Origin of the sequence: Neptuniibacter sp. 1_MG-2023 (assembly GCF_030547185.1) — a bacterium.
Classification (GTDB): Bacteria; Pseudomonadota; Gammaproteobacteria; order Pseudomonadales; family Balneatricaceae; genus Neptuniibacter.
Window position 1 is genome coordinate 115,343 of sequence record NZ_JAUOQR010000006.1, and the last position, 57,671, is coordinate 173,013.

Sequence of the window (57,671 nt, forward strand, 5' to 3'; positions counted from 1 at the left end):
TAGTGCTACACAATAAACCACACGCTGCACTTAAAAAAATCAGCGAATTAAAAGGTAGTGAACTGTATAAGTGCTGCTGTTGTTATGCTTATTTGCATAAACACGATGCTGAATGGGAAATCATCAGTGGTGGGGAGTTTATGGGGGCACCTAAGCAAAACACCTCCACTATGATTGCGGCTGAAAACAAAACGCCGACTGCAACAGATCTACGAAGCAATCAGCGTTAGTTGTTCTCAACTTAATAGTTAGAATACCTGTTCACCTACAGCAATCCAACTTCGTACATCATTGCAACAAGATGAGTTTTGTTCTTTGCACCAAAGATTTTCTTAGCGCGAGTAATATGGTAGGTAATACCCTCTTCCGTCAGCGCCAATTTATCAGCTATTCGCTTAACAGGCATACCTTGAGCAGTCATTAATATTACCTGGCGACAGGTTGGTGATAACACCTCTGATTTTAGATATGGATTCTGCTCTTGCTCACAAACCACCTGAAGAAGCTCGTGATAGCGAGACAGCATAGGCACAAGCCATTCACTTATACGATTAAAAAACACATCAAACTCTTGAGGTGGGAGCTTATGAAACAGGCTAAAGTAATGGAACCAATAACGACTACTTTTACTCTTCATCGGGATATAGGCTCTAGATGATACTCCCTGTTTCAACCAAAAATTCTCAGACAACGTCCCCTGCCCACCATCCAATGAACTCACTAGAAACGGTGTAGTTATAGACGGTAAAACATTCCACAATGGATCATGTTGGGCAATATCTTTGTAATAACTTTTAACCACAGCATCAGGCAAAGATCCCACAATATCACTACCGCTATCCCATCGCTGCTTCTGGCTTTCTGAACTAGGGTTAATGACCCCCCTTGTTAAAATCGAATAAGTGAAATATACAAAACCAAGCTGAGTAAGCAGTTCATCAATCTCATGTAACAGCTTCTCCCAAGTACACTCAAAAGCAAGCACAGAAGCTTCCTGAAACGCAGGTTCTTTTTTTAGCTGTGAAATAAAGTTTTCCATATTTTGCACTCAACACTCCCTCTAAATGTTAGCCCTTAAACTAGGGGGTTATAAAATCCATTTTATACAATCGAATACACTTACAACGAAAGGATTCAAACAAAAATAGTTTTACAATACTGATATTAATTTAGGACTTTATAATCAATACCCTAGCTACACTCTAATAATAAGCTTATTAAAAATATGCAGAAGTACCAAAACCTATAGTATAGAGTCTGATTTTTAGCCTTATCTAATATAATGCTACAAAATCACCGTAAAAACATTGATTTATGTACTACTCAGCTAAATTAACCATTTTTCATACCATACTAAATTACTATGATTTAGATACAAAACATACTATTTAGATCAGTATAGATCCGTAATTTTCACTTACATATTGTAAGGTTATATAAGTAAAACCATTCCCCTTTTTTAAAAAGGGAGATTTAAACCTAGTCCAAAATTCAAACAAACTTTAATAATAGGTTCTTAATAAGAAAACGACTGAGTTAATAGAAAGGCTGAACATATTTAAAACATTAAGTATTAACAAATAGACTTAACTGCACCTTAATTAAGCCTAGCCTTCTTACAAATAATTATAGCCCATTTGAGCTAAAGTAGAGGGGCAAGTATGAAGCCTGAAGAGGGAACACGAAATCATGGAGAAGTTAAGCTCTAGGGGAGAAGCATCGGGAAAGGTCGATACAAAAGAGCTTAACGCTAACTAAATCAAATCCAAAGAAACTATGGACGCTGTCCGATACGGTAACTTCCATTATCAAAAAACTGTACAACCTCTCTGCGCTTACGGCCTAATAAGATCGGACCATTATCGAAAAACAAGAAATTCTTCCAATGATGACGGAAAATGCCCCATTTAGTCTCAAGAATATGGTCACTTTGATAACAAAAATAAACCGTTACATTATCGTCCCAATTGCCTAGAAACTCCTCAAGCAATGAGGGCAACGCTTCCTTACTTGAATCCCAAGCTGACTGCCAATAATCCTTATCTACCCAGTTTTTATCTTGCCCGACCCAATCATCGCCTGAAAAATGTTCAGGATGAGAACAGCCGCGACTAATATGCTCAGACCAAATCTGCTCAGCTCTCTTTTCTGAGAGGGGTTTTATCTCCTCCAGATCTTCAGTAGAGATAGGCAAGTCTTTATGTCTAAAGATCCAAGCTTTAGTATATTTTTCCATTGGTAAATAATTCATTAGAGACTCTTAGGTATATTCTTTTGAACAGAGAGTTAATAAAGGCTTAAAAAAAAGGGAGCATATAGCTCCCTTCTATCCTAACAAGAGGAGCAACAACTAAGCTTCACCTTCAACTCGATTATGGCCACTCTGCTTCGCTATAAACAAATTCTCTAGCGCACGCCGAAGCATGTTATCAGGATCATCTTCAGGCCCATGTAATGCCGCCACACCGACACTCACCGTAAAATGAACATCACCTGCAGCATAAGGGATTTCCATCTCCTCCATAATCCGTCGAACACGCTGCCCTGCCGCCATGCCTTGATCATGATTCGTTTCCGGCATAAACATAACAAATTGATCATCGCCGTAACGGGCTAAAAAATCAGATGTTCTTTTCATACTATGTACGGAGGTGACTAATTGCTGAAGAACTTGATCACCACAATCCCATGAGAAATTATCATTAAGATCACTGAATTTGTCTACATCAATTACCATCAAGCTACAGACCCAATCATAACGTTGCGCTTGCGCAACAGCCTGTTCTAAAACTGGCTTTAATGCTCTGCGATTATAGGCACCCGTCAATGGATCACGCTGAGCCTGACTGGTCACTTGGCGTTCCAAACGTCGTTTATCAGAGATATCTCTCAAGACCACAACAACTTCGTCATTAGCCGATGAGCAACGTAACTCAATCCACTTAGTTTCATGTAAACCTTGTTCTCGCAGTACAGGCACATGCTCAGGACGAAGTTGGAAATCAACTTTGATCACCGTTGAGGTATCAATCGCTTTTACCGCTGCGGCAGTGATCTCACTATTGATATCTACGGGAAAAATATCTTCTAGTTTGCGCCCTATAATGGCGTCTTTATCTAACCAGTCAGCAGCTCCCGTAGAACACGCCATGATCAGACCTGTAGGTTCTATCACCATAACAGCATCCGCTGTTGCTGTTAAAAGAGCATCATAACGTGCATGAATCTGTTTATCGGACATCCAATATTCTCCAACCAAACCAGACAATTAAAATCGGCATATCAAAAAGATAGCTGTTTGCCTCGCAAGGAACAACCCGTTTGATCAATTTTATGGCAATGTTATCAATTAATAAGCAGTAGAACTCAACTTAAAGAATATGGTAGTCCAACGGAGGAAAGCCATTAAACTCTATAGAACTGTAGCTTGTCGTGTAAGCACCCGTTGAAAACCAATAGACGTAATCCCCTATTTCTAGTGATAACGGCAATTCATACTTATGCTGCTCATACATAATATCGACACTATCGCAGGTAGGTCCGGCAAGAATAACCTCTTCGACAGGCCCCTCCTTAGACGTCGCTAGCGGATATTTGATCGCCTCACCTAAGGTTTCGATTAAACCATTAAACATGCCTACATCTGTATAAACCCAACGCTCTAAAGCTGTACTCGATTTCCTAGAGATCAAAACAACTTCAGAAACAATAACACCCGCATCCCCAACTAAAGAGCGTCCAGGTTCAAGAATAACTCTAGGTAGATTGTCTGGAAAGTCTTCCGCTAGAAAACGCTGAATTTCTTCTGCATAAGTAGAAAAGTCATTCGTTTTTTGAATATAGTTAGCGGGAAAGCCGCCGCCCATATTAATCATTCCTAAATTAATACCATATTCAGTACTCAGACGTTCATAGATGATTTTCACCTTCGCTATAGCCCCATCCCAAACATCAATATCTCTCTGCTGTGAACCGACATGAAATGAAACACCATAAGGCTGAAGTCCTAAATCTTTCGCTAACACCGCTAACTCAATTGCCATTTCTGGATTACAGCCGAACTTACGGGAAAGTGGCCAGTCGGCGCCTTCAGAACCATCCGTCAATACACGAATATAAATTTGTGATCCCGGTGCATTAAGCGCAATATTTCGTAAATCAGCTTCAGAGTCTGTCGCATAAAGGCGTACTCCTTTTTCAAAGAAATACTTAACCGCGGAGGCTTTCTTTATTGTATTGCCATAGCTCATTCGATCAGGAGAAACGCCCTGTTTAAGAACCTTATCAAGCTCCTGAGGTGAAGCTATATCAAAACTGGAACCTAACTCAGCCAACAACTGTATTACTTCATTAGCGGGATTCGCTTTGACCGCATAAAAGAGGTCCGCGTCAGGAAAGCCTTGCTCCAATTCAACATAACGGTTTTTAATAATAGAGAGGTCCAACGCCAAAAAAGGTGTCGGATGCTTTTCAGTTAATAACTTCAGACGCTCTGCAGCTGACTGGCTAAAATGCTCAGGTAAGTTCATGCGCAATGGCACCACAGAAATAGAGTTGATGATAAAAGTCCGCTAGACGAACCTAACAGTGAAATTTTGCGAAGTATAGTAAGGTTTAGATTAACAAGTCCAGCGTTATAAAATTACTTTTTCATCCTTTTAAAAACCACCGTTTTGAGTAAGGGCATTCTCTATTTCAGCAAAACTTTTTGCTTCATACATTATGTCAAAACTAATTTTAAGTCTTCGGGAAATATCACTTGAAGAGATAATGCCTCTAACTCTTAAAACACCAGCTGTACTTTCATCAATAACAACCACATGCTGATCACCCGAATCTTTCATTGTTAGCATCACATCACCTACACGAGCATCACAAAGTTGAGTATAGGTAAGTGTTTTAATATTAAATTTACTTAGCATGATGTGTCTAACTTGTACCTGCTCCCTGCTTACTTGGTTTTTCTGCATAAAGGCCATCACTTTTCGCCCTCCAGCATCACCAGCAGTAATAATTCCAGCAAAAGCATCTTTATTATCTAATACAAAAAGTAACCGTACATGCTGACTCTTCATATACTCAAGTGCTTCAAGGACCGGCATTGATTCCGAAACCGTGACAGGCTTAATATTAACAAAGTCAGTAAATACATCGAGTGCTGGGCTGTACAAATTAGTGGGGATCGCCTTATTGTCGGGCGACAGAATATAGTCAACCTCGGCGGCGTCAAACAGTCTTATGTTTTTGAATTCCTGAAGCATAAATCACCCCTAACGTCGGTTTTAATTCAGGATAGTACAATTCAGAAAGTTTGCGCTAAAAGCGATAATTATTGATATAAAATACACGCCGTATAAAAACAAAAAAAGCAGCGAATGCTGCTTTCTACTATGAGGAAAAAATGCTTAATATCCCAACTCACTTGGATCAATAACAACGCCTAACGAACGCTTATCAATAAAGTTACCTTTGCTGGTTTCCTTATAACGAAAAGTGACTTTCTTACCTAAAGCAATCTCCAACTCTTTATCTGAAGACATATAAGAGTACTTCTCACCATCAACAACGATGTTATGAATATAATAAGGTGGCATACCAACCCACTCTGTATGAGGGCCGTCAGTTTCTACGCTTTCTAATACACCACGACCGGCTAGTTTTGGTGTTTTTTTGTAGCCGCCTTTGCGACCTTGAAAATTCCCAGCCATTAAGGCTCCTTGACAGTTTAAAGATAAAATAGAAAAACACTGTCGTGTAATTGTAGCGTCACTCGGTGCAGAGTAAAACGGTATAGCTAAATTCATTCAATAAAACTGTTAGAATATGGGCATAAAATCAAAAATGCGATCAATATGTCATCACTGCCGATTCAAGCTGTTATTGCCCCCCTAAAAAATGCACTCAGTATGCATGATGAAGCCATACTTGAAGCTCCTCCCGGTGCAGGTAAAACAACTCAAGTCCCTTTATCTCTACTTAATGAGCCTTGGTTACAAACACAGAAAATACTGATGTTAGAACCTAGGCGTTTAGCAGCAAAAAATGCGGCCTCACGCATGGCTAATCTGCTCAACGAGCAAGTGGGAGAAACTGTTGGTTACCGCATTAGATTAGAACAAAAGATCAGTGCTAAAACGCGCATTGAAATCGTAACCGAAGGCATACTCTCACGCTTACTCCAAGCAGATCCAAGTCTTGAAGGTTATGGCCTCATTATTTTCGATGAATTTCACGAACGTAGCCTAGACGCTGATTTAGGTTTGGCATTATGCCAAGAAGCACGCACTATTTTTCGGGATGACACACCGCTTAAACTACTTATTATGTCAGCAACCCTTAATGGAGACGCTATTGCGAAATTGCTCAACAATGCTCCCCTCATTCAAAGTGAAGGGCGATCCTATCCTGTTTCATTTATTTACACAGGAAAAGCAAAACAGGGAACTTGGTTAGAACAACATGTAGTTAATACCCTATTAGACGCAATCACCACACAAGAAGGCAGTATTTTATGCTTTCTACCAGGTATCCGAGAGATAAGACAGGTCGAAAACCTTTTAATAGACGCTTTACAAGCTCAGACACTTGATCAAGTTATTATTGCACCACTGTACGGAGATCTTAAATTAGAACAACAGCAACAAGCGATCAACCCTGCTCCTATAGGTAAACGAAAGGTTGTGCTCGCCACCAGTATCGCAGAAACCAGTTTAACGATAGAAGGCGTGACCGTTGTTATAGATAGTGGCCTCAGCCGTGAAGCAAAATACAATCCTAATACGGCAATGACGACACTCTTTACTCGACCCGTTTCCAAAGCTGCAGCTACACAACGAGCAGGCCGCGCAGGTCGACTAGCCCCCGGAATCTGCTATCGTTTGTGGAGCGAATCGGAACATGCGCAACTAAGTTCCTTTAGTACACCGGATATTCTACAAGCAGACCTAACAGGCTTAGCCCTGCAGCTCGCTAGCTGGGGAATAGACGACCCAGAAACCCTCTCTTGGTTAGACCAACCACCCGCAGGTGCCTACCAACAAGCCAAAGCGCTATTAGCACAACTAGGCGCATTTAATAGCAGTGGGCATCTATCCAAACATGGAGAGTTAATGGCTTCCTTACCGGCACATCCGCGTATTAGTCATATGCTGATAAGAGGAGCGCAAATAGGATTAGTCGAGAAAGCTTGTTTTATTGCTGCTCTACTTATGGAGAAAGACCCTTTTCGCGATTCAGGGGCAGATATTAATATCCGATTAGACTGGCTTACAGAAAAACCTAAGCAACATAAAACATTATGGCAACGCTTACATAAACAGGCAAAACACTATTTAAAACTGTGCCAATCGTTCTCCTCTGAACAAACCAATACCCATATACAATCAGAACAACAAGCCGGTTTACTCTTAGCCTTCGCCTACCCAGACCGCGTGGCTAAACAACGCAGCAAAGGAAGCTCCACTTACAAGCTCAGTAATGGCAGAGCTGCTAGCTTATTTAAAGCCGATAATTTAGCCACCAGCCCATGGATTACTGCCGGTATAGTTATAGGGAAGGAGAGTTCCTCAACTGACTTTATCCCCCTTGCAGGAATATTAAACCCTACACATATAGCGCAGTATTTAACTGACTCAACCTCAATCAATGAAGTAATCAGATGGGATTCAAATAGAATTATTGCTGAAAAACAGCTCAGCATTGGCCAAATCATTGTAAAAAAGGAGCCCCTTAAGTCACCATCAAAAGAGGCTATAATCAATGCAACATTGAGTTATATACGCCAACAAGGCATCAACATTTTACCTTGGAATAACGAACTTAATCAGTGGCGTGACCGAGTAAACTTTCTCTATCGCAGCAACACAAATAATTCCAAACAAGGGGGGCTGGAACACAATTGGCCAGACTTGACCGATCAGTGGTTACTGGAGAATTTAGAAATATGGTTAGCGCCGTTTCTAAATAATATTTCCCGCCTAAGTGACCTTAAGCAATTAGATTTAAAAAATATTCTTCTTGCGCTACTGCCTTGGCCATTACCTCAGCAGCTTGATGAACTCGCACCTGAACGGTATCGCGTTCCCTCCGGCTCTAATATAAAAATCGACTATTCTCAAACACCACCAGTACTGGCTGTAAAACTACAGGAGATGTTTGGCTGCGAGACAACACCAACGATTGCTCATAACACAGCTCTGCAACTGCACTTATTATCACCTGCACAACGGCCTCTGCAAGTAACACAAGATCTGAAAAGTTTCTGGAGCAACGCCTATAGTGAGGTACAAAAAGATATGAAAGGACGCTACCCTAAGCACCCTTGGCCAGATAACCCCTTACAAGCGCTACCTACTGCAAAAACAAAAAAGAAAACGACATAAAAAAGCTAGCAATAGCTAGCTTCTTTTATTAAAAGCATTCCTCAAATTACTCGTGAGTAATAACTGCTACTCGTATAGCATCCATTTTCAAAGCACCTTCCTGTAGCGCATCCACAAGATGAGCTGTCAATTGATCATGTGCTTCAAGCTCTTCCTGACGAATATTTGGATTCACTTTAGCCAGAGCAACAAGACGATCTTTCTCTGCACGTTGCTGTCGTTTTAACATCTCAAGCGCATCAGTCATTAACTGCTCGCCCTTTTCTTCCACTTGTGTCTCAAGTTTAGCAACCAAAGCACTAATATCTTCGCGGGTATGCTTAACCAAATTATACGCCACATTTTTACCAACCCGCTTACCTAAGCTCGCAAAATGTTGCTCCGTAATAACATCAGTCAAATCATTACCATTACTATCAATCACACGCCGCACACAAGCTTCTGATAGGTAACGCTGCAACTGTAGTGATTTATCAGAGATACAATGCACTCGGAAGACCGCTTCAATTAATAAGCTACCCGCTTTGAGCGGCAAGAGCTTCATCGTACAAAGCGTTGAGCTTCCGTAACTGCCTTCAAGCATCATCTCCATTGCACCGGAGACCATTGGGTGTTCCCAACTAAGGAAATGCATATCTTCACGGGATAGTGCTTCATTACGCTGAAATGTCGCTGTCATACCATCAGAAGGCAAACCTGGAAAATGACTGCTGAGCATATGATCACCTGGGTGGAGGATGACACCATTGATACCTGTGCTCTCCTGCTCTACGCCAAAATGATCAAACACGCGGCCCATATAGGATGACAAAGTTCCAGGCTGGCTATCCTCTTCAACAGCATCCAGCAAAGCTTCAGCCACTGATGTATTACAGGAGTTTAACTCCAGAAGACGATCCCTCCCCTGCTGCAACTCTTCAAGTAATGCCTGCTGGCTATGAGAGGTTTCTTTAATTAAGCGATCAATACCCGCTTGATCCTCTGTATTTTCCATACAGTGGTGTAGGTCAGACGCAAACTGCTGCATTAAGCTTTGCCCGGTGGGACAAACCTGCTCAAAAGCACCTAGCCCTTCAGCGTACCAACGCAATAGAACCTCTTGGGAGCTATCCGCAAAATAAGGTACATGGATATTAACGTCTTTAAGCTGTCCTATACGATCTAAACGCCCAATACGTTGCTCAAGAAGGTCTGGATTCATCGGCAGATCAAACATCACCATATGATGAGCAAACTGGAAGTTACGGCCTTCACTACCAATTTCTGAACAGATCAGCAGCTGCGCCCCTTGTTCACTATCGGCAAAGTAAGCGGCAGCTCTATCACGCTCAACAAGACTCATACCTTCATGGAAAAGTGCTGTTCGTCGTCCTTCAAATAAACGCAACTGCTTTTCCAACGCTATCGCCGTTTGCGCATGGGCACAGATAACGAGTATCTTCTCGCCTTTGTAATCATCTAGCCATTTGATCAACCAGTCCGCGCGGTTATCTTCTAACAACCATGCGGAGCCCTGCCCATCAGCAATAAGCGTTTCAGGATGTAAGCGGCGTTCCATCGATGCAGAATCAATAACATCTGCGTAGGCTTGTGGTAACGACAAAGGATAAATATGTAACTTACGCTGCGGGAAGCCTTGAACACTTTCACGGGTATTACGGAACAAGACACGCCCTGTGCCATGCTGATCTAATAGCGCTCGGACGGTTTTATCGATTAATTCTGCCCGTTCCTCACTATCATCATCTTTATGTTGAGCAAGTAGGTCAGCAATATCATCGCCCAAATACTTATTCAGCAGTGCAATCAATACTTGATCTTGTAACGCATCATGCCAACTATCGGGAGCCTGTAGGGTCTCAATTAATTGGTTAACACATTTAAAGTCCTGCTCTTCTGTGATGAATTTTTCTAAATCGTAATAACGATCGGGATCAAGAAGACGTAAACGTGCAAAATGACTTTCAATGCCTAACTGCTCAGGCGTAGCTGTCAGCAACAATAAACCTTTAACTTTAAGCGCTAAAGATTCGATACAACGATAGGAATGACTTGCCCCCTCTTCGCTCCATCCTAAATGATGTGCTTCATCCACCACCATTAGATCCCAACCCGCTTGGACGGCTTGATCTAAATATTTTTCATCGCGAGTAAATAAAGAGAGTGGGCTTAAAACAAGCTGAGCATCCTCAAACGGATTACCTTCACTATCTAAACAGCGCCCTTCATCCAAAATAGAAAAGTGTAGATTAAAGCGGCGCAGCATCTCCACTAGCCACTGATGAATCAAGCTATCCGGTACAATAATAAGAATACGACTAGCTAAGCCTGTTACAAGCTGTTGATGAATGATCAAGCCCGCTTCAATAGTTTTCCCTAAACCAACCTCATCAGCCAACAGAACCCTAGGCGCTATTCGCTGACCCACTTCAGAGGCGATATAAAATTGATGGGGCAAGTATTGAACCCGCGGCCCCAATAAACCATAAGCTGCGGATTGCTGATGATTATGCTGATGCTTTAAGGTTTCTAATCTTAATTCGTAATGACGCAGTTTATCTATCTGGCCTGCAAACAATCGTTCGTAAGGTTTACTAAAGTGAACTGAACTTTCAAGGGAGGCTTCATGAATAATTTTCTCATCCCCGTTTTCATCATCCCCAAAGTAGATAACACAACCTTTACTCTCTTCATGCTGTGTGACAATGATTGAAACGCCGTTATCATCCGTGATCTGATCGCCTATAGGGTAAACAATACGGCTCAGAGGAGCATTGTTTTGTGCATAGGTACGTTCTTCTCCTGTGGCAGGAAATAAAATATCTACACGTCGATCTACCAGTTCAGTAACTACACCTAAACCTAACTCCGCTTCTGTGTAACTATACCAACGCTGGCCAATCTGAAAATCTTCGGTCATGATAAATCGCTTTCTAGAGACTGTGGAAATAGGTGGGCATAATAGGCAGTTACGCTTAGAAAGCCAATCTGTTTAGTACATATTAGTTGGGGTTATACTCTAAGCCAATATTTTAGCGCCCATTTAAAGAGGACTCATGATAAATTTACGCTCAATTAACCTACTACTATTTTTGATTCTTATTCTACAGGGCTGTAGCTCTTATTCCACTCGTACATCAACGGCAACCGTTAACATTCAACCTCAATCGCCCGTTGCTAATGCCCTTTTAGGTCAACATAAAAGCTGGAAAGGCACCCCCTATCGCTGGGGTGGCCAATCACGTCAAGGGGTTGATTGCTCGGCCTTTACCCAACTTACCTATAAAACAATTTTTGGACAGCATTTACCTCGAACGACAATCGCACAAGTAGATAGCGGTATAAAGGTTAAACAACATCAGCTAATCCCCGGCGATCTTGTATTTTTCAAACTAGGCGGTAATAAACAACGACATGTAGGTGTCTATGTTGAACAGGGCATTTTTCTTCATGCATCCACCAGCCAAGGCGTGACATTAAGCCGGTTAGATAACCCCTATTGGAAACAACATTACTGGACGGCAGTACGCCCAAAAAAATAATACGGATCGTTTACCTACTTTCAAAAAAATGACGAAAAAGATCATTCCTGCAGCAGATTATTATCACTATTTTTTTTGCAAGAGCCCTCTCATCTAATAACAGATGGGAGAACCCTCTCAACTCGACCCTTTAATAAAAGAACAAAACAATTAAGAATTATTCTTATAGCCTTATTTTTTATGTGGTCTAAAATAGCCCGCGCACTAATAATCAACAAATGCAATTACAATAATAAAAGGCGATCTAGGATGAAGAGTTGCGAGAAGTGTGTAGAAACCATTAAAAATAGCCAAGGTTACCCATCCCCTGAACAATTAAATGAGTTAGGTAAAGAGGGAGTTAAGCCTTGGTGCGATATTTGTAAACAGTTACTGGCAGCTAATTACCGAATCAGTAAAACCTGCGACGCACCCCGTCAGTTATTCAACAGTAGGCACTTCAGCACAAAAAATGGACAGGTCCCTTTTACCCGATTTGACGTATAAATAACCGTATAAATAACAATGGTTATAGATCCACCAACAATGAAACTTTCTCAACGATATGTTTACCAATAGGGATAGCTGAAGTAGCTGCTGGAGAAGGAGCATTACAAACGGCGAGTGAACGACTTGTATTCATAAACAAGAAGTCGTCTATAACATCGCCATTTTTTGCAACAGCTTGAGCACGAATACCCGCTGGATAGGCCTCTAGGTCATTCACGGTTAGCTCTGGACAATATTTCTGAACTAAACGTAGGTAACCTTTTTTAGAGATGGAGTTTTTCAGCTCTGAAAGACTCGCTCTGAAATGCTTAACCAGTAACTTGATCATTCCAGGATAAGTCAGCATCTGGAAACTATCTTTCAAGCTTATATCGGTTTTTTTATACCCTTCCCGCTTAAAGGCTAACACGGCATTTGGCCCTACAGTCACAAAACCATCAATCATTCGTGTTAAATGAACACCTAAAAAAGGTAGATCGGGATTAGGGATTGGATAGATCAAATGATTTACGATCTGATTATGCTTAGATGATAACTGATAATACTCACCCCTGAACGGAATAATTCGAAAATCAGGCTCTAACCCCATCATTTCAACGACTCTATCAGAATGTAAGCCTGCACACGCCACTAAATAGCGACTATGAAAGCGTTTACCTTCCGTATAAACCGTCACACGATCTGCAAACTCTTCGATCCCTGTCACAGCTGTATTAAAGTGGATCTGGCCACCTGCTGACGCTACAAGATCCCCCATCCGCTGAGTAATCTGGGTATAGTTCACAATCCCCGTTGAGGGTACAAATATCGCACCTACGCCCTGAATATGGGGTTCTTTAGTTTTCAGCGCTTGCTGATCTAGCACCTCAATCTCAATACCATTGTCAGCACAACGAGTGATCAGCGCTTGCATTCTTTCCAATTCAGCTTGGTCTGTAGCAACCAATAACTTTCCACACTGATCAAAAGGAATATCGTTCTCAAGACAAAAAGCCTTAGTCGCTTTATTCCCATCCTTACAAAATTTAGCTTTCAAACTACCAGGTTTATAATAAACACCAGCATGAATCACACCTGAGTTATGTCCCGTTTGATGCTGTGCAGCACTAGATTCTTTCTCTAGAACAAGAACAGATCTGTCAGGATACTTTTGCTGCAACTGCCACGCAGTTGACATGCCTAAAATCCCACCACCAATGACAATAAAATCATAAATCTCTTGTTCTGAACCTAGTGCCACAAAACCCCCTGCCATTAAACCAAGTAACTAACCCAATAACTATCCAAGTGCTTACACAGCTTGAAGAGCATCTTTATCCGCTTTTCGACTAAACATAAAGATCATAATAAAGACCGCTCCCCCTGCCAAACTTACCAACATTTGATCATGGGGCCACAAAAGAGCGATAGCACATACGCCGCATAAAGCTCGCATCACTATATTCAACGGCCCTTCTAGATAGCCTTCCATAAAGCCAACAAAAGCATATAGACCAAAGACCGCAAAGACAAATATGCTTAACACCTCTGCCGTAGTACCACCAATAAAATTGGTATAAGCAAAAAGCAAAGGAACTACATACAAACCTTTAGCAATCTTCCATGCAGTAAAGCCTGTCGCCATTGGCGGTGTTTTAGCGATCGCAGCCGCCGCAAAAGCAGTCAAACAAACAGGTGGAGTTACATTGGAATCCTGAGATAACCAGAAAATAATCATATGAGCAGACAACAAAATCATCGCTAAGGCTTCAGGAGCCAAAGCTTGATCTAGTAACTGACCTTTAAAATCAGCCGGTATAGAGTTCAATAATGCCTTAGCATCGACCTCACTCATCGGTGCCGATAATAAACTCACCTTATCCATATCAATTAACATAAATATGGTTTTGGCGGCATCAGGTAGCGTGCCGGTCACGATCAAATCCAACAAACGGCTTTCGGCCATTAATCCATAAAGTGCCGGCGCTGAAAGCGTTGCCAAAACAATATAAGCAGCCGTTACCGGCAGTCCCATACCTAAGATTAGTGAGGCTAATGCGATCAAAACTAAAGTGATTAATAAGCTCCCCCCTGCCCATTCAGTCACCATAAGTGAGAAGGTATTCCCGATCCCCGTCATTGCAACTACATTAACAACTAAGCCGACAGAGATAAGCAACATCGCTGTAGTCGCCATATTCCGTGAACCTTGGGCGAGAGAATCAAGAATCTCTTTGATTCCCATAGGGTGCTTAGATAACCAAGATGAAACCACAACCGAAATAATTGAAATACCAGCGGCGTAAGTGGGTGTAAAACCATAAACCAGCAAGGAAACTAAGACCACCAGAGGCAGTAAGAAATGCCAGCCCCCCTTAAATACTTCACCTAAAGTGCGAGTATCTATTTCGACAGCATGAGCATGACTACGTTTAGCTTCTACACGAACAAAGAAGCCAACCGATAAAAAGTACAAGAATGCAGGTAAAGCCGCGATCGCAATAATATCGAGATAAGAGATCTGCGTATAGGATGCCATAATAAATGCACCAGCCCCCATCACGGGTGGCATTAGCTGCCCACCTGTTGATGCAGCCGCTTCTACGCCCGCTGAAAAACGCGCAGGAAAGCCCGCTTTTCGCATTAATGGAATGGTAATCACACCCGTGGACACTGTGTTAGCAACTGATGATCCAGAAACTGAACCCATCAAACCAGACCCTAGTACAGCAACAAAGCCAGGCCCACCAACAAAACGGCCTGCAGCGCAACGGGAAAGATCAATAATAAAATCGCCAGCACCTGACTTAACTAAAAAGGCACCGAATAAGATAAACATGAAAACATAGGTCCAAGATATGCGAGCTATCTGGCCAAACATACCTTCAGACGAAAAATAGGAACGGTAGAGCAAGGTTTCTAAACTAAGGCCGGCAAAACCGAACATACCATCAATGTATTGACCCCACCAAAAAACATAGGTCAAAGCCACTAAAATCATTGATGGAATAAACCAACCTGTTGTTCTTCGAGCCATTTCCAAAGCGATAAAGATAGCGCTTATAGAGAAGACCCAGTCCCATTGGACAAACTTAACCCCTCTATCATAGAGAGCATCTTCAAAACCAATTAAATACAACGCACAAGCAACTGCGGCAACACCGAGCAAAAGATCCAATATTAAAGCGACTTTCTGCTTAGCTACATTCGAGGAATTAAAGACAGGGACCATCAAAGCACACAGAAATGCAAAGCCACTAAAGTGAACGGCGGCAACATAAAGCTCAGACCAAGTACCTAATGTGTTGAAATAGATATGCGCCAACGCAAAAGCGACACCTACCCAATAAATAATTTTTCCAGTGACAGAGTTCTCAGGACGCTGCGTAAGCTCTAGCCCTTTGAGTTTTTCTCTAATATCTTCTTGATCATTTACGTTCGCTTCAGTCGCCATAATTCTAATCGCTCAAACAAATTCGATGCGCAAAAACCCCATAACCTCAGATTACAATTCTGAAGAATGATGGTAACAATTGCTGGAGTAGTTATAAAAAAATAGGTGGCGCAAACTTAACCTCGCTGGTAGCTAAGTTTGCACCGGTCTGAACACTTCAAACCAAAAGTAGGAGGAGAGCTGTAATAATGGACAACCCACTAAATTAATAGTTCCCTCCCAATCAAATTATTTAGCAATCAAGTGATCAGGTATCTCTATACCCATCTCTTTATAGTAGCGCGCAGCACCTGCATGAAGTGGCACAGGTAAACCGGCGATAGATTTTTCTAACGACATTGCTTTAGTCGCTTTATGAATACCATTTAAGAATGCTAGATTTTCATAAACTGTTTTAGTCAGCAAATAAACATCTTCTTCCGAAACATCATCACGTACTGCCAAAAAGTTTGGCTGAGCCATGGTATTGATATCTTTGCTTTGACCTGGGTAAGTATTAGCGGGGATATGATATGGCGTCCACAGCTTATAATTACCATTCGCCTGCTTAATCTGCTCATCGGTAAAGTTAAGCACCGTAATGTCGCTACCTAACGCAGCGTAAGCACGAGTAATCGCTGAAGTAGGTACACCCGATGGGATATTCATCCCTTCAATCGTACCGTTTTGCAATGCATCTGCTGATGCACCGTAACCCATATACGCAAGATTAAATCCATCAGCATCAATGTTTAAGTTGCTTAAGATTGTTCTACCAGACCCTTCAGTACCAGAGTTCTTTTTACCTATAGAAAACTTTTTACCAGCTAATGCATTCATATCTGCAATCGTGCCAGTTTTCGTATGATCAGTTTTCATAACAAACTGTTCTACGTTCTGCCAAAGCATAGTTACTGAACGTAAATTTTTCTGAGGACCCGCTTCTTTAAGACGACCTTCGCCATTCCAAGCCCAAGCACCATATAAACCCTGCAGGATAGCAAACTGAGCTTCGTTTTCGCCCAATAACTTAATGTTCTCACCTGAACCTGCTGAGTTAATCGCAGACATGGAGATCTTATGTGATGGCTCAAGTTTAATTTTAGTCAACGTTGCAAGCGCAACACCTACCGGGTAATAAGTTCCACCTGTTGATGCTGTTGCCAATATATAAGAGTGTCTCTCATCAGCTGCCTGAACTAAGCCTGCCGTTCCTACTGCAGTGCTCACTGCAAGCGCTAAGCCCATACCCTTGATAAAAGTACGTTTTGTTATTGTCATCCTGTAACCCTTCTTCATTTGGTGTTTTATTATTAAATCTATTACACGATTTATAACAAGCAAACATAATGCCATCTTAAAAAATAAAATATTTACCATAAATTTCAACAAGTTAATAATCATTAACATTAAAGGCAATAAAAATAGGCAAAATTACGCTTATCAAAAGCAGGCTATATAAGCAAAAAATAGCTTATTTCAGCTAAAGACGATAAAAGCTAAGAGCAAAACAAGTAGAAGCATATAAAAATAGGCGCATAGCCACTGACTTGGGGCTGTCGGTAAAAGTGGAAGAAATTCAAAAGTATGGAAGTCACATCAAATAAGAGGAGAGCTACGCACAATAAGCAAAAAATCGCCTATTTAAAATAACCTTATAAATCAGATAGTAAAAATCAATCCGGGGTAAAGTCGGAGCGATGAAGACCATATTTAGCCATCTTCTGATTCAACGTACGACGCGGCAAATCAAGCATATCCATTACAGCTTTAATATTACCCTCATGCTCAGCCAACGAGCGCTTAATCACTTCGGCTTCAAAAGCTGCGACCTGAATCGCTAATGGCTGAGAGATATCCCCACTTAACTCGTTTAGCTGCATAGGCTGATCATCTGGAAACAATATAGCGGATACAGACACCCGCTTATCCAATGCGTATCTCATCGCCACATTTTTAAGTTCTCGCACATTACCAGGCCATTGATAGCTATGCAGTGCTCTTATATCTTGCTCTGGCAATATACGCGGCTCACACTCATGGCTTTGCGCTGTCATCCTCAAATAATGCTCAAACAGCAAAGGTGCATCTTCCAAACGATCCCGCAGGGGTGGTATATGTAATTGGGTGACATTAAGACGATAAAATAGATCTTCGCGGAAATTATCATCCACTCTCAGATCCGTTTTTGCTGCAGCAATCACTCGCAGATCCACCGCTATAGGTGCATTACCACCTAACCTTTCAATCACTCCCTCCTGCAATGCTCGCAATAACTTAATTTGCAGATGCAAAGGCATACTCTCAATCTCATCAAGAAACAGCGTACCACCACTCGCATATTCAAATTTACCAATACGGCGCTTACTCGCCCCAGTAAACGCACCCGCTTCATGGCCAAACAACTCACTCTCTATTAATGCTTCAGGGATAGCACCACAATTAATAGGAACGAAATGCGCTTTATTTCGGGTACTGAACTCATGCAATGACTGGGCTACAAGCTCCTTTCCCGTGCCGGTTTCTCCATAAATAATCACATTGGTATCTAAATCAGCTAAGGTAATAATCTCCTGCTTTAAACGCTGTATAACAGGTGATATTCCGATCAATCGTTTATCTATGCCTGTTGAGCTTGCTAAATGCTGCTGCAAACGAAGATTATCTAACATGAGGCGACGCTTTTCACAGGCGCGCTGAATCGTTTCCACTAATCGTTCTGGGTTAAAGGGCTTTTCGATAAAATCATAAGCCCCTTTCCGCATGGCCGAGATCGCCATATCTACATCCCCATGCCCGGTCACCAACACGACAGGAAGACCTGGCACCTCAGTCAATGCTAATGCCATAAACTCTAAACCACTCATCTCGGGCATTTTCACATCACTAACGACAATCCCTCGGAAAGATTCAGAAATATGTTTAAGTGCTTCAGCGCCACTATCGCAGCCAATCACCTCAAAGCCAGCCATGGTTAGCCACTTTTCCGTTGACTTGCGTACCATTGCTTCATCATCAACAAGAAGAACGGTACCTCTGAAGTTATTTTCGTTTACACTCATTTCGCCCATAACCTTTTAATGATCCTCCGAGAAAAGAGGTAATTTCACCGTAAAAGAGGCCCCACCTAGCGGGCTCTCCCCTACTTCTATATCACCCTCTAGATCACGAATAATAGATTTCACAATAGCTAGCCCTAGACCTAATCCATCACCAATCTTTTTAGACGTTACAAATGGATCAAATAAACTATCCAATAGATCCGCAGCAATACCCATGCCCGAATCACTGATCGAAATAATGACCTTATCGCCATAGGTCACCTCGATTCTCAACTTTCGCTCAGCGCTTGTACCCATCGCATCTAAAGCATTATTAACCAGATTAACTATCACTTGCTCTAAACGAGCATTGTCGCCCAATACGTATAATGTATTTCCCGGCAGTTGCGTCGTTAATTCAACTTGCTCATCGACAATACGTTGCTTAAACAGTAACAATGAATGCTCAACCACCATCTGAACAGATACCGGTTGTTTATCCTCAGGCTTTTTATAAGCATAAGTTTTTAATTGAGAGGTAATTTGAGCCATATGCTGTGTTAGCAGATCAATCTCAGATAGATTCTCAGTTAGCATCTCAGGCTGGCTCAACAGCTGTTTACAGATCGCCACATAATTCCGAATCGCAGTTAAAGGCTGGTTAAGTTCATGAACAACCGCCGTAGACATGCGCCCTAAGGCAGCCATTTTTCCGGCCTGAATCAATTCATTTTGCGCTTCGCTTAAGGCCTTTGTTCGCTCTTCAACCTTAGTTTCTAACGAATTATTGGCCCGTTTAAGCTCCATTTCTAAGCCTTTACGGCGGGATATATCGATAACCGTTACCAAAAATCGCTTTGCTTCATCTTTTTCAAGCGCTAGGTCACGTAGAGAGGGAGACTGTTCTGGCAACATTTTTCGGACAGAGATCATTAAGGGGAATTCAGTACCGTCCCCTCTAACGCCTACCGATTCGTAACCAATCAATGGCGAAAAACCATCCCAATCTAAATTAGTCAGAAGCCGATTAACTAAAGGACCACCGTCAGCTACCACCATCTCCGCAATGGGACGGTTGAGAATCATCTTCATCATTACCGCAAACTGCTGTAACGCCATTTTATTTGCAAAGCGTATTAGCCCCTGACTATCGATTAACAGTAAGCCAACTTGAGCATGATTGATAATCGCTTTCTGCTGCGCTTCATTTCGCGCTAATGCTTGACGTGTTTCATTCTGAGATCGTAGCTTTAACTGCCGCTCTCTAAACAACAGCATAAGCAAACCAAAAGCGATACAGCCACCAAATGAGAACAATGTGGCATTACGAACATTTTTATTAACCACATCGGTATCATTTAAAACCGTCACCTCCCAAGCTAAGTCATCAAGTGCGACAGAGCGCGCAAGCCAATGGCGTTTTTCTTTCTCCCACAAAGTGGTAGTAACACCATTGCTTAATTCATGTGGATATATACGCGCTTGAGCTTGGAGGTTCTCAAAACGCTGAAAAGAGCCCGTAGAGAAAAACAAGGTTCCTTTGTTATCGGTAATAAGCACAGTTTCAACCGAACGAAGCTTTTGCACTAAGTTTTGCAGCTCAATCCGGACGACTGCTGCGCCAATAAAACGAGTGCCTTCATAGATAGGAGAAGACAAAAAATAGGCAGGTCGCTTTGTATCTACATTCAAACTAAATTGTCTGCCCCGATGGCCACCTTTCGCCTGTTGAAAATACGTTTGATTGTTATGGGAGCGCTGAAAAAAATCCTCTTCATCTCGCCAATGACTATAAGCCAGTGCCCTACCTTCAGTGTTTAATAAAAAAAGAGAGGAGGAACCTGCAACAAGGTTCGTTTGCTCAAGGTATAAACTCACTTCAGCGCTTTTTTCTGATTTAGAGAAAGCCAGTAGCTCTTTAACACTCACATTTTGTGAAATAAGAAAGGGTAAGTAACGATACTCGCCCAAAGCGACTCGAAGCTCGGTAATCACCTTAAGCAACTCAGCAGAGCCTTGGTCATGTAAACGCTGCAATGTCCAATCACGAGTCACATTAACCACTTGCCAAGTGAACAATAAAGTAAAAACCAGAAAAATTAGCGCCATCAGTAAACGATGTATCATTAAAGAGGTACTCATCAGGATAAACAGTCATCACCAATTAACTGTGATTTAGCCAATAGATTTAAAACAAAAGGGCATAATAGATTAAAAGCGATCATAAGGTTGTGCTATTTACCTACCCAAAGGAACAGAAACACGTAATTAAACTCATTTGAACAGTAACAGAGAGTTTATCTCTGTGTAATAATACGCACCTCGTTTTACATTGATAGATTAAATACTATGACCGATCTCCCAGCAATAATCGCTTACCAAGGTGTCCCGGGCGCCTATTCCCACTTATCCTGTCGTAAAGCTTACCCAGAGCTAGAAGCAAAAGCATGCCATACCTTTGCTGATGCGATGTTTATGGTGGATAGCGGAAAAGCGCGATTTGCAATGATCCCATTAGAGAACTCTACTGCAGGGCGAGTAGAAGAGATCTATCGCTTAATGCCACAAACGAAACTTCACATTGTTGGTGAACATTTCGAACCGGTCAATCACTGCTTGCTTGCGCCCAAAGGCAGCAAAATAAGCGAAATCACATCGGTATCCTCTCACCCCCAAGCACTCGCACAGTGTTACGGCAATATCGCCGAGCTTGGCATTGAACCGATTGCCAGCCTTGATACGGCAGGGGCCGCTGCTGACCTCAGTGTAAATCCGAATAACAAAGGTCTAGCTGCCATCGCATCTAGCCTTGCCGCAGAACTTTACGACCTTAATATTCTACGGGATAATTTTCAGGATAAATCAGGCAACACTACACGCTTTATGATTTTGGCACGCGATAGTCATATGCCTGAGTTAAAACCAGATGTGCGCTTCATGACCTCAATCATGTTTACCGTCAGAAACATCCCTGCCGCCCTTTATAAAGCACTAGGAGGTTTTTCAACTAACGGCGTTAATATGTTGAAACTTGAAAGCTATATGGCATCAGATACGATGACGGCCACCAGTTTTCACCTTGACGTTGAAGGGCATCCCTACCAAGAGTCTATGAAATATGCTCTTCAAGAGTTAGATTTCTTTGCTAAGGAGGTGCGCATTATGGGAACTTACCCTTGGCACCCTTTCCGTCTGCGTGATGATCAGATTATTGAGTAACCTATATTCCTGAAGCATATAATTAGCGCTCAAGAAATCTAAACCAGCGTAACCCACTTATCTAATATGGGCTACGCTTTAACTCATCCACCCCTTCACATTACACATCATGCAAGCGAGCTTGTTCCCTCTCCCAACGCTTTCTCATTTTATCCAACACTCTAGCAACTGCCGCAAAACCGAAGCTGGCTGTCACACAGGTTGATGCACCAAAACCGCCCGAACAATCTAAACGGGTATTTCCATCCGTAATACTTTTTTGTGCACAAACGGAACCGTCAGGCTGTGGATATACTAGCTGCTCAGTCGAATACACGCAGTCCACCGAAAAGCGTCTCCCGCTTTTACTAAACTGATAGTGCCTACGTAATAATGAACGTACTTTAGCGGCAAGTGGGTCATGGCTGGTTTTGGATAGGTCACAGATCTCAATTCTCGTCGGATCTGTTTGTCCACCCGCTCCGCCTACAGTAATAATAGGGATCTTTCGGTAGCCACAATGGGAGATTAAAGCGGCTTTTTCTTTCACGCTATCAATGGCATCGATCACATAGTCGAAATCACTAGTAATCAACTCGGGAATATTTTCAAGGGTAATAAAATCATCAACCTCATTCACATGACATGCAGGATTAATCAGTTTAATCCGCTCAGCCATAGCTTCAACTTTAGAACGACCAATATTGCCATCTAATGCATGAATCTGGCGATTAACATTAGTAATACAGATATCATCTAAATCGATTAGTGTTATCTTCCCAACCGCAGTGCGTGCAAGCGCTTCAGCAACCCAGGAGCCGACTCCACCAATACCAATAACGCAGATATGCGCACGACTATACATATCAACAACATCAGTACCGTATAAGCGACGCGTACCACCAAATCTATTTTCAAAATCGCTGGACAACAATCTTTCCCCAACCTGTGCTAAACCTAAAAACGCAGTTCAAACACTTAATTAACTTAAAACTCTTCTTCTGTTATCTCAGTCAGAATAATATTTCCACATTTACAACATTTACCTTCAATAAAGATAATATCGTTTTGCTCATACTCTATTGGATTTTTCATTCCAAGATTGACCTCTTGGCAGTTATCACACCAAGTTTCCTCAAGGAAGGCCTTTTTCTCATCTTCATCGCGAAGGTTAAAATCACGTTCAATACGCTCATTACCACTCATCATTATTACCTTTTATTAATCGTTATTTTTGGCCATTTTAATCGATCTGGGTGCTCGAAAAAATCACTAACCACTCGTTTAAAATCACTGCCAAACAGCTCCCCTTCGTTAGGCAAGCAGGAGTAATTATACTGTTGATTGTCGTAGCTAAAACTCAAACTAAAAGCATGCAGATAAACCCGATCAGATTGCAAACCCGCATAAAGCTGATCACCTAATATTGGTGAACCTTCACTTTTTAAAGCTACACGAATTTGGTGGGTCTTCCCTGTATATGGTTTTATGATAAACAGACGGAACCCCGGAGCTAGTGAAGTACTAAAGAACTGAGTAATCGCGGGGTTTTCTTTGCTCAACAAAAGCTTCCAGCTGCCCCGTCTCGCCTTGACCATATCGCCAATGATAGCACCTTGCTTTCGGCGAGGCTTTTTTGCAGATATTGCAAGATAGTACTTAGTGACTTTACGCTCCCGGAATAGCGCAGAGAGTGCCGCCGCAGCTTTCGCCTGTTTCGCAAAGAGCAAAAGGCCTGATGTGACTTTATCTAATCGATGTATGAGATAAAGTTCATCTAATTTAAGATCATCTTTTAACTGCATAGTTAAACCAGTGTCATTCTGGTCTTTATGGACACTAACCCCCTGAGATTTGTTAATCACAAGAAGATCGTCTGTTTGATCAATGATCTGATACACGCAAAGCCCCATAAAAAAGCGGAATAATGCGGGAGTTGATTATATTTATCAAGGAAGGGAGCTGTTTACTTGAGGAAGTAGGGTAAATATAGGCAGGAAGACACCCTGCCTAGATACAACCTAAGATAATTTCTCGATCTGCTTTAAAAACTTATCGACTTTATCTGTATATATATGAAATTCTACGCAACGATGACTGCCAACCTCTTTAAAATACTCGACTTCTAAACATGCAACATTATCTTCAATAAACTTTGCAGTAGAGAAACGATCATCACCGCCTTTTAGATTGAGAAACTTAACACTATTTGAGACCAACACTAAACGCTTATCCGTCACAGCCGCAAAACCTTTATACCATTCACGGCCCAGTACTTTTCCTTTAGGACTCAGGTGCGTCACCGTAAAGCGAACGTTGTTCTCTTTAACCAACACCTTTTCTTTGTCTATCTTTTTCTGCAATTTTTCAGAAAGATGATTCTTCGCCATATAGCCTCCAAGAAAAGCGCCCCAATGAAATTAGAGCTCTACATAGAAGAGCTTCACAGATAATAATGACAGTTTTATGAAAAACCAGAAAAGAAATAGGGGTAACTAGAGCATAAAGAGGGAGGAAATTACTAATCGCAGTCTGCTCTAAAAGACTGCTTACAACCCTGTTACTTCTTTAATAAAAGGAATAGTCACCTTACGTTTAGCACTCAAAGAGGCTTGATCTAAGGTATCAAGTAACGACGTTAAATCATTCATATTACGACTTGCGCGATGAAGGAGGTAGCGAGCAACATCTTCAGAGAACTCAAGTCCGCGTGCAGTAGCCCGCATCTGAATTGCTTTAAGCTTAGTGACATCATCTAAAGCCTGAACCTGAAAAACGACCCCCCAACTTAGACGAGACGCTAAATCGGGTAAGTTAATTCCTAAATATCGCGGTGCAGAACTTGCGGCAATAATTAATATATTGCCTTGTTCACGAATACGATTGAAGAAATGGAACAACGCCTCTTCCCACTGCTTGTCACCTACCACTACATCGATACTATCTAAGCAAACAAGATCAAGATATTCCATACCATCAAGAATACCACCACCCATATGTTTTAGCTCATCCAGAGGCAGATAAGCAGCAGTTGTGCCCGCAGGATCAGCTTCATGACAAACCGCTTGCAGTAAATGCGTACAACCAACACCCTCCCCACCCCAAATATAGATGAACTGTTCACCCTCGGCATGAGCTGCGGCTTTTAAGCTGGCGCATATTAATTCGTTACCTTGAGAATAAAAATTCTCAAAACGAGCATCGTCACGCAACCCAACGGATAATGGGATTTGAAATGGATGGTTAGTTGTCATTTGTTAACGATTCAGATTGTTCAATATCACTCGAAGAGTCATGCGCGTATAAAGCACTACTCTTATACCCTTCATTTAGGTGACGCAGTAACACCATAATTACAGCTGCAACAGGTAGTGCCAATAAAATCCCGACAAAACCAAAAAGCTGGCCGCCGGCCATAATAGCAAAAATAACAGCGACTGGGTGCAATCCTATACGATCACCAACCAGAAGTGGTGTTAATAACATCCCCTCTAATAGTTGACCAACAATAAACACCACACCCACAAAAGCCAGCACCATAGGATCTTGGAACTGCATAAAAGCCGCAACACTGGCTACAGCAATACCAATAATAAATCCCATATAGGGAACTATACTCGCAAGGCCTGCGATCATACCAACCAAGAGCGCTAGATCAAGCCCTACTATCCATAAACCTGACGCATAAACAATACCTAGCGCCAACATGACTAATAGCTGCCCTTTCATAAAAGCACCCAACACCTCATCGCATTCAGATGCCCATAGAGAGACTTTTGGCTCTAGATTACGCGGTAATAGATGCTTGATTTTATCAACCATAACATCCCAATCACGTAACAGATAAAATGTCACTACAGGAATCAAAACGAGATTCGCGACCCATGCAACAATAGCTAGGCCGGACTTTGTTATACCACCTACTAATTGCGCCATAATATCGCTCGTTTTTTGCAGATCACCCACTAAAAGTTTTTTAAGATGGGCAAAATCAAAAACAGAAGCTTCAAGGCTAAAAGTACTCAGAATCCAAGGAAAAACCTGCTCTTCAAACAAAACTATCGCTTGAGGAACCCGTTCTAATAAGGTTTGAATCTGATAACCAATTTTTGGAATAAAGATAAGAAACAACAGTGCCACTAATGCGGTCATAGCAATAAAAACAATAACTACAGAAACCGTTCTTGATAAACCAGAAGCTTCAAGACGGTCGGCAATAGGGTCAGATAGATATGCCAGTAAAGCCCCGATCAAAAAAGGTGAAAGGATCGGTGCTAACAGATAGATCACACCTGATAGCACTAAAGCTATTATTAAAAAAAACCAGCGTTGTGATTCCGTCATATCCCTATACCTATTTGTTTTAACCTTGCCAACGGTAGCTCAATATTTTGAAGCCATTAAGATCTAATTGCTGATCCATCGCTTGAATACGAGGTTCAACGCCGATTGCTTGCTGCAGCTGCTTCTCACTTCCATCTAGCTCCAATCTCAAAACAACGTCACCACCCATCACCCTTTCAGGCTTTAGTGTACGTACGATCGGAAGGGATTTTAAGAAATCAGTCATCTGCACATAATTACTTAAGCTATTGATATTACTCACCTTAACAGCAACCCCTGATTGAAAATAGCTCAAATCATGGCTAACAACGGGATTAAACAACTGATCGGATATAGTATCTACCATTTGAGTCAAGACCGATTCTGCGTTACCTGAATAGGATAGCCGCTCAACCTTCCCATCCGTTAAAAAGATAGCTTCTAACTGAATCACGCCCGAATTTGATTTTTGCAGCCTCGCAGCAATCACAGCATCAGGACGATAGCGTATTGAGGAGGCTTGTACTGCATCTTCAAATAACCCCCACACATCACTCACCTGTATTGCCGTCTGATCCTGCAAATCTAACAAAGGCAGTTGAATAGGAAGGCCACGAGCGCGAGCAGTTGAATTTAATAAATTAATCTCAACACTATCAGCAGAAACGAAGTCTTGATAACCCTGTTGATCAGAGACTAACCACACCAACAAGGTCGGACGCTGAATACCTAATGGCTTCACCCCAGTTTGAGTAATCAAGTGATCAACGGCAGCACTGTTATAATCAAGAAGAAGTCTTGTAACATTTTGCCCCGCAATGATTCGACTCGTAAAACTAAACTGCTGTAAAAAAGTCGATGGCGTCTGCAATTGCTGACGAATAACAGGATGCGTATTCAATGAACGTTTACCTGATACTTTTACCAGAACCTGTTTCAGGCCTTCAGTAATTTGTGCATCAGTCGGCGCCTGCGTTTCAGCGTTCACGGGTAGTTCAACGCTGTAAAGGTTACTCATAGTGCCTGCATGAGCAACGGGAGTAACAACAGCAAAAACAAATACAAGTAAGGTGATGCAATAAGTCCGCAAGACGTCCATTAAGCTGCCTCAAAGTTTGCAAACAGGAAGATGGCGTAACTGTACCACAAGCTGATAATGCTTTTTAGATGGTTTCTTATGACATTTTGTTAATTTTGCATCAGGATATGAGTGTATTAAATCCCAAGAAACGGTAGAATACGCGCAATAATTTTCTTCCATATTTTCCCTTGTACATGAAAGGTTAACTGATCCATGTCTACCGGTTCTGATAGCAGCTCACTGAGCTATAAAGATGCGGGTGTCGATATCGACGCTGGCAATGCCCTCGTTGATCGTATTAAAGGCGTAGCAAAAAGCACCGCCCGCCCAGAAGTAATGGGAGGCTTAGGTGGTTTCGGCGCACTATGTCGTATCCCTGAAGGCTATCGTAAACCTGTACTTGTTTCAGGTACTGACGGTGTCGGTACTAAACTACGTTTAGCTATGGATTTAGGTAAACACGACACTATTGGTATCGATTTAGTCGCTATGTGTGTCAACGACTTGATTGTAGCCGGCGCAGAACCTCTACTTTTCTTAGATTATTACGCGACGGGTAAACTTAACGTTGATACTGCAGCAGATGTTGTAACAGGCATAGGCAAAGGTTGCGAGCTTGCCGGAGCCGCTTTAGTCGGCGGTGAAACAGCAGAAATGCCAGGCATGTACGAAGGCGAAGATTACGACTTAGCCGGATTCTGTACAGGCGTAGTAGAAGAAGATGACATTATAGATGGTAGCCAAGTTAAAGTCGGTGACGTACTGATCGGTTTAGCCTCTTCAGGTCCCCATTCAAACGGTTACTCTTTGATTCGTAAAATCTTAGAAATAAGCGGCACTGAATTAACTGCTGAATTAGATGGCAAACCTCTGGCTGATGCTTTAATGGCACCAACGCGGATCTATGTTAAGTCTCTGCTTAAGCTCATTAAAGAGTCACAAGTTAATGCGCTATCTCACATTACTGGCGGCGGTTTACTTGAGAATATCCCACGCGTACTTCCGGCTAACGCCAAAGCGGTAATTAATACGCAGTCTTGGACTTTGCCTCCTGTTTTCACATGGTTGCAAGAACAAGGAAATGTAGCAACAACTGAAATGTACCGCACATTTAACTGCGGCGTCGGCATGGTGATCTGTGTACCTGCTGAAAAACAAGAAGAAGCCCTTTCTATTCTGGCTGATGCCAATGAAGAGGCTTGGGTAATCGGTTCTATTGCTGAAGCAAACAACGGCGAAGAACAGGTTGAACTTGCAGGCATGGGAGTTTAATCCAGCCTATGACCAAAAGAATCGTTGTCCTGATTTCAGGTAGTGGTTCGAATCTGCAAGCTATAATGGACGCTATCGATACAGGCCAGATCAATGGCCGTATCGAAGCTGTTCTTAGCAATAAAGCCGAGGCTTTTGGCTTGCAGCGCGCCCAAAATGCTAATATTCCAGCAATCACGTTAAAACATACTGACTTTGAAGATCGCCTCAGCTTTGATCAAGCGATGATTAAAGAGATAGATCAGTATCAACCTGACCTTATTGTACTTGCTGGTTTCATGCGGATTCTGACACCGGAGTTTGTTCGTCATTATCAAGGACGGATGCTTAATATCCACCCATCCTTACTCCCTAAATATAAAGGCCTACATACGCATAAGCGTGCGATTGAAGCGGGTGACAAAGAACACGGCTGCACTGTACATTTTGTGACTGAAGAGCTTGATGGGGGCCCCCTTGCTGTTCAGGGTAAAGTCAGTGTCACTATGGATGATAATGAAGAGAGCTTACAGCAAAAAGTACATGCTATTGAGCATGTAATATACCCACTTGCCGTTGAGTTATACTGTGCTAATAAGTTAATCTGGACTCAAAACGGGATACTTATGGATGGTAACACCCTGCCATCGCAAGGCTATCAAGTGGCTCCATTAGATTAAGAGGATATAATTATGTTTAGAATTTTATTGAGGACGCCACTTATACCTTTAGCCTCTCTTTTCTTCTTAACTACCCCTCTTCATGCTGACGTATCTGTATTTACACCCTTTACAGCATCCTATGAATTAGATTGGGATGGCCCTATTTCAGTGAGTGGCGACACAATTCGCCAACTAAAAAAGTCACCCGATGATAGCTGGACGTTCGAATCTAAAGCTAACTCTATGTTTGCCAGCATATTCGAAAAAAGCCACTTCCAATGGAACGACAAAGCACTCTCCCCTCTTCATTACACATTTAAGCGCAGCGTTTTTGGCAAAAAACGTAACGCAGAAATCAGCTTTGACTGGGAAAACAATCGCGTTACTAATGAAGTAGACGATAAACCTTGGCAGATGGATGTGACCCCCGGCGTACAAGATAAAATAAGTTACCAAATGCTACTCCAGCAGGAGCTAGCTAAAGGGGAAACCAGTTTTATCTATCAAGTTGCCGATGGCGGTATTTTAAAAGAGTATAAATTCCAGGTAGATGGCCAAGAGGTAATTGAAGCCCCTATAGGCGTCTATGAAACTATTAGAGTAAAACGTGTTCGTGAAGAGAACAGCCCAAGGCAAACCTATATCTGGTTTGCCCCAGAACTCAACTATCAAATAATTAAGCTCAAACAGATAGAGAAAAAAGATAAAGCTTATACTCTATTACTGAAAGAGTTAACACTCTAAGTTAATCTATTTCAGGAATCCAGCCTGCAGGCATTGCACTAAAGCGGCTAAACAGGTCGGATTCCCGCTGCTCATCCCTCAAATCTGCCAATAGAATCCTAGAATTATCTAGAAATAAAACAGCCGTTTGCGCTCTAAGTCCCGTATGGATATCTTGATAAGGTTCAGAAAAAACCAAACGACTTTGTGTGTCAGCAGAGCCTAACAACTCAAAAAAGTATGGCCGCCAACTCCAATTATATCCATTATGGCTATTATCCTTGATCCAACCTTTATCACTATTTTCATAGTTTGGTGAGATCTGATTACCTAACCGATCACAAAGATAGAAACGTAATAGGTGATCTGCAGCAACAAAATGCTCTAAATCCCCATCATCATTTGCGGCTCTTAGCACCTCACGAAGGGACAATAACTCCGCTTTTATTTTATCCGCTCGCCAATGACTACGTGAGGTTGCCTCTATAGCACGATCACGGTAATGGCTTAATAAGTTTCTCACCTTTACGACAGTACTATCCGGCGCTTCCATTTTCTCAGTGGCAGCTGAAAACAAAAAGCCTTGAACGTAAACCGCATTACAACTCAATGCTAAGTAATACTCATCTTCCGTTTCCACGCCTTCACACAGTACTTTACTACCAAGTTTAGACGCTAATTCACCCAACATCTGTATCATAGATGACCTACGATCATCTTCAGCACCGCTCTTTATAAGCGTCATATCAAGTTTAATAATATCGGGTTTCAACAGCGCGATTCGATCAAGCTGAGAGAAGCCTGTACCAAAATCATCTATAGCAACTCTAAACCCTTGTTCACGATAGCGATCCACTAAACGCTCAATCACATCAAGATCACCATCTAACTCTGTAATCTCTATAACAACTTTGGAACTATCTGCTGCAAGTGATTTAATCATTTCAAGAGTCGGTAAATTCTCTAATGACTCTAAATACTGTAACCACTCAGGAGAAATATTAATGCTCAAAAAGGTATCGTCGGGAAGCGCTTCAAGTTGCTTTAACGCTTTTAATCGAACATCTCGATCCAACACAATACGTTCTTTAACATCAATAGTGTGATCCGAAAAGAGCCCGCCGGCTGAAACCACATTACCCGCTGAATCCTTCATACGCGCTAAAGCTTCATAACCGGCTATACGTCCTGTAGCCGTTTCAATAATGGGCTGAAAATAAGGAAAAACTGTAACGCTCATATATAAAACTCTACCCTTACTTAACTCTAAACCAATTTGGAACACTTAATTCCAAATCAATAATTTAAATTCACGAAGATACTGAACTACCTTTGCGTTTATTTTTTTTAGATTCATACATACGTTGATCAGCAAGCAATAGAAGATCGTAACTATCTTTAGAATCTGCAGGATAAGTTGATACACCCACACTACAATCCAAAAAGATCTCTTCTCCCTCCCAATCAAAAGGTCTTTGAAAAACATCGCCTATCGCCTTACGACAACTTTCAAAAGCCTCATCATCTTTTACATCTATCATTAAAACTACAAATTCATCCCCACCATAACGAGCAACAAAATCTGATTTCCTAACAGCATTTTTTAATCGATTAGAAAATTTCTTTAAAAGAATATCACCAACCCCATGCCCAAACAGGTCATTTACTGGCTTAAACTTATCAAGATCAATAAAGAAAATCCCTAACTTACCTTCATATCGCTCAGCTCGAGCCACCTCGAGTTCCAATCTATCTAACAAGCCTCGTCTATTACCAAGCCCCGTAAGAAGATCATGACTGGCAAGATAAGATAAATGCTCCTGAACCTCCATATGGTGGCTAATATCATTGATCGTCGTTATCAAAAACTGCTTTCCATTTAAGACAAAGCTACGTTTTAATAATTCAATTTTTATAGCCTCACCCGTTGCAGTAATAGCAAAGGTTTCATCATTCTCGACTCTAAAAAGCTTAGTCTCGGTCAGCTTCAAAAAGTCCTTTTTTGAATAACCAAACTTTTCTAAGCTCATAGCATTAGCAAACTGAACTTCACCTTTTTCATTAAAGACAATCAAACAAGCTGCAGCACTATTGACTAAATGCATGAAGCTTTGCATTAACATTTCAGTCTCTTCCGAGCGTTTGTTATAGAGCCTAACAATGATCGCAAAATTCAATAACGCTAACACAAAAGCAAATGCCTGAACCCAGCGCAGGCTCGTTGTCTTCTCTGCCGCCATCTGCTCAATTCGAAAAGTTAAGGCATTCATGAGACCAAGCATTTTTAAATTACTGTTTTTACTGATCTCTAATGCGCTATTAAAAGCGACTTGATCTTCAGGATTCTCAAGCAGCCTTTCTATATGTAAACCTAAGGCTTCAATCAACCCACGGGTTTCAGACACAAACTGCAGAGCAATAGGGTCTGACAAACCTGGAAATTTTTTACTATCACCTAAACCGCCAACAGCATCGCCACCCTCTTCAAAAACAACCAATGTAGAGAGGAATAATTTATAGACATACTCCAACTCTTTTTTATAGGTAACTGAACTCATCTGATCATCAGACATTAAAAGCAAAACTTTCGTCATTCGCTGCGACAACATCCTCTGTCTGCCAGCTATATTTATGGCTAATGCATCATCTTCAACTTGCTGAGTAATGAAGAAATTTATGCCCAAAGCAGTGCAGTCAAGCACCAAAAAGAAGCATATAACAATAGTTATAACGCTTTTCCCTTTATAGGGTCTGCTCAAAGCTGCATGCGCCATAAGATCAGTCCTTTTGATATCACTATTTTTTTCAAAACAGCTCGATTACGAATTAAAGCAATAAACAGACCAAAGAAATCAAACTCTCAGTATAAGACTATAAATAATCTTCCTCCTTAGACTCCTGAAGATACAAACAGTTAAAATTTAGTGTAGGAATCTAACTCTTTTTCGACTGGGATTTGCCACTTAGATAATAGCTCTCGCGCACTAACAAATTTCTTTTCTGCATCAATTCTTAAATGCTCCAGTGATCCAGTCATCCCAGCCCGAACCCTAAGCATTTGATATTTAAACAAAGGAATTAATTTTCGCTCTAAACGAACAGAGCAAACTTTATCCTGCTGCATCACAACAGCAGGATCTGAAGTTTCAAAAAGTTCAGCTTCTAACTGAACCAACTGCTGAGTATGCGCACATAATTCTCGCTGCTCTAACGCAGCGATAGCCGTGAACACATAAGGTCCTGAAATAGGCGTAAAAGAAGCAATAGCCGTTTCAACACGTCTTTCTGTACGACGTTCTGCCTCAAGTAACTCGTTTTTTCGATAGTTAAGAAACCCCTTTTGGATCTTATCAATCGAACCCTGTAATGTTTTATTTTCTTTTGTTAAATCATAGTTCTCTTGACTGAATTGCTGCATAGACGCCAGATCACCAAGCTTTTTGTACTCTGACAACTCAGTTTTAAGCATATAACAATAAAAACCAACCCCCGCAGCAACAAGAACAGCCGCCGCAGCTACACCACCTAATACAATAGTTTTATTCATAAGAATTAATCAACAATCGTCTAATTACGGTTAACATCACAATAGTTGCTGAATTATCCAGTCGTCAAACTAAACAGCAAGAAACTAAAACAAAAAAAGGCAGCCGAAGCTGCCTTTTTCTTAACAGGAGGTAGCTTACCAGCCTGTAAGTTCTTTCAAAGCATCACCGATTTGAGCCAAAGAACGTACAGTCTTAACACCTGCATCTTCAAGGGCTACAAACTTCTCATCAGCAGTACCTTTACCGCCAGAGATAATCGCACCGGCATGACCCATACGCTTACCTGCAGGTGCAGTAACACCAGCAATGTAAGATACAACAGGCTTAGTTACATTTGCTTTGATATAAGCAGCCGCTTCTTCTTCAGCTGTACCACCGATTTCACCGATCATAACAATCGCTTCAGTCTGTGGATCATTCTGGAACATTTCCAAAATATCGATGAAGTTAGAACCTGGAATTGGGTCACCACCAATACCTACACAGGTAGACTGGCCAAAGCCAGCATCTGTAGTCTGCTTCACAGCTTCGTAAGTCAACGTACCTGAACGAGAAACGATACCAACTTTACCCGGTAAGTGAATGTGACCTGGCATAATACCAATTTTACATTCGCCTGGAGTAATAACACCTGGGCAGTTAGGGCCGATTAGGCGCACGCCTAGCTCGTCACATTTAACTTTACACTGAAGCATATCCATAACAGGAATATGCTCAGTGATACAAACGATCAGCTTAATTCCACTATTCGCTGCTTCAAGGATAGAATCCTTACAAAAAGGAGCAGGAACATAGATAACAGACGCTTCTGCGCCTGTTTCAGCAACAGCTTCAGCAACCGTGTTAAATACAGGTAGACCTAGGTGAGTAGAACCACCTTTACCTGGTGTAACACCGCCAACCATTTTAGTGCCATAGGCAATTGCTTGTTCAGAGTGGAAGGTACCCTGACCACCAGTGAAACCCTGACAGATTACTTTGGTGTCTTTATTAATCAAAACGGACATTATTTACCCTCCGCTGCGTTTACTGCCTGCTGTGCTGCGTCAGTCAAGCTAGTAGCTGCGATGATATCAAGACCAGATTCAGCTAATAGCTTAGAACCTAGTTCAGCATTGTTACCTTCCAGACGTACTACAACCGGTACGTTTACCCCAACTTCTTTAACAGCACCAATAATACCTTCAGCAATTAGATCGCAACGTACGATACCACCAAAGATGTTAACTAATACTGTTTTAACTTTGTCATCAGCTAGGATTAATTTGAACGCTTCAGTAACACGTTCTTTAGTCGCACCGCCGCCAACATCAAGGAAGTTAGCTGGGAAGCCTCCGTGCAATGCAACGATATCCATCGTACCCATTGCTAGGCCTGCACCGTTAACCATGCAGCCAATAGTGCCATCTAGAGCAACGTAGTTCAGATCCCACTCAGCAGCATGCGCTTCACGCTCATCTTCTTGAGATGGATCATGCATCGCCTGAAGGTCTTTATGACGGTATACAGCATTACCATCAATCGCTACTTTAGCGTCTAGGCAGTGCAGGTTACCTGCATCAGTAATAACAAGAGGGTTGATCTCCAGTAATGCAAGATCTTTCTCTTCGAACATTTTTGCTAGACCAAGGAAAATATGAACGAACTGTTTAATCTGGTCACCTTGTAGGCCCAATTTAAATGCTAGTTCACGACCCTGATATGGCTGAGCACCCGTCAAAGGATCAATTTCAGCTTTCAGGATTTTCTCAGGAGTTTCTTCAGCAACCTTCTCAATTTCAACGCCACCTTCAGTAGATGCCATGAAAATAATACGACGAGAAGAACGATCAACTACTGCGCCAAGATAAAGCTCATTAGCGATATCAGTACAGTCTTCAACCAAAATTTTTGCTACCGGCTGACCATTAGCGTCAGTCTGATAAGTTACAAGGTTTTTACCAAGCCAGTTAGCTGCGAATTCAGCTGCTTCAGCAGGAGAATCAACCAACTTTACGCCGCCAGCCTTACCGCGGCCACCTGCGTGAACCTGCGTTTTAACAACCCACTTATCACCGCCAATTTTCTCAGCCGCTGCCGCAGCAGCTTCCGGAGTATCTACCGCGATTCCTTTAGAAACCGGCAGACCATATTCGGCAAACAGCTGTTTGCCCTGGTACTCATGAAGATTCATGCTCTAATCCGTTGTGTTGTCACTATATGATTTTTCTGTATCGAAAGTCTAAATACGCTTTCGTAACAGCCCTGTTGGGTTCAACAACAAGTATTGCTAAACAGCTAGCTGCGCCGTTGCAGCTAGCCGAGTCAAAACACTAAGTTATTAGCGTTTTTTGCGGTTCGCCATATGAATGGCGTGACCATCAACCGCTAAGGCTGCTTCATGAATGGCTTCACTCACTGTTGGGTGAGCAAAGACAGTCAATTGCAGATCTTCTGCACTAGAGCAGAATTCCATAGCAATTGCCGCTTGGCCGATCAATTCGGACGCAATAGCGCCAACCATATGAACGCCCAAAATACGATCAGTCTCTTCACATGCAATAATTTTAACAAAACCTTCAGTTTCGTTAGCAGCCATTGCACGGCCAGAGGCGGCAAATGGGAATTTACCCACTTTCACTTTTACGCCTTCAGCTTTAAGTTCCTGCTCGGTTTTACCTACCCACGCCAATTCAGGGTGTGTGTAGATAATATTAGGAATAACATCATAATTAAGCTGTGCATGGTGGCCGGCAATAATATCTGCAACCATGATGCCCTCTTCTGATGCTTTATGCGCCAACATAGGCCCACGCACAGAGTCACCAATAGCATAAACACCTGGAACACCCGTTTCACACTGTTCGTTCACAAAGATGAAACCACGCTCATCTAAGTTCACGCCAGAGTCATCCGCTAATAGACCTTGTGTCTGAGGCTTACGGCCAACAGCAACAATCAGCTTATCAACGACAATCTCTTTATCACCTTCGGCATCAGCGAACTTAACTTTCACTTCTTTGCCATCGATGATCTCAGTACCTGTACAACGGGCACCTAGCTTAATATCTAGATTCTGTTTCTTGAAAAGTTTAGCCGCTTCTTTAGCAACGTCTTTATCTGTCAGAGCCAGAAAATCATCCATTGCTTCAAGTACAGTAACTTCGGTACCTAAACGCGCCCAAACAGAACCCATTTCAAGACCGATAACACCGGCACCAATAACACCTAAACGTTTAGGTGTTTCATCGATATTTAGTGCGCCTTCGTTATCAAGAATCAAACCTTCTGTTAACGGAGCAGGAGGGATCTCAACAGGAACAGAACCTGATGCCAAAATCACATTGTCAGCAGCATAAGTGCTAGTAGAACCATCGGCAGCCGTTACTTCAACCTGCTTATTGCCCTGTAGCTTACCCATACCCTGAAGAACAGTAACACCGTTCGCTTTAAACAGACCGGCAATACCACCCGTTAAGTTTTTAACGATGGAGTCCTTACGCGCAACCATTTTCTTAACATCCATGGTTACATCGCTAGTCATAATCCCATGAACATCAGCATGCTGAGCATTATGGAACTGGTGCGTAGACTCTAGTAAAGCTTTTGAAGGGATACAACCAACGTTCAGGCATGTTCCGCCTAAAACTGCAGCACCTTTTTCATCTATCCACTTTTCAACACAAGCAGTTTTTAAACCAAGCTGAGCTGCACGAATAGCAGCTACGTAACCGCCAGGACCTGCACCTATAACAATAACGTCAAATTTATCAGACATGTTTTACCCTATCTTCACTCTATACTTGTTAAGGACTGACTTTAGACTTCCAGGAGCATACGTGCAGGATCTTCCAGGAGATCTTTAATAGTCACTAGGAATTGTACAGCTTCCTTACCATCAATCATACGGTGATCATATGACAGAGCTAGGTACATCATTGGTAAGATTTCCACCTGCCCATTCACCGCCATTGGACGCTCTTGGATCTTATGCATACCCAAAATTGCCGTTTGTGGTGGATTTAAGATAGGTGTAGACATCAAAGAACCAAATACACCACCATTAGTAATAGTGAATGTACCGCCCTGCATGTCATCCATACCTAACTTACCATCACGGCCACGCTTACCAAAATCAGCAATAGTCCCTTCTACATCAGCTAAGCTCATCGCATCAGTATCACGTAGAACCGGAACCATTAAACCGCGTTCAGTTGATACAGCAACACCAATATCTTGATATCCGTGATAAACCATATCATTGCCATCAATAGAGGCATTAACCGCTGGGAATTTCTTAAGCGCTTCAGTCGCAGCTTTTACAAAGAAAGACATGAACCCTAAACGCGTACCGTTATGCGTTTTCTCGAACAGGTCTTTATATTGCTTACGAAGTTCCATTACAGGCTTCATGTTAACTTCATTATAAGTTGTTAACATAGCCGCACTTTGCTGAGCTTCTACAAGACGCTTAGCAATAGTCGCACGTAGACGCGTCATTGGAACTCGCTTCTCTACACGCTCACCTACAGCAACATTCACACTTGGTGCTGCTGGAGCTGCGGCCGTTGGAGCAGGCGCGGCAGCTGCTGGGGCTGGTGCAGGAGCACCATTTTTCATAAAGTTTTGAACGTCTTCTTTAGTGATACCGCCATTTTTCCCAGTACCTGGGATAGCAGAAGCATCTAAACCGTTCTCTTCAATCAACTTACGCGCTGCAGGCCCTACTTTATCTGCATCACCCGTAGATTCCGCTACTGCTTCAGTAGCAGCAGGAGCAGCGCTACCCGCAGCACCCGCCGTGAAATGAGCGATAACTTCATCACTTAAAACGGTCTCACCTTCACCTTTTAGGATGTCAGCGATCACACCATCTTGTGGTGCTACAACTTCTAAAACAACTTTATCAGTTTCGATATCTACAATCAGATCATCAGCAGAACACGCTTCACCAGGTTGTTTGTGCCAAGTTGCAATTGTGCCGTCTGCTACTGATTCAGGGAACGTCGGCGCTTTGATTTCGATGGACATATTTTTTCCTTTATCGTTATCACCGTCAGGCGATTAAAAATTATGGTTAATCGCCTGATCAACCGTTAATAGCTTCATTTACTAATGCTTCCTGCTGCTCAGCATGGACAGAGAGATATCCAACTGCTGGTGCCGCAGACGCTGGACGGGCAACGCCTTCCAGGTGCAATTTACTATCATGCATATTCAGAACGTGGCGCATATGATGCTGCATTGAGTACCATGCACCTTGGTTCATTGGCTCTTCCTGACACCAAACAGCAGTCTCAAGATTTTTATAAGGAGCCATCGCCTCTTTTAACGCATCTTCAGGGAATGGATATAGCTGCTCGATACGAACAATTGCTACATCGTCTTTTTCAAGTTCCGCACGACGGTTATAAAGATCGTAATAAACCTTACCTCCACAAAGAACCAAACGCTTAACCTTCTTCGGATCAAGCTGGTCTGTTTCACCGATAACCGGCAAGAAACTACCTTCGGAAAGCTCTTCAAGTGTAGATGTAGCCTGTTTATGTCTAAGCAAACTTTTCGGAGACATAACAATTAGCGGCTTACGTAGAGGACGTATCACCTGACGACGCAGCAGATGGAAAATCTGTGCCGGTGTCGTTGGGGTACAAACCTGAATATTGTGCTCAGCACAAAGCTGCAGATAACGCTCTAAACGTGCAGATGAATGCTCAGGCCCTTGGCCTTCAAAGCCATGAGGAAGAAGCATTGTCAAACCACACAAGCGCTGCCACTTATGCTCACCTGATGTAATAAACTGGTCAATTACAACCTGTGCGCCATTGGCAAAATCACCAAACTGAGCTTCCCAAATAACTAATGCATTTGGCATAGTCGTTGAGTAACCATATTCAAACGCAAGCACAGCTTCCTCAGACAAGAACGAATCATGCAGAGTTAATGACGGTTGCTCTTCTGAAAGATTTTGCAAAGGCAGGAAGATATCCGCCGTTTTCTGGTCATGTAGTACAGCATGTCGATGGGAGAATGTACCACGCCCAACATCTTGACCAGTAAGACGAACAGGATGACCTTCAGCTAAAATAGTTGCATAAGCTAACGATTCAGCCATACCCCAGTTTAGCTCCATAGCGCCATGTGCCATGCGCTTACGGTCATCTATGATTTTCTGAACTTGACGTTGAACCACAAAGCCTTCAGGAATGGCACAAATCTTATCACCTAGTTCCTGTAGCAACTTATAATCCACCTTAGTTTCACAGTCAAAAGACCACTCATGACCAAGGTAAGGCTTCCAATCCACAAACAACTCAGTATTAGGCTCATGGATAAGAGACTTAACCGTATGCTCACCATTTTCCAGTAGCTTACGATACTCTTTTTCCATCTCTTTGCTTTCTTCAGGTGTAATAACACCTTCAGAAATAAGCTTTTGAGCATAAAGCTCACGTGTTGGTGTCTGCTTTTTAATCTGTGCATACATCAACGGCTGAGTACCAGATGGCTCATCCGCTTCGTTATGACCACGACGACGGTAGCAGAAAAGATCGATAACAACGTCTTTCTTAAATTCGTTACGGTAATCAACCGCTAACTGAGTTACAAAACGAACGGCTTCAGGATCATCACCATTAACATGGAAAATCGGTGCCTGAATCATCTTCGCTACATCAGTAGAATACTCAGTAGAACGAGAATCTTCTTGTTTCGATGTTGTAAAACCAACTTGGTTATTGACAACGATATGAATTGTACCACCCGTTTTATAAGCACGGGTTTGAGACATTTGGAATGTCTCCATAACAACACCTTGACCACAGAATGCTTGGTCACCATGGATGTTTACGGGTACAACAGTGTTACCTACAGTATCTTCACGACGATCTTGACGTGCGCGTACAGACCCTTCGACAACAGGTGCAGAGATCTCTAGATGGGATGGGTTAAAGGCCATCGCAATGTGCACCTCCCCTCCACCAGTCTCAACATTTGAGGAAAAACCTTGGTGATACTTTACATCACCTGATGTATCTAAGGTTTTCTTACCTTCAAATTCGTCAAAAAGTTCAGAGGGGCTCTTACCAAAAATATTCACCAAGGTATTAAGGCGGCCACGGTGAGCCATCCCAATAACAACCTCTTTCGCGCCCTGCTTACCTGCACGTTGTATTAACGTGTTTAAGGCAACGATCATTGATTCACCACCTTCAAGACCGAAGCGCTTAGCCCCGGCATAGCGTGAACCTAAATACTTTTCTAGACCTTCAGCAGCCGTTAAGCGCTCAAGAATCATTTTTTTCTTTTCGATCGGCGCTTCTGGATGGGAACGTACAGGTTCTATCCGAGACTGCAACCAACGTTTTTCCTGAGTATCAACAATATGCATATACTCAGCACCTACTGTTGAACAGTAAGTTTTCTTCAGATCCGCAACAATATCTTTCAGGGGCGCCTCTTCTGGTCCGAAGAACAGAGATCCCAGCTGGAAAGTTGTGTCGTAATCTGCTTCTGAAAGCTCATGAAAACGCAGATCCAAATCGGGTACATCTTCACGCTGCATCATCCCTAACGGATCGATGTTCGCAATCTGATGTCCTCGCACACGGTATGCGTTAATCATTCGCAACACACGAACCTGCTTTTTCTCGTGTTCAGAACTAACTGAACTCGCAGAAACAGGTGCTGCTCGCTTCTGATTTTTTGATAAGTAAAGAAAATGTTCCCTAATAGCGGAATGGGGTACATCCTGCGTCAGGTTATCGCCCACCTTAGGTAAACGATCAAACTCTTCTCTCCACTCCTGAGGAACCCCATTAGGGTCCATTAGGTATGTTTCATACAGTTCTTCAACGTAGGAAAGATTGCCACCATATAGATGTGCATTCTTCCACATGAGATCCATGATGCTTTCTTGCATTCTTGATCACCCTGGCTCTGGAGGCTCTGTCGATTCTGTCGGGATCATCCGACGAGATATCGCCCCTCTTTGAGTTACCTTCATTCACCCGATCAAACAGTAATTACTGTCTCGGGAGTGCTATAGTAAAGCTTTTATGCTCAACCTTTAATAATTCTTTATGCGAATATAGTAATTTTTTTACAAAAATATTATTTTTTTGTCTGAACAAAAAAAAACGGTGCCCAATGGCACCGTTTTCTTAGACTTAAGTCGCCTGAGAGAGCAACATGTTCCGAATTTTTCCGATTGCCTTAGTCGGGTTAAGCCCTTTAGGACAAACCGCAACGCAGTTCATGATACCGTGGCAGCGGAATACGCTGAACGGATCATCCAAGTCAGCCAAACGTTCACGGGTCGCAGTATCTCGGCTATCAGCCAAGAAGCGGTATGCCTGAAGCAAACCAGATGGACCAATGAATTTATCTGGATTCCACCAAAAAGATGGGCAAGCAGTAGAACAGCAGGCACAAAGAATACATTCATACAAACCATCCAGCTCAGCACGATCTTCAGGCGACTGTAAACGCTCGATCGCTGGCGGTGGTGTATCGTTGATCAAGAAAGGCTTGATCTTCTCATATGCTTTGTAGAACTGACCCATATCAACAACCAAGTCACGGATAACCGGAAGACCTGGAAGTGGGCGCAACACCAACTTGTCATCTTTAACAACAGCAGACAACGGCGTGATACATGCAAGGCCATTAACGCCATTCATGTTCATACCATCAGAACCACACACACCTTCACGGCATGAGCGACGATAAGCCATTGATGGATCTTTATCTTTCAACAACTGCAAAAGATCAAGAACCATGATGTCCTTACCACCAGGAATATCGATATGGATATCCTGCATGTAAGGAGCATCATCTGTCTCAGGATTGTAGCGATATACACTAACCAACATGATAGAAGCTCCTTAGTAAGTACGAATTTTAGGTGGGAATGGTTCCATTGTCTTAGGCGCGAAGTTTACTGCACGCTTACGAACTTCTTTCTCACCCGGGAAGTAAACCGAGTGGCACAACCAGTTCTCATCATCACGTTCAGTATAGTCATTACGCGCATGCGCACCACGAGATTCTTTACGGATCTCTGCAGCAATAGCTGTGGCTTCAGCAACCTCAAATAGATTTTCCAATTCAAGTGCTTCAATACGTGCCGTATTAAATGCCTGACTCTTATCTTCAAGATGCAAGTTATTGATCTTCTCTCGAATCTCTTCAAGTAGCTTAAGACCTTTCTGCATGCTTTCACCGTCGCGGAATACGCCAAAGTACAATTGCATAGTACTCTGTAGTTCCTTACGAACATCAGCAACACGCTCACCGCCTGTTGAGTTATTCAGACGATTTAGACGAGCCATCGCTGCTTCGATGTTTTCTTCAGTAGCATTTTTAACTTCATAACCATCGCGCATCTGCTGCTCGATCTGCATACCTGCAGCACGACCAAAGACAACCAAGTCAAGAAGTGAGTTACCACCTAGACGGTTTGCACCATGTACAGATACACATGCAACTTCACCACAAGCATAAAGACCATCAATAATATGATCATTACCATCAGCATCAGGAGCAATAGCCTGACCACCGATATTTGTAGCTATACCACCCATCTGGTAGTGACACGTTGGCACAACAGGAATTGGCGCAACCACAGGATCAGTCGCCGCAAACGTTTTAGATAGCTCACAGATACCCGGTAGACGAGAATGAAGTACTTCTTCACCCAAATGATCCATCTTAAGGTAAACGTGATCGCCATCTTCGCCACAACCACGACCTTCTAGAATTTCTAGAATCATGGAGCGCGCAACAACATCACGACCCGCTAAATCTTTAGCGTTTGGCGCATAACGTTCCATGAAACGCTCGCCATCTTTATTGATCAAGTACCCACCTTCACCACGACAACCTTCTGTTACAAGCACACCTGCGCCTGCGATACCGGTTGGGTGGAACTGCCACATCTCCATATCCTGCGCCGGAATACCTGCACGCAAAGACATACCCATACCGTCACCGGTATTGATAAGAGCATTAGTAGTAGAAGAGTAGATACGGCCAGCACCACCCGTCGCTAGAACGGTAGCCTTAGCCTTAATGTAAACGGTCTCACCTGTTTCAATGCAGATAGCAATACAGCCTACAACCGCGCCATCATCATTTTTAACAAGATCTACTGCATACCACTCATTCAAGAAAGTAGTACCTGCTTTCATATTGCCCTGATAAAGAGCATGAAGCAGTGCATGACCGGTACGGTCTGCTGCAGCACAAGTTCGCGCAGCCTGACCACCTTCACCAAAATTTTTGGATTGGCCACCAAACGGACGCTGATAAATACGACCTGTTTCAGTACGTGAAAATGGCAGACCCATATGGTCTAACTCAAATACCGCCTGAGGGCCAACAGAACACATGTACTCGATAGCATCTTGGTCACCGATATAATCAGAACCTTTGACAGTATCGTACATATGCCAACGCCAATCATCATTTGGATCGTTACTTGCGATAGCACAAGTAATACCACCCTGTGCAGACACAGTATGAGAACGCGTTGGGAATACTTTTGTTACACAAGCAGTGTTCAAACCGCTCTGTGCAAGCTGAAGTGCAGCACGCATGCCTGCACCACCGCCACCGACAACAATTGCGTCGAAAGTAAGCGTACGTAGTTTAGACATAGTTTAAATACCCCACAAAATCTGAATGCCCCACGCGACGTAAATAAACGTCAGCAGGCCAGTAGCAGACTGAAACACAAAACGCATACCGGTCGGCTTGATATAATCAGTAGACACTGACCACATTCCGATCCAAACATGTGCAGCAAAGGACAACAGCGTCAGCAGGGTAAAGATACGCATCGCTGTACACTGAAAAAGCTCCGTCCACATGTCGTAAGTCAATTCAGCGCCAAACGCTAGATAACCAATCATAAAAACGGTGTAGCACGCAAGAATCACAGCGGTTACACGCTGCATCATCCAATCATAAAGGCCGCTACGACCAAAGCTAGTAATACTAGTTACCATATCCATACTCCCGAAATGAGGACTGCTGCTGCAGCAAGACCTAAGGTCACTTTTGCTGCCAATAAACCACTGTCTAATTCTTCACAGTAGCCAAAGTCCATTACCAGGTGTTTTATGCCCGCGAAGAAGTGATACAGCAAAGCTGATACGCTTCCCCACGCAATAAGCTTCGCAATGAAGCCATTTTCAAACATATCAATTGCTTCATTGAAGCCAGCTTCAGACTCCAGAGATAACCCCAACGCATATAGCGCAAATACGGCACCAAAAAATAGCGCCACACCTGTTGCTCGATGCAGAATAGAAGTAATCGCCGGAAGCGGCTGTTTGATTGTTCGAAGATCTAAGTTTACAGGTCTTTTCTTATTCACGGCTCTTGTTCACACTTTGCGGCCCCTTTGCAGGGCTCGGTTGCTCGGAAGTGTTGAAGATAAGTACCTCGCTCCTCAAGCTTAAACCTACATATCAACTCCACTAGAAGTACAATGTAGAGACAAACTTCGGGGCGAGAGTATAAGCATTTCACCTATAAATTACAACGCAAACACCGCCATCTTCGCCTTTGGTCTAGCAAAAACAGACATATAAAAAGTCGTACAACCAAATGCTAATTCAGTCATAAGTCGTTTCCTGTTAAAAACGCTAAGAATTTGCTGCATTGCGATAATTATCCCGTTTGATCTGATTGACAAACTTTTTTCACACTCTATATTGTGTGAGTCCAATTTATCGGGCCAAGACTCTTAGATCTGATTGGCAGTAAATCAGAATAGAACTAAAACATAATGATAGGAGCCTTTTAATGGCTGATAAGAAAGCACATTTGACGGTCGATGGCATGGAAGGAACGATTGAATTGCCTGTTTACTCTGGCACTTTAGGTCCTGATGTAATTGATGTCCGTCCACTGACCGGTAAAGGCCTGTTTACCTACGATCCTGGTTTTGTATCTACCGCAGCTTGCGACTCCAGTATTACATTTATTGATGGTGGAAAAGGCGTGCTTCTGCACGGCGGCTACCCAATTGATGAATTAGCAGAAAAATCTGACTACATGGAAGTGTGCTTCCTGCTTCTAAATGGTGAACTACCAACAGCTGAACAAAAAGAGACATTTGTCAAAACGGTTAAGAGCCATACAATGGTTCACGAGCAACTTAACCATTTCTACAATGGTTTCCGACGCGATGCTCACCCAATGGCAATCATGTGCGGCGTAGTAGGCGCACTATCTTCGTTCTACCACGACTCTCTTGATATAGATAATGAGCATCACCGCGAAGTTTGCGCATACCGCTTAATCGCAAAAATGCCAACCATCGCAGCTATGTGTTTCAAATATTCAAATGGCCAGCCGTTTATGTACCCACGTAACGACCTGAGCTATGCAGGCAACTTCCTGCAAATGATGTTTGGCACACCATGTGAAGAGTACCAGGTAAACCCAGTACTTGAGAAAGCAATGGATCGCATCTTCGTACTTCATGCAGACCATGAGCAAAATGCCTCTACGTCTACTGTTCGTCTTGCAGGCTCATCCGGCGCTAACCCATTCGCATGTATTGCATCAGGTATAGCAGCACTTTGGGGGCCCGCTCACGGCGGTGCAAACGAAGCTGTGCTAACAATGCTTGAAGAGATTGGCGATGAATCCAATATCGAAGAGTTTGTTAGTAAAGCTAAAGATCCTAACGATCCCTTCCGCCTAATGGGCTTTGGACACCGCGTTTATCGTAACTTTGACCCTCGCGCTAAAGTTATGAAGAAAGCATGTGACGAAGTACTTGCGGAGCTAGGCATAGAAAACGATCCTCTACTACGTATCGCTAAACGTCTAGAGCAGATCGCACTAGAAGATGAATACTTTGTAGAACGTAAACTATATCCAAACGTGGACTTCTACTCAGGCATTATCTTAAAAGCGATTGGCATTCCAACTAACATGTTCACTGTTATCTTCGCATTGTCTCGTACAATCGGCTGGATCTCTCACTGGAGTGAATTCCACAGCAGCCCGAACAAGATTGGTCGCCCACGTCAGCTATACACGGGCCCAGTACAGCGTAAATACCCAGGCTAAGCATTAAATTTAGCCAAATAATAAAAGTGTAAGTAATGACACTTTTAGATCAAGAACCCTGCCAAGCTGCAGGGTTCTTTTTTTATAAAACGATTGATTCTTCAAAAGCCTTTTCAAACTCTTAATCAAATACTTATTGTATCTTTAATATTGACGCCTTAAAGGCGGCTGCCAAAGAGCAACCAGCCTCTAAAGAGGGCCTATATCGCAACCAGCTGTATACGTTAGGCAGCGACGGCAAATCCAATCTATCCCCCACCAACTCAACTCCATCTCCAACTGCACTTTTAGGCCTAACACTGACGGCCAAACCACTCTTTACTGCGGCCATCAATCCCTGATAACTCGATGTAGTATAAACCACACGCCAAGGCAACCCTGCGCTATTTAAAGCAGCAATGCTCGCTTTACGAAATTGACAATAATCAGTATAGGTCGCCAAGGGCAGCTCTCGAGCACTAGACCACTCCCACCCCTCAGCCCCCATCCAAGCCAGAGGTTCCACAGCAAGAAGCTCCCCTTTCCCTATATTTGCATCTAATGAAAGCGTCAAAACCAAGTCATAATCACCTCGCTCATAGCCCGCATTCAAATCGGGACTATAACCGGTCTCTACATACAACCTAACGCCGGGGTTAGCTCTAGCAAAACTAGCTAAGAGCTCAGGAAGCATAGTTTCAGCGACACCTTGTGACACGCCAACCTTAATTTCTCCTTTAGCACCACTCTCCTGAAGAGAAGCTATAGCATCATCCTGAAGTGCCAACATCCGTTTCGCATAAGATAGCAACATCTCCCCCTCACTCGTAAGCAGGCGTTTTCTTCCGCTTGTCCTAAATACATTGACACCCACCTCTTGCTCTAAGCGCTTCATTTGCTGACTTACAGTGGACTGAGTCTTATGCAAATAGTCAGCAGCTTTAATAAATCCGCCTCGCTCTACAACAGCAACTAAGGTTCTCAAAATATCACTACTTAAATTAGGTTGAGCCATCATTACACCAATCAGATTTTACGATCAAAACAATTAATATTAATCGTTTTTACTAATTCAAATATATCACTACTCTTAATTTTAAGCACTCAGGAGATAAAAAATGTCGCACGCAAACGCAAGAAAGACGTCACCAGACCACAGATCGCAACCTGATAAGATCACTTTCAACTTACCAAGTAGGAGCAATAGAGCAAAAAACGATTGGCCCGACACAAATATTCACATCAAAAAGAGCTATCTAGCCGATGCAGCCTCCCGACAAGAGAGAACAATAACAACAGAATTTCTTGAGATTCCCGACGAATTTTACGAAACGAAAGAAAGCAGTGTCGCCTCAATAATTGAAATAAATACGAGCTACAACCTAACGATAAAAAGAACAAACAAGGGCTGTATCGATATGGAATACTATTTCACTAAAGGAAAACATGAGCGAAGAAAGTGTTTTATCTATTTTTGGCAACACCTATACAACATTGTCACAAGAGCTAAAATCACAAAAAGCTAAGCATAAAAAAAGCCGAGCAGAGCTCAGCTTTTTTTAACTTACTATTTAATATGGCTTATTTGTATCTAAAAACCCCATGCATAGGAATAACAACCGATACATCGGCTATGACTAAAATTGTTAACTCTCACAGGTTGATTCAATTTTATGAATAGTTAAATCAGCACCGTTATACTCTTCCTCTTGCGTCAAACGAAGGCCAACTAGGAACTTAACAACACCATAGACAACAACACCGCCAACAACAGCGACAATAATACCAGCGCCCGTACCAATTAATTGAGAGGTCAGACTAACACCGCCCAACCCACCAAACATTTCCGAACCAAAGATACCTGCAGCAATACCACCCCAAGCACCACACACACCATGAAGAGGCCACACACCTAAAACATCATCAATTTTCCATTTATTCTGTTGAATCGTAAACAAGACAACAAAAATAGCACCGGCGACTGCACCAACAACTAAGGAGCCCATAGGGTGCATAACATCAGACCCTGCACACACAGCAACCAAACCGGCCAACGGGCCATTATGAATAAAACCCGGGTCATTTTTACCAAAAATCAACGCTGTAATAATTCCGCCTACCATTGCCATCAGCGTGTTCACAGCAACTAAGCCAGAAATACCATCCATAGTTTGTGCAGACATAACGTTAAATCCAAACCAGCCAATACATAAGATCCAAGAACCTAAGGCCAAAAATGGAATATTGGATGGTGGAAAAGCCACTAAACGCCCGCCTTTGTAACGCCCATTACGGATACCTAGCATCACCACAGCAACAAGCGCTAACCAACCACCCATACCATGCACTACAACTGATCCTGCAAAATCATGAAATCCTGCCCCAAAGCTTTCTTCCAACCACGCTTGAAAACCAAAGTTACCATTCCAAATAATCCCCTCAAAGAAAGGGTATATAAAGGCTACGATCAATGAAGACGCTAACAGAAAGGGCCAGAACTTAGCACGCTCAGCAATACCACCAGAAACAATTGCTGGAATTGCTGCGGCAAATGTCATTAAAAAGAAAAACTTAACTAACTCATAACCATTATTGCTTGCCAATTCCGCCGCAGGTGAAAAAAATGTAACACCATAAGCAACCCAGTAACCTACAAAAAAGTAAGCCATTGCAGAAAAACCAAAGTCGGTCAAAATTTTCACAAGCGCATTGACTTGGTTTTTATGACGAACCGTACCTACCTCCAAAAAAGCAAAGCCTGCATGCATGGCAAATACCATGATGGCTCCCATTAAGATAAATAAGGTATTCGAACTTTGGACTAGCGTCTCTACAGCGCTATTGACGTTTTCCACTGACAGTCTCCTGTTTTTTTATTCGGCAAAATGCACTGCACTTGTGCGCCAAAAAATAGTTGGCACCAATGCAATGCAAAATCAGCATTTTTTTATACTTTTAATTGAATATAATTTATGACAAAAGAAGCTAAAAACCCCTATTTCACAGGGAATCCAGCTAATTCACCATCAATTAATCAACGCTTCTATGCACCATTTAAAAGCATTAAGTATGCCAAACAGGATAAGCTGCACTAAAAAACAGCTTATAGCTTATGAGTAATTCTAAAACAGCTATGTATACGCTGATTTCGTTTAAAATCCGGATCTAAAGTACTGTAAGTTATATCTTCAACAACATAATCACTTAACGCCTCGTGATCTATTTTGAAGCGTCTATAATTATTGGAAAAGTACAATACACCCTCTTTACGCAATAACCGCATTGCAGCATCAACCATATCTACATGATCTCGCTGTACATCAAGCACTCCTTCCATACGCTTTGAATTTGAAAACGTCGGAGGATCCATAAAGATCAGATCATAAGCAGGCTGACGCTGCATTCGCAACCACTTAAGGCAATCACCTTGTACCTGTTGATTCGCGTCCTGATCAAAGCCGTTAAGATCAAGATTACGTTTTGCCCAATTTAGATAGGTCGCAGACATATCAATACTGGTCGTTGTTTTTGCGCCCCCTTTTGCAGCATGCACTGAAGCAGTGCCGGTATAACAAAACAGATTTAAAACGTCTTTACCCGCTGACTCTTGCTGGATACGGTAGCGTATTGGGCGGTGGTCAAGAAACAGTCCCGTATCAAGGTAATCATGTAGGTTGACTAATAAGCGACAACCGTACTCATTCACCTCTTTAAAACGATGAGTCTCTGACTGTTTTTCATATTGATTTGAACCTTGCTGCTTTTTACGCTGCTTTAAAATCACTTTATTGGCAGGGATATCTAAGGCAACAGGAATCGCAGCCATCACTTCCTGTAATCGTGAGAAGGTTTTAACTGGATCAATTTTTTTCGGTGCAGCATATTCCTGAACATGCACCTCATCACCATAAATATCGATCGCCACCGAATATTCCGGCATATCCGCATCATAGAGCCGGTAGCATTCTATCTGCTCTTTCTTAACCCATTTAGCTAACTGCTTTCTATTTTTTAATAAACGATTTGCAAACATTTGAGCACCATCACTCAACGGCACCACTTCCTCCTCTTCGCGCACCCTTTGCTCTGGTCGATGCTCGGAGATTGGGTAAACAAACAGGCGACTTTCTAACGCGCCATTAAACAACTTATATTGTTTATCTGCACGCATCCCCATCACTTTACACAGATCAGGGTTCGACGTGAAAATAGCGGCAGTCCAACCGGCAAACTGTTCTTTTAACTTGTCACCCAAGTGACGATAGAGAAACATTAACTGCTGGGTTTCACCTAAGCGCTCCCCGTAAGGCGGATTAGTAACTAACAACCCTACCCCTTGAGGCAACTGTTCGCGTTCAAGGTCTTCCACTCGACAGGCCGCAAAATCGATAAATTCAGCAACTCCAGCTCGTTCCGCATTTTGTCTGGCGGATCTTAATACAGATTTATCCTCATCGCGGCCCACTAAGCTGATCTCTAATTGAGATAAACCCTTAGCTTTTCGCCCATTCGCTTCCGCAACCAACTCATCCCATATCCCTTTTTGATGACCCGTCCAGCGGGAAAAGCCATAACGCTTACGCTGCAAGCCCGGCGCAATATCAGCAGCCATCATTGCTGCTTCAATCAACAACGTCCCTGAACCACACATGGGGTCTAACAAGAGATCAAAATCAGCGATACGTGCAGGCCAACCACTTCGAAGCAAAACAGCCGCCGCTAAGTTCTCCTTCATCGGTGCTTGTCCCGCCTGCAACCTATAGGCACGACGGTGCAAACTATCACCTGAAAGATCAATCGCCACCGTCACTTTGCCACGGTGCATACGCACGTTAATACGTAGATCTGGAGCAACCTTATCGACACTAGGGCGCGCGCCCGTTAAATCACGAATCTGATCCACAATGGCATCTTTAACCTTTAATGCACCAAAGTGGGTATTATTAATAGCGCGAGTCTGCCCCGTAAAATCGATCAATAAGGTACCTTCACTGCGCATATGATCCAACCAGTCAACCTGCTGGACCGCATCATAAAGATCCTCTGTCGTCTCAGCATCACCTTGATAAACAGGCATCAACACACGGTTAGCCAAACGGGACCAAAGACATATACGGTAAGCATCTTCAAGATCACCATGACACTGCACACCCGCCACTGTTTGCTTGGTATCTTCAACACCGAGTTGGTGCAGCTCCTCCTCAAGTAGCAACTCAAGGCCTTTAGGGCATGTCAAAAACAGTTTCATAGGAATCATTTACTCTGTAAGTATTTCATTCAACTTGCGATTACAATGAAAAAAAATCATTGAAAGTCACAAATGTTTATTCATTAACTAACTTGATGAATGCACTGGTTTTTTTGCACCCACGTAATAAATTGTACTATTAATTCTAGCTACTCAATAGGCATTTTCAATCACGCTCACACGCTTTTTCCGTTATCAATAGAAGCCTACCTTCTGATTTTAATTAACTGCTAGGTAGATTTTAAGCGGATACCATGTCTCAAGGAACCGCTGCTCTCACAACTAAAACATCAAGAGAGGCTCAACTACATGAAGAGACAAAAACGTGATCGTAGTAACACACTTTTCAATCGAGGCTTTCAAGCCGGCATAAGTGGAAAATCTCGGGATCTCTGCCCGGTCAACACATCAGACCTTAGAAGTCACTGGATGAGTGGTTGGCGACAAGGACGAGAAGCTCACTGGAGCGGCATGGATGGAGTATCAGCAATACAAGCCGACCCAGCATTTCATTAAACTTATTTAAAAAGGCTCCCTAATAGGGAGCCTCATCATTGGGGATTATATCTACTAACTTATACAGACAACTGCTCTATTGCACGAACCGATTCAGTGACCAACTTCGGCCCACGGTAGATAAACCCACTGTATATTTGAACTAGGCTTGCACCCGCTTCTATCTTTTCTGCCGCATCAAACCCTTCCGTAATTCCACCGACACCTATAATAGGTAGCGCTCCATCTAGCTCTTTTGCGAGAGTTCGGATCACTTTTGTAGATTTGTTACGCAAAGGCGCGCCAGAAAGACCACCGGTTTCATCGGCGTATAACAGCCCTTCAACACCGTCACGGGATAAGGTCGTATTCGTTGCTATTACCCCATCAATTTCATAAGACTTTAGGGATGCCGCAACTAAAACCAGCTCCTCATCAGTCATATCCGGTGCAATTTTAACGGCGATAGGAACATAACGATCATGAAATTTCGCTAGTTTTGCCTGTTCAGATTTAAGTGCATCTAACAAACTATTTAATGCCTCACCGTATTGCAGTGTCCGTAACCCTGGAGTATTCGGCGAAGAAACATTGACGGTTATATAACTTGCTCGACTATAAACTTTACGTAAGCAATAAAGGTAATCGTCATTAGCATCTTCATTAGGCGTATCTTTATTTTTACCTATATTAATGCCTAGTACGCCTTTATAACGACTTTTATCTAGGTTAGATAACAATCTATCTACACCGTCATTATTAAAGCCCATACGATTAATAATAGCGCCTTGTTCAGGTAAACGAAAAATTCGAGGCTTGGGATTTCCATCCTGGGGACGAGGCGTTACGGTACCAACCTCTACAAAACCAAAACCCATCGCTGCCATACCATCAACGGCAATGCCGTTTTTATCTAATCCAGCAGCCAACCCTACACGGTTAGGAAAATTAATACCCATAACCTGAACCGGATCAGATAATTTTTCAGCACCCAGTAACTTATTCACACCTAATGCAGACGCAAGATTCATCGAATGCAAAGCGACGTTGTGTGAAAGTTCGGGATCAAGCTGAAACATTAAAGATCGAGTCAGTGAATACAACATACAGATACCAGATAACAAAATTTGCACGATTATAGGCGAGGCGTAATCAGAATAACATAGGGCAAAGCGGATCAAATTGAGAAGTTAGGCTTTTTCATAATAAAAACATAAAGTTATAAAACAATAGTTTCGTTAGAAGAAAAAGACCTAGCTCTACTTAATTTTCTCTATCCCTTTATATTTGCCCTGATCATCAAAAGTGATACGAAAACGCCCCTTCACACCATCTTTCAATAGAAAAGGTTTTAGTATTTTGGCTGGAAATTGTACGCTGCGACCATCAAGTGCGTGCGCAAAAACAGTTTGCGCAACACCTTGATACATCAAAATATATTTATCAGCAGAGATATATAAGTCAACAAGTATAGATTTCATAACTATTTAACAAAGGCTACAAAATAAAGAGCGCAACAATAAAACATAACTTATAGCCCTGTCATCATTGCGCTCAACTTTTTATGCACTGTATTGACATATTTTTGCTAAATCAAAAAGCTCCCTCAAAGCCACTGTATACATTGCATACTCTTGTTTTTTTGCGCTTTTCAGCTCAACTAGTACATTTTCCCAACGCTGTACTAACCACTCATTTTCAGTACACCATTTATCAATTGCATGCTGCACTGAACAGCCAGAGTGCTGTCCCTTAATAGCAATCGCGACAATAGCCCTTTGCTGCCAATCAAGATCATCTCTAAAAGCTTCACGCGCCAACGCCTGCCAATAATTATCAACACGAAGTGTATTCAGCTTTTGGGACAGCCAGTCCAATTCCAATCGTTCTCCCAATCCAAAGTACATCTGAGCGACCTTGTCGGTAGATAGCTCCGCCAACTCTGCCGCCTCAATAATCCCCAACGATGAATATAGAAAACGTGCACCCGATACCATTTTGGCCAACTTAACAGGCACACCCTCCGCTTGATAATACTCTTTTGAACTCTCCCAACGCTTTAAGGGCTCTCCAGAGAGAATTTTTTCTTGTTTATTTAATATTTTTACCAGTTCACTTCTAAAGCGTTTAACCTCAACACTGCAATCTAATTCCAAGCGGCGATTACGTACAAACCAACGGGTTGCTCTCCTCATTAAATGCTGTAACTCATGCATCATTTTGATTTGAGCTTCATTGCTTACCTTATGGTCTAGCGTCTCGATCTGCTGCCAAAGCGGTTCTATATCAAACACATCTCTAGCAAGAATATAAGCTCGAGCGATTGATGCGTCATCGGCGCCGGTTGATATGCGTAAACGGTCAACAAAATTGATGCCCATCATATTGATCATATGATTCGCAATCTGAGTCCCTATAATCTCACGCCTTAAACGGTGTGATGTTAACTCTTCTGGAAACTTATCCACTAACAGCTCAGGAAAAGCGCTATTAAGTTCATGGCATAAATAGGGATCATCAGGCACGCTGGATACACTTAATGTTTGCTTCAACTCCGCTTTACTGTAAGAGATCAGTATAGAAAGCTCTGGACGCGTAAATCCAAGTTTCATATTAAAGCGTTCATTAAGAGCTTCATCGTCAGGCAAAAATTCAAGCGCTCGATTAAGCTTTCCCGCACTTTCCATATTCGATATATAGCGCTGATATTCAGACATATTTTCTAATGACCGCGATTCGGCCATAGAGATTGCTTGTACTTGGCGATAGTTGTTCTGCAACACTAATTCGGAAATCTCTTCAGTCATCTGTGCCAATAACAGGTTGCGCTGCTTCCGCGTCATATCACCATTATCAACAAGCTGGTTGAGTAGGATTTTTATATTCACCTCATGGTCTGAACAATCAACACCACCCGCATTATCAATAAAGTCTGTATTAACCCGTCCTCCTGATAGGGCATATTCCATGCGTGCCCGTTGGCTTAAGCCTAAGTTACCGCCTTCGCCGACAACTTTGCAGCGTAGCTCATTACCATTAACCCTAAGTGCATCGTTTGCCTTATCACCTATATCCCCATCACTCTCTGTTGTAGCTTTAACATAAGTACCAATCCCGCCATTCCATAACAGATCGACCGGCGCCTTTAACAAAGCACTGATTAATTCATTAGGTGGAACCGCTACGCTAGTTAACCCCGTTAATGCTTGCATCTCAGGTGTAAGTTTTATGGACTTACTGCTCCGACTAAAAATCCCTCCCCCTTTTGATATGAGAGATGAATCATAATCAGACCAGGAGGAGCGAGGAAGTTCGAAAAGCCGCTGCCTCTCTGACCAGCTTTTAGCGGCATCCGGCTGAGGATCTATAAATATATGCTGATGGTTAAACGCTGCCACCAGCTGAATATGTTTCGACAATAACATACCATTGCCAAACACATCCCCTGACATATCTCCAATACCAACCACTGTGAAATTTTGCTTATCAGTATTGATACCCATTTCACGGAAATGGCGCTCTACTGACACCCAAGCACCTCGCGCGGTTATGCCCATCTTTTTATGGTCATAACCTAAACTACCACCAGATGCGAAGGCATCGCCCAACCAGAAACCGTAATTTTCCGCTATCTCATTCGCTATATCTGAAAAAGCAGCAGTTCCCTTATCTGCAGCAACCACTAAATAGGTATCATCTTCATCATGGCGAACCACCGATTCTGGTGGTACAACTTCACCATCAATTAAGTTATCGGTGATATCAAGCAACCCACTAATAAATGTTTTATAACAGCTGATACCTTCAGCCAGCCACGCATCTCGACTCATTCCATCAGATAATTGCTTAGCAACAAAGCCACCTTTTGCGCCCACCGGTACGATAACCGCATTTTTAACCTGTTGTGCTTTAACTAACCCCAACACCTCTGTCCGATAATCCTCAAAACGGTCTGACCAACGCAATCCGCCGCGAGCGACCTTTCCACCCCGTAAATGAACCCCTTCAACTTGAGGTGAAAAAACAAATATTTCAAATTTTGGTTTTGGCAGCGGGACATCAGGAATTTGCTCTGGGGCCAGTTTAAAAGAGAAATAACACTTATATTCTCCCTCTTTTTCCTGATAATAATTTGTCCGTAACGTAGCCTTAATTAAGGCTAAATATTCTCGAATAACCCTATCATCATTTAAACTCACGACTTGATCTAAGCTCGTCAGCACCTGTTGCTCTAATACCTCCTCATCACCCCGATTTTCAGGATCGAAACGAGCGGTAAAAAGCTTGACTAACTTAGCCGCGATATCAACGTATGAGTTTAAGGTGCTGCTGATTGCTTCAGGACTAATAGGAAAGCCAATCTGCTTCATATAAGCAGCGTAAGCTCTGAGCATAGAGACTTCACGCCAATTAACTTCGCCACCTAAGACTAAGCGGTTAAATTCATCACTGGCGGCTTTTCCTGTCCACACATGTAAAAAGGCCTCTTCAAAGAAGTGCTTCAATGTATCAGGTGAAACGGTTCCATTACCTATATATTGCAGGCTGAAATCGTGAATCCAGATCTGTTGGTTTTTCCCCTCAACCTGATAAGGATGTTCATCAAGCACTCTTAGGCCGAAGTTTTCCAATACCGGAATAACATCAGAAAGAGGCAATGAGGCGCCTAAACAGAAAAGCTTAAAATTAAGATTGGCATCACCCCGCTCAAAAGCCTTATAAAAACTGAGCTGTATCGGATTCTCACTATTAAGTTTAGCTATACGCTGAAGGTCTACCACCGCAGTACGTGGCATAAAATCTGAACTATAACTTGTAGAGAATGAATCACCATAGAGATTATAAGTGGCTGTTCCACCCTCCTCTCCCAGCGTTTCAACCAAAGCATCACGCAGATCCTCAGACCAGCTTCTACCTGCCTGCCTTACCAATGCCTCAAGTTTTGCTTCATCAACCCCTTCTGCGATCGCGTCACCACGCAAAATAAATTGCGTTCGCGTCAAGATAGATTCAGAGAAGTAAGTGGTAAAATCAGCTTGATCGCAGCCAAGTTCTCGGCATAAGAGTGTTTCAACTTTCCGCCTAAATTCGGTGCTGTATATATCCCTTGGAGAATAGATCAAACATGAATAAAATTGACCGAAATAATCCCGACGGAGAAATAGACGGATCTGTCGGCGTTCATGAATTTGTAAGATACCAATAACAATACGATAAAGGTCATCAATAT

47 protein-coding genes (2 of these 47 running past the window's edge) are annotated in these 57,671 nt (G+C 42.5%); 10 read left to right on the forward strand and 37 right to left on the reverse strand.

The annotated features are described in order from the left end of the window. A protein-coding gene (locus Q4492_RS09010) for a hypothetical protein (protein ID WP_303417107.1) crosses the window boundary here: on the forward strand, window positions 1-230 show its 3' portion. Its footprint begins 31 nt before the window's first position; only the last 230 of its 261 coding nucleotides appear in the window; its start codon lies beyond the left edge, outside the window; the stop codon is at window positions 228-230. Between the two features lie 35 nt (window positions 231-265). Here Q4492_RS09010 and Q4492_RS09015 read toward each other — a convergent pair whose 3' ends face one another. The 6 genes from Q4492_RS09015 to Q4492_RS09040 all read right to left on the reverse strand — a co-directional run bounded on the left by Q4492_RS09015 (window position 266) and on the right by Q4492_RS09040 (window position 5,708). Beyond that, window positions 266-1,039 (reverse strand): helix-turn-helix transcriptional regulator, encoded by a 774-nt coding sequence (locus tag Q4492_RS09015; RefSeq protein ID WP_303417240.1) that lies wholly within the window; start codon window positions 1,037-1,039, stop codon window positions 266-268. A gap of 735 nt (window positions 1,040-1,774) precedes the next feature. Then, window positions 1,775-2,251 (reverse strand): DUF2947 domain-containing protein, encoded by a 477-nt coding sequence (locus tag Q4492_RS09020; RefSeq protein ID WP_303417109.1) that lies wholly within the window; start codon window positions 2,249-2,251, stop codon window positions 1,775-1,777. Window positions 2,252-2,350: 99 nt separating this feature from the next. Beyond that, a complete protein-coding gene (locus tag Q4492_RS09025; RefSeq protein WP_303417111.1) occupies window positions 2,351-3,241 on the reverse strand; it encodes a sensor domain-containing diguanylate cyclase in 891 nt (296 codons plus the stop codon). A 130-nt stretch (window positions 3,242-3,371) separates the two neighbouring features. Next, window positions 3,372-4,529 carry a type III PLP-dependent enzyme gene (locus Q4492_RS09030; RefSeq protein WP_368389440.1) on the reverse strand — a complete coding sequence of 386 codons (1,158 nt, stop codon included), beginning with the start codon at window positions 4,527-4,529 and terminating at the stop codon, window positions 3,372-3,374. 129 nt (window positions 4,530-4,658) lie between these two features. Beyond that, window positions 4,659-5,261, reverse strand: coding sequence for a CBS domain-containing protein (locus Q4492_RS09035; RefSeq protein WP_303417115.1), 603 nt, complete (start codon window positions 5,259-5,261; stop codon window positions 4,659-4,661). A 144-nt stretch (window positions 5,262-5,405) separates the two neighbouring features. Continuing rightward, the gene (locus tag Q4492_RS09040) at window positions 5,406-5,708 is read right to left on the reverse strand and encodes a hypothetical protein (RefSeq protein WP_303417117.1); all 303 of its coding nucleotides are present in this window, start codon (window positions 5,706-5,708) and stop codon (window positions 5,406-5,408) included. Between the two features lie 144 nt (window positions 5,709-5,852). Between Q4492_RS09040 and hrpB the strand changes: the two genes are divergently transcribed. Further along, window positions 5,853-8,381 carry an ATP-dependent helicase HrpB gene (hrpB, locus tag Q4492_RS09045; protein ID WP_303417119.1) on the forward strand — a complete coding sequence of 843 codons (2,529 nt, stop codon included), beginning with the start codon at window positions 5,853-5,855 and terminating at the stop codon, window positions 8,379-8,381. Window positions 8,382-8,427: 46 nt separating this feature from the next. Here hrpB and rapA read toward each other — a convergent pair whose 3' ends face one another. Further along, entirely contained in the window at window positions 8,428-11,301 is a 2,874-nt protein-coding gene (gene rapA, locus Q4492_RS09050; protein WP_303417122.1) for an RNA polymerase-associated protein RapA, read from the reverse strand. 136 nt (window positions 11,302-11,437) lie between these two features. Between rapA and Q4492_RS09055 the strand changes: the two genes are divergently transcribed. Together Q4492_RS09055 and Q4492_RS09060 are read left to right on the forward strand one after the other, a co-directional pair. Further along, the gene (locus Q4492_RS09055) at window positions 11,438-11,923 is read left to right on the forward strand and encodes a C40 family peptidase (protein WP_303417124.1); all 486 of its coding nucleotides are present in this window, start codon (window positions 11,438-11,440) and stop codon (window positions 11,921-11,923) included. A 249-nt stretch (window positions 11,924-12,172) separates the two neighbouring features. Then, window positions 12,173-12,409, forward strand: coding sequence for a hypothetical protein (locus Q4492_RS09060; protein ID WP_303417126.1), 237 nt, complete (start codon window positions 12,173-12,175; stop codon window positions 12,407-12,409). A 22-nt stretch (window positions 12,410-12,431) separates the two neighbouring features. On the opposite strand, the gene lhgO is transcribed toward Q4492_RS09060, so the two are convergent. From lhgO to Q4492_RS09085, 5 genes are all read right to left on the reverse strand, one after another. Beyond that, window positions 12,432-13,628, reverse strand: a complete 1,197-nt coding sequence (gene lhgO, locus Q4492_RS09065; protein ID WP_303417242.1) for an L-2-hydroxyglutarate oxidase — start codon at window positions 13,626-13,628, stop codon at window positions 12,432-12,434. A 75-nt stretch (window positions 13,629-13,703) separates the two neighbouring features. Further along, on the reverse strand, window positions 13,704-15,845 hold the full coding sequence (locus Q4492_RS09070) for a TRAP transporter fused permease subunit (RefSeq protein WP_303417129.1): 2,142 nt from the start codon (window positions 15,843-15,845) through the stop codon (window positions 13,704-13,706). Between the two features lie 228 nt (window positions 15,846-16,073). Then, the gene (locus Q4492_RS09075; RefSeq protein WP_303417131.1) at window positions 16,074-17,105 is read right to left on the reverse strand and encodes a TAXI family TRAP transporter solute-binding subunit; all 1,032 of its coding nucleotides are present in this window, start codon (window positions 17,103-17,105) and stop codon (window positions 16,074-16,076) included. Window positions 17,106-17,500: 395 nt separating this feature from the next. Beyond that, complete coding sequence (locus Q4492_RS09080) at window positions 17,501-18,886, reverse strand: sigma-54 dependent transcriptional regulator (protein ID WP_303417133.1); 1,386 nt, start codon at window positions 18,884-18,886, stop codon at window positions 17,501-17,503. 15 nt (window positions 18,887-18,901) lie between these two features. Further along, on the reverse strand, window positions 18,902-20,992 hold the full coding sequence (locus tag Q4492_RS09085; RefSeq protein ID WP_303417135.1) for an ATP-binding protein: 2,091 nt from the start codon (window positions 20,990-20,992) through the stop codon (window positions 18,902-18,904). A gap of 222 nt (window positions 20,993-21,214) precedes the next feature. Between Q4492_RS09085 and Q4492_RS09090 the strand changes: the two genes are divergently transcribed. Next, window positions 21,215-22,084: a prephenate dehydratase gene (locus Q4492_RS09090; RefSeq protein WP_303417137.1), complete on the forward strand. Its 870-nt coding sequence runs from the start codon at window positions 21,215-21,217 to the stop codon at window positions 22,082-22,084. A gap of 100 nt (window positions 22,085-22,184) precedes the next feature. Here Q4492_RS09090 and tcdA read toward each other — a convergent pair whose 3' ends face one another. The 7 genes from tcdA to Q4492_RS09125 form a co-directional block, all read right to left on the reverse strand. After that, window positions 22,185-22,994, reverse strand: coding sequence for a tRNA cyclic N6-threonylcarbamoyladenosine(37) synthase TcdA (gene tcdA, locus Q4492_RS09095; RefSeq protein ID WP_303417139.1), 810 nt, complete (start codon window positions 22,992-22,994; stop codon window positions 22,185-22,187). 56 nt (window positions 22,995-23,050) lie between these two features. Beyond that, the gene (locus Q4492_RS09100; protein WP_303417141.1) at window positions 23,051-23,269 is read right to left on the reverse strand and encodes a hypothetical protein; all 219 of its coding nucleotides are present in this window, start codon (window positions 23,267-23,269) and stop codon (window positions 23,051-23,053) included. Window positions 23,270-23,274: 5 nt separating this feature from the next. Then, window positions 23,275-23,964: a TIGR01621 family pseudouridine synthase gene (locus Q4492_RS09105; RefSeq protein WP_303417143.1), complete on the reverse strand. Its 690-nt coding sequence runs from the start codon at window positions 23,962-23,964 to the stop codon at window positions 23,275-23,277. Between the two features lie 120 nt (window positions 23,965-24,084). Then, window positions 24,085-24,453 carry a hypothetical protein gene (locus tag Q4492_RS09110; protein WP_303417145.1) on the reverse strand — a complete coding sequence of 123 codons (369 nt, stop codon included), beginning with the start codon at window positions 24,451-24,453 and terminating at the stop codon, window positions 24,085-24,087. A 159-nt stretch (window positions 24,454-24,612) separates the two neighbouring features. Further along, window positions 24,613-25,317: a DnaA regulatory inactivator Hda gene (gene hda / locus Q4492_RS09115; protein ID WP_303417147.1), complete on the reverse strand. Its 705-nt coding sequence runs from the start codon at window positions 25,315-25,317 to the stop codon at window positions 24,613-24,615. Next, the gene (locus tag Q4492_RS09120) at window positions 25,307-26,407 is read right to left on the reverse strand and encodes an AI-2E family transporter (protein ID WP_303417149.1); all 1,101 of its coding nucleotides are present in this window, start codon (window positions 26,405-26,407) and stop codon (window positions 25,307-25,309) included. Before Q4492_RS09120 ends, hda begins: the two co-directional genes overlap by 11 nt. A 19-nt stretch (window positions 26,408-26,426) precedes the next feature. Then, the gene (locus tag Q4492_RS09125; RefSeq protein ID WP_303417151.1) at window positions 26,427-27,485 is read right to left on the reverse strand and encodes a DUF2066 domain-containing protein; all 1,059 of its coding nucleotides are present in this window, start codon (window positions 27,483-27,485) and stop codon (window positions 26,427-26,429) included. Window positions 27,486-27,680: 195 nt separating this feature from the next. Here Q4492_RS09125 and purM point away from each other — a divergent pair, with 195 nt between their 5' ends. The 3 genes from purM to Q4492_RS09140 are packed head-to-tail and all read left to right on the forward strand — an operon-like array spanning window position 27,681 to window position 30,124. Continuing rightward, window positions 27,681-28,739 (forward strand): phosphoribosylformylglycinamidine cyclo-ligase, encoded by a 1,059-nt coding sequence (purM, locus tag Q4492_RS09130; protein ID WP_303417153.1) that lies wholly within the window; start codon window positions 27,681-27,683, stop codon window positions 28,737-28,739. A gap of 8 nt (window positions 28,740-28,747) precedes the next feature. Then, window positions 28,748-29,398 (forward strand): phosphoribosylglycinamide formyltransferase, encoded by a 651-nt coding sequence (gene purN, locus Q4492_RS09135; RefSeq protein ID WP_303417155.1) that lies wholly within the window; start codon window positions 28,748-28,750, stop codon window positions 29,396-29,398. Between the two features lie 12 nt (window positions 29,399-29,410). Then, window positions 29,411-30,124 (forward strand): DUF3108 domain-containing protein, encoded by a 714-nt coding sequence (locus Q4492_RS09140; protein WP_303417157.1) that lies wholly within the window; start codon window positions 29,411-29,413, stop codon window positions 30,122-30,124. Window position 30,125: 1 nt separating this feature from the next. Here the strand turns inward: Q4492_RS09140 and Q4492_RS09145 are convergent, their stop codons facing one another. The 12 genes from Q4492_RS09145 to sdhC form a co-directional block, all read right to left on the reverse strand. Then, window positions 30,126-31,343 carry an EAL domain-containing protein gene (locus Q4492_RS09145; RefSeq protein WP_303417159.1) on the reverse strand — a complete coding sequence of 406 codons (1,218 nt, stop codon included), beginning with the start codon at window positions 31,341-31,343 and terminating at the stop codon, window positions 30,126-30,128. Between the two features lie 70 nt (window positions 31,344-31,413). Continuing rightward, window positions 31,414-32,877, reverse strand: coding sequence for a diguanylate cyclase (locus tag Q4492_RS09150; protein WP_303417161.1), 1,464 nt, complete (start codon window positions 32,875-32,877; stop codon window positions 31,414-31,416). A gap of 140 nt (window positions 32,878-33,017) precedes the next feature. Then, window positions 33,018-33,650, reverse strand: coding sequence for a hypothetical protein (locus Q4492_RS09155; protein ID WP_303417163.1), 633 nt, complete (start codon window positions 33,648-33,650; stop codon window positions 33,018-33,020). Window positions 33,651-33,785: 135 nt separating this feature from the next. After that, window positions 33,786-34,658, reverse strand: a complete 873-nt coding sequence (gene sucD, locus Q4492_RS09160; RefSeq protein WP_303417165.1) for a succinate--CoA ligase subunit alpha — start codon at window positions 34,656-34,658, stop codon at window positions 33,786-33,788. Further along, entirely contained in the window at window positions 34,658-35,824 is a 1,167-nt protein-coding gene (gene sucC, locus Q4492_RS09165; protein ID WP_303417167.1) for an ADP-forming succinate--CoA ligase subunit beta, read from the reverse strand. Before sucC ends, sucD begins: the two co-directional genes overlap by 1 nt. Before the next feature lie 147 nt (window positions 35,825-35,971). Then, the gene (gene lpdA / locus Q4492_RS09170) at window positions 35,972-37,408 is read right to left on the reverse strand and encodes a dihydrolipoyl dehydrogenase (protein WP_303417169.1); all 1,437 of its coding nucleotides are present in this window, start codon (window positions 37,406-37,408) and stop codon (window positions 35,972-35,974) included. 41 nt (window positions 37,409-37,449) lie between these two features. Next, entirely contained in the window at window positions 37,450-38,661 is a 1,212-nt protein-coding gene (gene odhB / locus Q4492_RS09175) for a 2-oxoglutarate dehydrogenase complex dihydrolipoyllysine-residue succinyltransferase (protein ID WP_303417171.1), read from the reverse strand. 58 nt (window positions 38,662-38,719) lie between these two features. Continuing rightward, on the reverse strand, window positions 38,720-41,551 hold the full coding sequence (locus Q4492_RS09180; RefSeq protein WP_303417173.1) for a 2-oxoglutarate dehydrogenase E1 component: 2,832 nt from the start codon (window positions 41,549-41,551) through the stop codon (window positions 38,720-38,722). A 247-nt stretch (window positions 41,552-41,798) separates the two neighbouring features. Further along, entirely contained in the window at window positions 41,799-42,503 is a 705-nt protein-coding gene (locus Q4492_RS09185) for a succinate dehydrogenase iron-sulfur subunit (RefSeq protein ID WP_067867002.1), read from the reverse strand. A gap of 12 nt (window positions 42,504-42,515) precedes the next feature. Beyond that, the gene (sdhA, locus tag Q4492_RS09190) at window positions 42,516-44,288 is read right to left on the reverse strand and encodes a succinate dehydrogenase flavoprotein subunit (RefSeq protein WP_303417177.1); all 1,773 of its coding nucleotides are present in this window, start codon (window positions 44,286-44,288) and stop codon (window positions 42,516-42,518) included. 3 nt (window positions 44,289-44,291) lie between these two features. After that, window positions 44,292-44,639, reverse strand: coding sequence for a succinate dehydrogenase, hydrophobic membrane anchor protein (gene sdhD / locus Q4492_RS09195; RefSeq protein WP_303417179.1), 348 nt, complete (start codon window positions 44,637-44,639; stop codon window positions 44,292-44,294). Further along, window positions 44,633-45,010, reverse strand: a complete 378-nt coding sequence (gene sdhC / locus Q4492_RS09200; protein ID WP_303417181.1) for a succinate dehydrogenase, cytochrome b556 subunit — start codon at window positions 45,008-45,010, stop codon at window positions 44,633-44,635. Before sdhC ends, sdhD begins: the two co-directional genes overlap by 7 nt. Before the next feature lie 431 nt (window positions 45,011-45,441). On the opposite strand from sdhC, the gene gltA reads away from it, so the two are divergent. Beyond that, window positions 45,442-46,719: a citrate synthase gene (gene gltA, locus Q4492_RS09205; protein WP_303417183.1), complete on the forward strand. Its 1,278-nt coding sequence runs from the start codon at window positions 45,442-45,444 to the stop codon at window positions 46,717-46,719. Window positions 46,720-46,852: 133 nt separating this feature from the next. Here the strand turns inward: gltA and Q4492_RS09210 are convergent, their stop codons facing one another. From Q4492_RS09210 to rlmKL, 3 genes are all read right to left on the reverse strand, one after another. Continuing rightward, the gene (locus Q4492_RS09210; RefSeq protein WP_303417185.1) at window positions 46,853-47,713 is read right to left on the reverse strand and encodes a LysR substrate-binding domain-containing protein; all 861 of its coding nucleotides are present in this window, start codon (window positions 47,711-47,713) and stop codon (window positions 46,853-46,855) included. A gap of 631 nt (window positions 47,714-48,344) precedes the next feature. Next, window positions 48,345-49,553 carry an ammonium transporter gene (locus tag Q4492_RS09215; protein WP_303417187.1) on the reverse strand — a complete coding sequence of 403 codons (1,209 nt, stop codon included), beginning with the start codon at window positions 49,551-49,553 and terminating at the stop codon, window positions 48,345-48,347. A 248-nt stretch (window positions 49,554-49,801) separates the two neighbouring features. Continuing rightward, window positions 49,802-51,946, reverse strand: coding sequence for a bifunctional 23S rRNA (guanine(2069)-N(7))-methyltransferase RlmK/23S rRNA (guanine(2445)-N(2))-methyltransferase RlmL (gene rlmKL, locus Q4492_RS09220; protein WP_303417189.1), 2,145 nt, complete (start codon window positions 51,944-51,946; stop codon window positions 49,802-49,804). A 309-nt stretch (window positions 51,947-52,255) separates the two neighbouring features. Between rlmKL and rmf the strand changes: the two genes are divergently transcribed. After that, on the forward strand, window positions 52,256-52,462 hold the full coding sequence (gene rmf / locus Q4492_RS09225) for a ribosome modulation factor (protein WP_075109595.1): 207 nt from the start codon (window positions 52,256-52,258) through the stop codon (window positions 52,460-52,462). Window positions 52,463-52,521: 59 nt separating this feature from the next. Here the strand turns inward: rmf and Q4492_RS09230 are convergent, their stop codons facing one another. From Q4492_RS09230 to Q4492_RS09240, 3 genes are all read right to left on the reverse strand, one after another. Next, entirely contained in the window at window positions 52,522-53,547 is a 1,026-nt protein-coding gene (locus Q4492_RS09230; protein ID WP_303417192.1) for a quinone-dependent dihydroorotate dehydrogenase, read from the reverse strand. Window positions 53,548-53,700: 153 nt separating this feature from the next. Continuing rightward, the gene (locus Q4492_RS09235) at window positions 53,701-53,922 is read right to left on the reverse strand and encodes a DUF2835 domain-containing protein (protein ID WP_303417195.1); all 222 of its coding nucleotides are present in this window, start codon (window positions 53,920-53,922) and stop codon (window positions 53,701-53,703) included. Window positions 53,923-54,003: 81 nt separating this feature from the next. Next, window positions 54,004-57,671, reverse strand: partial view of an NAD-glutamate dehydrogenase gene (locus tag Q4492_RS09240; RefSeq protein WP_303417196.1) — the 3' portion only. It continues 1,171 nt past the right edge of the window; 3,668 of the gene's 4,839 nt are visible here — the last part of the coding sequence; its start codon lies off the right edge, out of view; the stop codon is at window positions 54,004-54,006.

Bases quoted from the DNA above. Each gene is read 5' to 3' on its own strand.
- Q4492_RS09100 (WP_303417141.1), bottom strand. From the start codon at position 23,269: ATGAGTGGTAATGAGCGTATTGAACGTGATTTTAACCTTCGCGATGAA.
- Q4492_RS09075 (WP_303417131.1), bottom strand. From the start codon at position 17,105: ATGACAATAACAAAACGTACTTTTATCAAGGGTATGGGCTTAGCGCTT.
- Q4492_RS09015 (WP_303417240.1), bottom strand. From the start codon at position 1,039: ATGGAAAACTTTATTTCACAGCTAAAAAAAGAACCTGCGTTTCAGGAA.
- sdhA (WP_303417177.1), bottom strand. From the start codon at position 44,288: ATGTCTAAACTACGTACGCTTACTTTCGACGCAATTGTTGTCGGTGGC.
- Q4492_RS09030 (WP_368389440.1), bottom strand. From the start codon at position 4,529: ATGAACTTACCTGAGCATTTTAGCCAGTCAGCTGCAGAGCGTCTGAAG.
- Q4492_RS09140 (WP_303417157.1), top strand. From the start codon at position 29,411: ATGTTTAGAATTTTATTGAGGACGCCACTTATACCTTTAGCCTCTCTT.
- Q4492_RS09210 (WP_303417185.1), bottom strand. From the start codon at position 47,713: ATGGCTCAACCTAATTTAAGTAGTGATATTTTGAGAACCTTAGTTGCT.
- Q4492_RS09055 (WP_303417124.1), top strand. From the start codon at position 11,438: ATGATAAATTTACGCTCAATTAACCTACTACTATTTTTGATTCTTATT.
- Q4492_RS09090 (WP_303417137.1), top strand. From the start codon at position 21,215: ATGACCGATCTCCCAGCAATAATCGCTTACCAAGGTGTCCCGGGCGCC.
- odhB (WP_303417171.1), bottom strand. From the start codon at position 38,661: ATGTCCATCGAAATCAAAGCGCCGACGTTCCCTGAATCAGTAGCAGAC.
- Q4492_RS09235 (WP_303417195.1), bottom strand. From the start codon at position 53,922: ATGAAATCTATACTTGTTGACTTATATATCTCTGCTGATAAATATATT.
- purN (WP_303417155.1), top strand. From the start codon at position 28,748: ATGACCAAAAGAATCGTTGTCCTGATTTCAGGTAGTGGTTCGAATCTG.
- Q4492_RS09110 (WP_303417145.1), bottom strand. From the start codon at position 24,453: ATGGCGAAGAATCATCTTTCTGAAAAATTGCAGAAAAAGATAGACAAA.
- Q4492_RS09180 (WP_303417173.1), bottom strand. From the start codon at position 41,551: ATGCAAGAAAGCATCATGGATCTCATGTGGAAGAATGCACATCTATAT.
- sucD (WP_303417165.1), bottom strand. From the start codon at position 34,658: ATGTCCGTTTTGATTAATAAAGACACCAAAGTAATCTGTCAGGGTTTC.
- Q4492_RS09230 (WP_303417192.1), bottom strand. From the start codon at position 53,547: ATGTTGTATTCACTGACTCGATCTTTAATGTTTCAGCTTGATCCCGAA.
- Q4492_RS09060 (WP_303417126.1), top strand. From the start codon at position 12,173: ATGAAGAGTTGCGAGAAGTGTGTAGAAACCATTAAAAATAGCCAAGGT.
- rapA (WP_303417122.1), bottom strand. From the start codon at position 11,301: ATGACCGAAGATTTTCAGATTGGCCAGCGTTGGTATAGTTACACAGAA.
- gltA (WP_303417183.1), top strand. From the start codon at position 45,442: ATGGCTGATAAGAAAGCACATTTGACGGTCGATGGCATGGAAGGAACG.
- Q4492_RS09150 (WP_303417161.1), bottom strand. From the start codon at position 32,877: ATGGCGCATGCAGCTTTGAGCAGACCCTATAAAGGGAAAAGCGTTATA.
- Q4492_RS09155 (WP_303417163.1), bottom strand. From the start codon at position 33,650: ATGAATAAAACTATTGTATTAGGTGGTGTAGCTGCGGCGGCTGTTCTT.
- purM (WP_303417153.1), top strand. From the start codon at position 27,681: ATGTCTACCGGTTCTGATAGCAGCTCACTGAGCTATAAAGATGCGGGT.
- Q4492_RS09070 (WP_303417129.1), bottom strand. From the start codon at position 15,845: ATGGCGACTGAAGCGAACGTAAATGATCAAGAAGATATTAGAGAAAAA.
- hda (WP_303417147.1), bottom strand. From the start codon at position 25,317: ATGACAACTAACCATCCATTTCAAATCCCATTATCCGTTGGGTTGCGT.
- Q4492_RS09020 (WP_303417109.1), bottom strand. From the start codon at position 2,251: ATGAATTATTTACCAATGGAAAAATATACTAAAGCTTGGATCTTTAGA.
- Q4492_RS09025 (WP_303417111.1), bottom strand. From the start codon at position 3,241: ATGTCCGATAAACAGATTCATGCACGTTATGATGCTCTTTTAACAGCA.
- lpdA (WP_303417169.1), bottom strand. From the start codon at position 37,408: ATGTCTGATAAATTTGACGTTATTGTTATAGGTGCAGGTCCTGGCGGT.
- Q4492_RS09125 (WP_303417151.1), bottom strand. From the start codon at position 27,485: ATGGACGTCTTGCGGACTTATTGCATCACCTTACTTGTATTTGTTTTT.
- Q4492_RS09185 (WP_067867002.1), bottom strand. From the start codon at position 42,503: ATGTTGGTTAGTGTATATCGCTACAATCCTGAGACAGATGATGCTCCT.
- Q4492_RS09085 (WP_303417135.1), bottom strand. From the start codon at position 20,992: ATGATACATCGTTTACTGATGGCGCTAATTTTTCTGGTTTTTACTTTA.
- Q4492_RS09145 (WP_303417159.1), bottom strand. From the start codon at position 31,343: ATGAGCGTTACAGTTTTTCCTTATTTTCAGCCCATTATTGAAACGGCT.
- Q4492_RS09080 (WP_303417133.1), bottom strand. From the start codon at position 18,886: ATGAGTGTAAACGAAAATAACTTCAGAGGTACCGTTCTTCTTGTTGAT.
- sucC (WP_303417167.1), bottom strand. From the start codon at position 35,824: ATGAATCTTCATGAGTACCAGGGCAAACAGCTGTTTGCCGAATATGGT.
- rmf (WP_075109595.1), top strand. From the start codon at position 52,256: ATGAAGAGACAAAAACGTGATCGTAGTAACACACTTTTCAATCGAGGC.
- sdhD (WP_303417179.1), bottom strand. From the start codon at position 44,639: ATGGTAACTAGTATTACTAGCTTTGGTCGTAGCGGCCTTTATGATTGG.
- rlmKL (WP_303417189.1), bottom strand. From the start codon at position 51,946: ATGAAACTGTTTTTGACATGCCCTAAAGGCCTTGAGTTGCTACTTGAG.
- Q4492_RS09035 (WP_303417115.1), bottom strand. From the start codon at position 5,261: ATGCTTCAGGAATTCAAAAACATAAGACTGTTTGACGCCGCCGAGGTT.
- hrpB (WP_303417119.1), top strand. From the start codon at position 5,853: ATGTCATCACTGCCGATTCAAGCTGTTATTGCCCCCCTAAAAAATGCA.
- Q4492_RS09040 (WP_303417117.1), bottom strand. From the start codon at position 5,708: ATGGCTGGGAATTTTCAAGGTCGCAAAGGCGGCTACAAAAAAACACCA.
- Q4492_RS09120 (WP_303417149.1), bottom strand. From the start codon at position 26,407: ATGACGGAATCACAACGCTGGTTTTTTTTAATAATAGCTTTAGTGCTA.